The 57,671-nt window shown below is 27.2% G+C and carries 63 protein-coding genes, 1 other RNA gene, 2 pseudogenes and 1 riboswitch (1 of these 67 running past the window's edge); of the genes and pseudogenes, 52 read left to right on the top strand and 14 right to left on the bottom strand.

Going from position 1 to position 57,671, the window contains the following annotated elements; genetic code table 11:
* The 8 genes from HCG70_RS04650 to HCG70_RS04615 all read left to right on the top strand — a co-directional run.
* On the top strand, positions 1-1,318 hold the 3' portion of the coding sequence (locus tag HCG70_RS04650; RefSeq protein ID WP_154821327.1) for a V-type ATP synthase subunit A. Its footprint begins 458 nt before the window's first position; the window shows 1,318 of its 1,776 coding nt (coding positions 459-1,776); the start codon falls outside the window, past its left edge; the stop codon is at positions 1,316-1,318.
* Positions 1,311-2,693 (top strand): V-type ATP synthase subunit B, encoded by a 1,383-nt coding sequence (locus tag HCG70_RS04645; protein ID WP_042396183.1) that lies wholly within the window; start codon positions 1,311-1,313, stop codon positions 2,691-2,693. The genes HCG70_RS04650 and HCG70_RS04645 overlap by 8 nt, the downstream gene beginning before the upstream one ends.
* A 3-nt stretch (positions 2,694-2,696) precedes the next feature.
* Entirely contained in the window at positions 2,697-3,338 is a 642-nt protein-coding gene (locus tag HCG70_RS04640; RefSeq protein WP_055277905.1) for a V-type ATP synthase subunit D, read from the top strand.
* Positions 3,339-3,539: 201 nt separating this feature from the next.
* Entirely contained in the window at positions 3,540-4,487 is a 948-nt protein-coding gene (locus HCG70_RS04635; protein WP_195958826.1) for an MraY family glycosyltransferase, read from the top strand.
* 63 nt (positions 4,488-4,550) lie between these two features.
* A riboswitch (SAM riboswitch) is annotated at positions 4,551-4,688 on the top strand.
* Between the two features lie 145 nt (positions 4,689-4,833).
* Positions 4,834-5,721, top strand: a complete 888-nt coding sequence (gene metF / locus HCG70_RS04630) for a methylenetetrahydrofolate reductase [NAD(P)H] (RefSeq protein WP_055291911.1) — start codon at positions 4,834-4,836, stop codon at positions 5,719-5,721.
* Between the two features lie 11 nt (positions 5,722-5,732).
* Positions 5,733-6,188: an S-ribosylhomocysteine lyase gene (locus HCG70_RS04625; RefSeq protein ID WP_042396168.1), complete on the top strand. Its 456-nt coding sequence runs from the start codon at positions 5,733-5,735 to the stop codon at positions 6,186-6,188.
* A 323-nt stretch (positions 6,189-6,511) separates the two neighbouring features.
* Complete coding sequence (locus HCG70_RS04620; RefSeq protein WP_042396165.1) at positions 6,512-7,231, top strand: LytTR family DNA-binding domain-containing protein; 720 nt, start codon at positions 6,512-6,514, stop codon at positions 7,229-7,231.
* Positions 7,231-8,499, top strand: coding sequence for a GHKL domain-containing protein (locus HCG70_RS04615; RefSeq protein ID WP_154820711.1), 1,269 nt, complete (start codon positions 7,231-7,233; stop codon positions 8,497-8,499). Before HCG70_RS04620 ends, HCG70_RS04615 begins: the two co-directional genes overlap by 1 nt.
* Before the next feature lie 118 nt (positions 8,500-8,617).
* On the opposite strand, the gene HCG70_RS04610 is transcribed toward HCG70_RS04615, so the two are convergent.
* Together HCG70_RS04610 and HCG70_RS04605 are read right to left on the bottom strand one after the other, a co-directional pair.
* Positions 8,618-8,755, bottom strand: a complete 138-nt coding sequence (locus tag HCG70_RS04610) for a hypothetical protein (RefSeq protein WP_195951152.1) — start codon at positions 8,753-8,755, stop codon at positions 8,618-8,620.
* Positions 8,733-9,314: an accessory gene regulator B family protein gene (locus tag HCG70_RS04605; protein ID WP_154820710.1), complete on the bottom strand. Its 582-nt coding sequence runs from the start codon at positions 9,312-9,314 to the stop codon at positions 8,733-8,735. Before HCG70_RS04605 ends, HCG70_RS04610 begins: the two co-directional genes overlap by 23 nt.
* A gap of 239 nt (positions 9,315-9,553) precedes the next feature.
* On the opposite strand from HCG70_RS04605, the gene HCG70_RS04600 reads away from it, so the two are divergent.
* Complete coding sequence (locus HCG70_RS04600) at positions 9,554-10,807, top strand: sensor histidine kinase (RefSeq protein ID WP_195951151.1); 1,254 nt, start codon at positions 9,554-9,556, stop codon at positions 10,805-10,807.
* Positions 10,808-10,852: 45 nt separating this feature from the next.
* On the opposite strand, the gene HCG70_RS04595 is transcribed toward HCG70_RS04600, so the two are convergent.
* Positions 10,853-11,005: a hypothetical protein gene (locus tag HCG70_RS04595; RefSeq protein ID WP_172676198.1), complete on the bottom strand. Its 153-nt coding sequence runs from the start codon at positions 11,003-11,005 to the stop codon at positions 10,853-10,855.
* A gap of 157 nt (positions 11,006-11,162) precedes the next feature.
* Here HCG70_RS04595 and HCG70_RS04590 point away from each other — a divergent pair, with 157 nt between their 5' ends.
* The 3 genes from HCG70_RS04590 to helD all read left to right on the top strand — a co-directional run bounded on the left by HCG70_RS04590 (position 11,163) and on the right by helD (position 15,368).
* On the top strand, positions 11,163-11,432 hold the full coding sequence (locus HCG70_RS04590; RefSeq protein ID WP_042396157.1) for an ACT domain-containing protein: 270 nt from the start codon (positions 11,163-11,165) through the stop codon (positions 11,430-11,432).
* Positions 11,433-11,459: 27 nt separating this feature from the next.
* Complete coding sequence (locus tag HCG70_RS04585) at positions 11,460-12,815, top strand: PFL family protein (RefSeq protein WP_042396154.1); 1,356 nt, start codon at positions 11,460-11,462, stop codon at positions 12,813-12,815.
* A gap of 267 nt (positions 12,816-13,082) precedes the next feature.
* Positions 13,083-15,368, top strand: a complete 2,286-nt coding sequence (gene helD / locus HCG70_RS04580; protein WP_221697512.1) for an RNA polymerase recycling motor HelD — start codon at positions 13,083-13,085, stop codon at positions 15,366-15,368.
* A 183-nt stretch (positions 15,369-15,551) separates the two neighbouring features.
* Here helD and HCG70_RS04575 read toward each other — a convergent pair whose 3' ends face one another.
* Complete coding sequence (locus tag HCG70_RS04575) at positions 15,552-16,478, bottom strand: hypothetical protein (protein ID WP_042396148.1); 927 nt, start codon at positions 16,476-16,478, stop codon at positions 15,552-15,554.
* Between the two features lie 165 nt (positions 16,479-16,643).
* Between HCG70_RS04575 and HCG70_RS04570 the strand changes: the two genes are divergently transcribed.
* Complete coding sequence (locus HCG70_RS04570) at positions 16,644-17,795, top strand: hypothetical protein (RefSeq protein WP_055277886.1); 1,152 nt, start codon at positions 16,644-16,646, stop codon at positions 17,793-17,795.
* Between the two features lie 60 nt (positions 17,796-17,855).
* Entirely contained in the window at positions 17,856-19,877 is a 2,022-nt protein-coding gene (locus HCG70_RS04565) for a hypothetical protein (protein ID WP_042396142.1), read from the top strand.
* A 216-nt stretch (positions 19,878-20,093) separates the two neighbouring features.
* Here HCG70_RS04565 and HCG70_RS04560 read toward each other — a convergent pair whose 3' ends face one another.
* On the bottom strand, positions 20,094-21,230 hold the full coding sequence (locus HCG70_RS04560; RefSeq protein WP_042396139.1) for an aminotransferase class V-fold PLP-dependent enzyme: 1,137 nt from the start codon (positions 21,228-21,230) through the stop codon (positions 20,094-20,096).
* Between the two features lie 28 nt (positions 21,231-21,258).
* On the bottom strand, positions 21,259-21,534 hold the full coding sequence (locus HCG70_RS04555; RefSeq protein ID WP_042396137.1) for a DUF3343 domain-containing protein: 276 nt from the start codon (positions 21,532-21,534) through the stop codon (positions 21,259-21,261).
* A gap of 306 nt (positions 21,535-21,840) precedes the next feature.
* On the opposite strand from HCG70_RS04555, the gene HCG70_RS04550 reads away from it, so the two are divergent.
* On the top strand, positions 21,841-23,541 hold the full coding sequence (locus HCG70_RS04550) for a YrzE family protein (RefSeq protein ID WP_055291905.1): 1,701 nt from the start codon (positions 21,841-21,843) through the stop codon (positions 23,539-23,541).
* A gap of 31 nt (positions 23,542-23,572) precedes the next feature.
* On the opposite strand, the gene HCG70_RS04545 is transcribed toward HCG70_RS04550, so the two are convergent.
* Positions 23,573-24,199 (bottom strand): CoA pyrophosphatase, encoded by a 627-nt coding sequence (locus HCG70_RS04545; RefSeq protein ID WP_042396131.1) that lies wholly within the window; start codon positions 24,197-24,199, stop codon positions 23,573-23,575.
* Between the two features lie 117 nt (positions 24,200-24,316).
* On the opposite strand from HCG70_RS04545, the gene HCG70_RS04540 reads away from it, so the two are divergent.
* From HCG70_RS04540 to ssrS, 4 genes are all read left to right on the top strand, one after another.
* Positions 24,317-24,829 carry a SprT-like domain-containing protein gene (locus HCG70_RS04540; protein WP_042396126.1) on the top strand — a complete coding sequence of 171 codons (513 nt, stop codon included), beginning with the start codon at positions 24,317-24,319 and terminating at the stop codon, positions 24,827-24,829.
* Between the two features lie 54 nt (positions 24,830-24,883).
* Positions 24,884-25,156: a DUF1292 domain-containing protein gene (locus HCG70_RS04535; RefSeq protein WP_042396297.1), complete on the top strand. Its 273-nt coding sequence runs from the start codon at positions 24,884-24,886 to the stop codon at positions 25,154-25,156.
* A gap of 20 nt (positions 25,157-25,176) precedes the next feature.
* Positions 25,177-25,578: a hypothetical protein gene (locus tag HCG70_RS04530; protein ID WP_042396122.1), complete on the top strand. Its 402-nt coding sequence runs from the start codon at positions 25,177-25,179 to the stop codon at positions 25,576-25,578.
* A gap of 61 nt (positions 25,579-25,639) precedes the next feature.
* Positions 25,640-25,819, top strand: a non-coding RNA gene (gene ssrS, locus HCG70_RS04525) — 6S RNA.
* Positions 25,820-25,862: 43 nt separating this feature from the next.
* Here the strand turns inward: ssrS and HCG70_RS04520 are convergent.
* A complete protein-coding gene (locus HCG70_RS04520) occupies positions 25,863-26,072 on the bottom strand; it encodes a hypothetical protein (RefSeq protein ID WP_042396119.1) in 210 nt (69 codons plus the stop codon).
* Between the two features lie 299 nt (positions 26,073-26,371).
* On the opposite strand from HCG70_RS04520, the gene HCG70_RS04515 reads away from it, so the two are divergent.
* The 3 genes from HCG70_RS04515 to HCG70_RS04505 are packed head-to-tail and all read left to right on the top strand — an operon-like array spanning position 26,372 to position 28,897.
* Positions 26,372-26,566, top strand: a complete 195-nt coding sequence (locus HCG70_RS04515; RefSeq protein ID WP_042396116.1) for a DUF896 domain-containing protein — start codon at positions 26,372-26,374, stop codon at positions 26,564-26,566.
* A 13-nt stretch (positions 26,567-26,579) separates the two neighbouring features.
* Positions 26,580-27,494, top strand: a complete 915-nt coding sequence (gene hprK, locus HCG70_RS04510) for an HPr(Ser) kinase/phosphatase (protein ID WP_042396113.1) — start codon at positions 26,580-26,582, stop codon at positions 27,492-27,494.
* A gap of 14 nt (positions 27,495-27,508) precedes the next feature.
* Positions 27,509-28,897, top strand: a complete 1,389-nt coding sequence (locus tag HCG70_RS04505; protein ID WP_042396110.1) for an aminopeptidase — start codon at positions 27,509-27,511, stop codon at positions 28,895-28,897.
* 285 nt (positions 28,898-29,182) lie between these two features.
* On the opposite strand, the gene HCG70_RS04500 is transcribed toward HCG70_RS04505, so the two are convergent.
* The gene (locus HCG70_RS04500; RefSeq protein WP_055276990.1) at positions 29,183-30,016 is read right to left on the bottom strand and encodes a PHP domain-containing protein; all 834 of its coding nucleotides are present in this window, start codon (positions 30,014-30,016) and stop codon (positions 29,183-29,185) included.
* A gap of 197 nt (positions 30,017-30,213) precedes the next feature.
* Between HCG70_RS04500 and HCG70_RS04495 the strand changes: the two genes are divergently transcribed.
* From HCG70_RS04495 to folK, 7 genes are all read left to right on the top strand, one after another.
* Positions 30,214-30,822, top strand: coding sequence for an aminodeoxychorismate/anthranilate synthase component II (locus HCG70_RS04495; RefSeq protein ID WP_042396105.1), 609 nt, complete (start codon positions 30,214-30,216; stop codon positions 30,820-30,822).
* Between the two features lie 10 nt (positions 30,823-30,832).
* On the top strand, positions 30,833-32,173 hold the full coding sequence (pabB, locus tag HCG70_RS04490; RefSeq protein ID WP_042396101.1) for an aminodeoxychorismate synthase component I: 1,341 nt from the start codon (positions 30,833-30,835) through the stop codon (positions 32,171-32,173).
* Positions 32,174-32,186: 13 nt separating this feature from the next.
* A complete protein-coding gene (locus tag HCG70_RS04485; protein WP_154820708.1) occupies positions 32,187-32,939 on the top strand; it encodes an aminotransferase class IV in 753 nt (250 codons plus the stop codon).
* The gene (gene folE, locus HCG70_RS04480) at positions 32,936-33,487 is read left to right on the top strand and encodes a GTP cyclohydrolase I FolE (RefSeq protein ID WP_042396095.1); all 552 of its coding nucleotides are present in this window, start codon (positions 32,936-32,938) and stop codon (positions 33,485-33,487) included. Before HCG70_RS04485 ends, folE begins: the two co-directional genes overlap by 4 nt.
* A gap of 91 nt (positions 33,488-33,578) precedes the next feature.
* Complete coding sequence (locus HCG70_RS04475; protein WP_221697511.1) at positions 33,579-34,052, top strand: HD domain-containing protein; 474 nt, start codon at positions 33,579-33,581, stop codon at positions 34,050-34,052.
* Between the two features lie 16 nt (positions 34,053-34,068).
* On the top strand, positions 34,069-34,878 hold the full coding sequence (gene folP / locus HCG70_RS04470) for a dihydropteroate synthase (protein ID WP_154820707.1): 810 nt from the start codon (positions 34,069-34,071) through the stop codon (positions 34,876-34,878).
* An 8-nt stretch (positions 34,879-34,886) separates the two neighbouring features.
* Complete coding sequence (gene folK, locus HCG70_RS04465) at positions 34,887-35,693, top strand: 2-amino-4-hydroxy-6-hydroxymethyldihydropteridine diphosphokinase (protein WP_055276996.1); 807 nt, start codon at positions 34,887-34,889, stop codon at positions 35,691-35,693.
* A gap of 78 nt (positions 35,694-35,771) precedes the next feature.
* Here the strand turns inward: folK and HCG70_RS04460 are convergent, their stop codons facing one another.
* Positions 35,772-36,266, bottom strand: a complete 495-nt coding sequence (locus HCG70_RS04460; protein WP_042396082.1) for a DUF4883 family protein — start codon at positions 36,264-36,266, stop codon at positions 35,772-35,774.
* Positions 36,267-36,432: 166 nt separating this feature from the next.
* On the opposite strand from HCG70_RS04460, the gene HCG70_RS04455 reads away from it, so the two are divergent.
* The 5 genes from HCG70_RS04455 to HCG70_RS04435 all read left to right on the top strand — a co-directional run bounded on the left by HCG70_RS04455 (position 36,433) and on the right by HCG70_RS04435 (position 41,145).
* The gene (locus tag HCG70_RS04455) at positions 36,433-37,452 is read left to right on the top strand and encodes a pyruvate kinase (protein WP_042396079.1); all 1,020 of its coding nucleotides are present in this window, start codon (positions 36,433-36,435) and stop codon (positions 37,450-37,452) included.
* Between the two features lie 77 nt (positions 37,453-37,529).
* A complete protein-coding gene (locus HCG70_RS04450; RefSeq protein ID WP_042396078.1) occupies positions 37,530-38,966 on the top strand; it encodes an amino acid permease in 1,437 nt (478 codons plus the stop codon).
* A gap of 165 nt (positions 38,967-39,131) precedes the next feature.
* A complete protein-coding gene (locus tag HCG70_RS04445) occupies positions 39,132-39,407 on the top strand; it encodes a hypothetical protein (RefSeq protein WP_042396075.1) in 276 nt (91 codons plus the stop codon).
* A 227-nt stretch (positions 39,408-39,634) separates the two neighbouring features.
* Positions 39,635-40,831 carry an NADP-dependent isocitrate dehydrogenase gene (locus HCG70_RS04440; RefSeq protein WP_042396073.1) on the top strand — a complete coding sequence of 399 codons (1,197 nt, stop codon included), beginning with the start codon at positions 39,635-39,637 and terminating at the stop codon, positions 40,829-40,831.
* Between the two features lie 137 nt (positions 40,832-40,968).
* Entirely contained in the window at positions 40,969-41,145 is a 177-nt protein-coding gene (locus tag HCG70_RS04435) for a small, acid-soluble spore protein, alpha/beta type (RefSeq protein WP_070098824.1), read from the top strand.
* Positions 41,146-41,258: 113 nt separating this feature from the next.
* Here the strand turns inward: HCG70_RS04435 and HCG70_RS04430 are convergent, their stop codons facing one another.
* Complete coding sequence (locus HCG70_RS04430) at positions 41,259-42,488, bottom strand: aminopeptidase (protein WP_221697510.1); 1,230 nt, start codon at positions 42,486-42,488, stop codon at positions 41,259-41,261.
* A gap of 506 nt (positions 42,489-42,994) precedes the next feature.
* Between HCG70_RS04430 and glsA the strand changes: the two genes are divergently transcribed.
* The 6 genes from glsA (at position 42,995) to HCG70_RS04400 (ending at position 48,750) form a co-directional block, all read left to right on the top strand.
* Positions 42,995-43,915 (top strand): glutaminase A, encoded by a 921-nt coding sequence (gene glsA, locus HCG70_RS04425; protein ID WP_042396069.1) that lies wholly within the window; start codon positions 42,995-42,997, stop codon positions 43,913-43,915.
* A gap of 64 nt (positions 43,916-43,979) precedes the next feature.
* Positions 43,980-46,592 (top strand): DNA polymerase I, encoded by a 2,613-nt coding sequence (polA, locus tag HCG70_RS04420; RefSeq protein ID WP_042396068.1) that lies wholly within the window; start codon positions 43,980-43,982, stop codon positions 46,590-46,592.
* 9 nt (positions 46,593-46,601) lie between these two features.
* Positions 46,602-47,198 carry a dephospho-CoA kinase gene (coaE, locus tag HCG70_RS04415; protein ID WP_221697509.1) on the top strand — a complete coding sequence of 199 codons (597 nt, stop codon included), beginning with the start codon at positions 46,602-46,604 and terminating at the stop codon, positions 47,196-47,198.
* Between the two features lie 24 nt (positions 47,199-47,222).
* The gene (locus HCG70_RS04410) at positions 47,223-47,765 is read left to right on the top strand and encodes a lytic transglycosylase domain-containing protein (RefSeq protein WP_042396063.1); all 543 of its coding nucleotides are present in this window, start codon (positions 47,223-47,225) and stop codon (positions 47,763-47,765) included.
* Positions 47,766-47,982: 217 nt separating this feature from the next.
* Entirely contained in the window at positions 47,983-48,117 is a 135-nt protein-coding gene (locus tag HCG70_RS04405) for a hypothetical protein (RefSeq protein WP_396020994.1), read from the top strand.
* 30 nt (positions 48,118-48,147) lie between these two features.
* Positions 48,148-48,750, top strand: a complete 603-nt coding sequence (locus tag HCG70_RS04400; RefSeq protein ID WP_042396061.1) for a flavin reductase family protein — start codon at positions 48,148-48,150, stop codon at positions 48,748-48,750.
* Between the two features lie 75 nt (positions 48,751-48,825).
* Here the strand turns inward: HCG70_RS04400 and HCG70_RS04395 are convergent, their stop codons facing one another.
* The 3 genes from HCG70_RS04395 to HCG70_RS17760 all read right to left on the bottom strand — a co-directional run bounded on the left by HCG70_RS04395 (position 48,826) and on the right by HCG70_RS17760 (position 49,777).
* Entirely contained in the window at positions 48,826-49,056 is a 231-nt protein-coding gene (locus tag HCG70_RS04395; RefSeq protein WP_042396058.1) for a hypothetical protein, read from the bottom strand.
* An 86-nt stretch (positions 49,057-49,142) separates the two neighbouring features.
* Positions 49,143-49,373 carry a recombinase zinc beta ribbon domain-containing protein gene (locus tag HCG70_RS17765; protein WP_221697520.1) on the bottom strand — a complete coding sequence of 77 codons (231 nt, stop codon included), beginning with the start codon at positions 49,371-49,373 and terminating at the stop codon, positions 49,143-49,145.
* Positions 49,374-49,534: 161 nt separating this feature from the next.
* A complete protein-coding gene (locus HCG70_RS17760; protein ID WP_353890005.1) occupies positions 49,535-49,777 on the bottom strand; it encodes a recombinase family protein in 243 nt (80 codons plus the stop codon).
* Positions 49,778-50,463: 686 nt separating this feature from the next.
* Between HCG70_RS17760 and HCG70_RS04380 the strand changes: the two genes are divergently transcribed.
* From HCG70_RS04380 to HCG70_RS04325, 12 genes and pseudogenes are all read left to right on the top strand, one after another.
* Positions 50,464-50,679, top strand: coding sequence for a hypothetical protein (locus HCG70_RS04380; RefSeq protein ID WP_055277013.1), 216 nt, complete (start codon positions 50,464-50,466; stop codon positions 50,677-50,679).
* A 5-nt stretch (positions 50,680-50,684) separates the two neighbouring features.
* Positions 50,685-50,984, top strand: coding sequence for a spore coat protein (locus HCG70_RS04375; RefSeq protein ID WP_221697508.1), 300 nt, complete (start codon positions 50,685-50,687; stop codon positions 50,982-50,984).
* Between the two features lie 410 nt (positions 50,985-51,394).
* Positions 51,395-51,616 carry a hypothetical protein gene (locus HCG70_RS04370; RefSeq protein ID WP_042396052.1) on the top strand — a complete coding sequence of 74 codons (222 nt, stop codon included), beginning with the start codon at positions 51,395-51,397 and terminating at the stop codon, positions 51,614-51,616.
* A gap of 545 nt (positions 51,617-52,161) precedes the next feature.
* Entirely contained in the window at positions 52,162-52,317 is a 156-nt protein-coding gene (locus HCG70_RS04365; RefSeq protein ID WP_221697507.1) for a spore coat associated protein CotJA, read from the top strand.
* A 20-nt stretch (positions 52,318-52,337) separates the two neighbouring features.
* Positions 52,338-52,586 carry a spore coat protein CotJB gene (locus tag HCG70_RS04360; RefSeq protein WP_042396051.1) on the top strand — a complete coding sequence of 83 codons (249 nt, stop codon included), beginning with the start codon at positions 52,338-52,340 and terminating at the stop codon, positions 52,584-52,586.
* A gap of 14 nt (positions 52,587-52,600) precedes the next feature.
* A pseudogene (locus tag HCG70_RS04355) lies at positions 52,601-53,155 on the top strand (manganese catalase family protein); the annotation flags it as partial.
* Positions 53,156-53,450: 295 nt separating this feature from the next.
* Positions 53,451-54,122: a manganese catalase family protein gene (locus tag HCG70_RS04350; RefSeq protein WP_042396048.1), complete on the top strand. Its 672-nt coding sequence runs from the start codon at positions 53,451-53,453 to the stop codon at positions 54,120-54,122.
* 134 nt (positions 54,123-54,256) lie between these two features.
* Entirely contained in the window at positions 54,257-54,442 is a 186-nt protein-coding gene (locus HCG70_RS04345) for a hypothetical protein (protein WP_042396045.1), read from the top strand.
* Positions 54,443-54,454: 12 nt separating this feature from the next.
* Positions 54,455-54,703 carry a spore coat protein gene (locus tag HCG70_RS04340; RefSeq protein ID WP_042396043.1) on the top strand — a complete coding sequence of 83 codons (249 nt, stop codon included), beginning with the start codon at positions 54,455-54,457 and terminating at the stop codon, positions 54,701-54,703.
* Positions 54,704-55,017: 314 nt separating this feature from the next.
* Positions 55,018-55,717, top strand: a pseudogene (locus HCG70_RS04335) (DNA adenine methylase).
* Positions 55,718-55,957: 240 nt separating this feature from the next.
* Positions 55,958-56,575: a flavin reductase family protein gene (locus HCG70_RS04330; protein WP_078061292.1), complete on the top strand. Its 618-nt coding sequence runs from the start codon at positions 55,958-55,960 to the stop codon at positions 56,573-56,575.
* 17 nt (positions 56,576-56,592) lie between these two features.
* Positions 56,593-57,450 carry a 50S ribosomal protein L11 methyltransferase gene (locus tag HCG70_RS04325; protein ID WP_042396038.1) on the top strand — a complete coding sequence of 286 codons (858 nt, stop codon included), beginning with the start codon at positions 56,593-56,595 and terminating at the stop codon, positions 57,448-57,450.
* The last annotated feature ends 221 nt before the right edge of the window (positions 57,451-57,671 follow it).

The raw sequence follows: 57,671 nt of genomic DNA, 5'->3' as shown, positions 1-57,671 counted from the left end.
TGGAGTAGAAGGAACTATTAAAGAAATTAAGGCTGGAGACTTTACAGTTGTAGATACAGTTTGTGTTGTTGAAACTGCTAAGGGAGATAGAGAAGTTCAACTTATGCAAAAATGGCCAGCAAGAAAAGGTAGACCATTTGCACAAAAATTAAAGCCAGAAGCACCAATGACTACAGGACAAAGAGTTATAGATACATTCTTCCCAGTAGCTAAGGGTGGAGCTGCTGCAGTACCAGGTCCTTTCGGAGCAGGTAAGACAGTTGTTCAACACCAAATAGCAAAATGGGGAGATGCTGAAATAGTTGTTTACGTTGGATGCGGTGAACGTGGTAACGAAATGACAGACGTTCTTAATGAATTCCCAGAGTTAAAAGACCCTAAAACTGGTGAATCATTAATGAAGAGAACAGTACTTATAGCAAACACTTCAAACATGCCAGTTGCGGCAAGAGAAGCTTGTATATATACAGGTATCACAATAGCTGAATACTACAGAGATATGGGATACTCAGTATCAATCATGGCAGATTCTACTTCAAGATGGGCAGAAGCATTAAGAGAAATGTCTGGTAGACTTGAAGAAATGCCAGGGGATGAAGGTTATCCAGCATACTTAGGATCAAGACTTGCTGACTACTATGAAAGAGCTGGTAAAGTTGTATGCTTAGGTAAAGATGGAAGAGAAGGAGCAGTTACTGCAATCGGTGCGGTATCACCTCCAGGGGGAGACCTTTCAGAACCAGTTACTCAATCAACATTAAGAATAGTTAAAGTTTTCTGGGGATTAGATGCTCAACTTGCATATAAGAGACACTTCCCAGCAATAAACTGGATTAACTCATATTCATTATATGCTGATACTGTAGATGGATACTTAAATAAGACAGTTGCTGAAGATTGGTCTGCATTAAGACAAGAAGCAATGACTTTATTACAAGAAGAATCAGCTTTACAAGAAATCGTAAGCTTAGTAGGTATAGATGCATTATCAGAAAAAGATAGATTAAAATTAGAAGTTTCTAAGTCTATAAGAGAAGACTATTTACAACAAAATGGTTTCCACGAAATAGATACTTATACTTCATTAGATAAACAATACAAAATGTTAAAGCTTGTATTATTATTCAGAAAAGAAGCAGAAAGAGCTTTAGAAGCAGGAGTTTACTTAGATAAGATCTTAGGATTAGAAGTAAGAGACAAAATTGCAAGAAGTAAATATATCCATGAAGATGACATAGCTAAGATGGATGATATTGCTGCTGAATTAAGAGCTGACATTGATACTTTAATCAACGAAGGAGGGGTTCTTAATGCTTAAGGAATACAGAACAGTTACAGAAGTTGTTGGTCCTTTAATGGTTGTTGAAGGAGTTAGCGGCGTTAAGTATGATGAACTAGTTGAAGTTGAAATACAAACTGGTGAATTAAGAAGAGGTAAGGTTCTAGAAGTTAATGGATCTAAAGCAATGGTTCAATTATTTGAAGGTTCTTCAGGAATTAACTTAAAAGGAACTAAGGCTAAATTCTTAGGAAAGCCACTTCAATTAGGTGTATCAGAAGATATGCTAGGAAGAGTATTTGATGGAATGGGTCATCCAATTGACAACGGACCAAAGATAATACCAGAAAAGCAATTAGATATTAATGGGGAAGCAATTAACCCAGTATCAAGAAACTTCCCATCAGAGTTCATTCAAACAGGAATATCTGCTATTGATGGATTAAATACACTAGTAAGAGGACAAAAGTTACCAGTTTTCTCTGGTTCAGGTCTTCCACATGCTCAATTAGCTGCACAAATAGCGAGACAAGCGACTGTATTAAATTCAGATGCTAACTTCGCTGTTGTATTTGCTGCTATAGGTATTACTTTCGAAGAATCTCAATTCTTCGTTGATGAATTTAAGAAGACTGGTGCTATAGATAATGCTGTATTATTTATGAACCTTGCTTCTGACCCAGCTATCGAAAGAATAGCTACACCAAGAATGGCATTAACAGCTGCTGAATTCTTAGCATACGAAAAAGACATGCACGTTCTTGTTATTATGACAGATATCACTAACTATGCTGAAGCATTAAGAGAAGTTTCTGCAGCTAGAAAAGAAGTTCCAGGTAGAAGAGGTTACCCAGGTTACTTATATACTGACCTTTCTACATTATATGAAAGAGCAGGTAGAATTAATGGAAGAGGTGGATCTATCACTCAAATTCCAATATTAACAATGCCTGAAGATGATAAAACTCATCCAATTCCAGACTTAACTGGATATATTACTGAAGGTCAAATAATCCTTTCAAGAGAATTATACAAGAAGGGAATTATGCCTCCAATCGACGTTTTACCATCACTTTCAAGACTTAAAGATAAGGGTATCGGTAAGGGAAAGACTAGAGAAGACCATGCTGATACAATGAACCAATTATTCTCAGCTTATGCTCAAGGTAAGCAAGCTAAAGAGTTATCAGCAATCTTAGGTGAATCTGCATTATCAGAAACAGATAAAAAGTTTGCTAAATTTGCTGAAGCTTTTGAAGAACAATATGTTTCTCAAGGATTTGAAACTAACAGATCAATAGAAGAAACTTTAAATTTAGGTTGGAAATTACTTAAGATTCTTCCTAAGACAGAACTTAAGAGAATCAGAGATGAATATCTTGAAAAGTATATGCCAAAGGGAGATGAAGAGTAGAATATGGCAAAGTTAAATGTCAATCCTACTAGAATGGAGCTATCTAAGCTGAAGAAGAGATTATCTACTGCAGCGAGAGGACATAAGCTTCTTAAAGATAAACAAGATGAATTAATGAGACAATTCATTAACCTTGTTAAATATAATAATGAACTAAGAAAATCAGTTGAAGCTGAACTTGAAGGTTCATTTAAAGATTTCGTTATGGCTAGTGCTGTAATGAGCTCGGAATTCTTAGAAGAAGCAGTTGCTTATCCAAAAGATAGTGTATCTGTTGAAGTAGGAACAAAAAACATAATGAGTGTTAATGTTCCACAAATGAAATTCCACAGACAATTACAAGATAGTGAAGGAAGCATTTATCCATATGGTTTTGCCAATACATCTTCTGAATTAGATGATGCTATAGGAAAGCTTGAATCTATACTTCCTAAGCTACTTGAGTTAGCTGAAGTTGAGAAATCAACTCAGTTAATGGCTGATGAAATTGAAAAGACAAGAAGAAGAGTTAATGCGCTTGAATATATGACTATACCTCAATTAGAAGAAACTATTAAGTTCATAAGAATGAAACTTGATGAAAATGAAAGAGGAGCTTTAACTAGATTAATGAAGGTTAAAGATATGATTAACTCAAGAGCATAATTATTTAACATTATCACAAAAAGGAGCTGTTTTAAAATGACAGCTCCTTACTTTTTATACAAACTATTATATAGAAATGAAGTTAAAGTTTTTCATTTTATTAAGATTATATTATGTATTTGATAATAGAAAGAAATAATAGTATAATGCTAATAGAATACATAATAGTTCATATTATGTGGAATTTTAAGGAGAAATTTAATGAAGTATTTAATAGCGACAATTTTGTCATTTTCAATAGTATTTATTTTGACACCAATACTAATGAAAGTGGCACTTAAATATAATTTTACGGATAAACCAACTAAGAGAAAAAAGCATAGAGGACCAATTCCGCTTTGTGGTGGTATTTCTATGTTCATAGGATTCTTTATACCTTATTTTATAGTATTTTATGATCATCCTTTTAAAGAAAAGTATGGTATTTTTATAGGAGCACTATTAATATTGATAATAGGGGTAGTAGATGATTATTATAAAAGTATTGGTAAAGAATTTGCTATTATACCAAGATTAATAGTTCAATTATTAGCAGCAATAATTGTGTATAAATCAGGAGTAGTTTTTCAAGGTTTTACTAATCCTTTTACTAATACATATGTTGTTTTACCAACAATTATTCAATTTATATTAACTATAACTTGGATTTTTGGGGTTACTACAGTAATTAATTGGTCTGATGGTATGGATGGCCTAGCAGGAGGATTATCCTTTATATCAGCAATGACTTTTGCCGCATCAGCAGTAATATTATCACAACCACCATCATTATTATTTTCATTAATGATTGCAGGAGTTGTATTAGCATTCTTGTTTTATAATAAGTATCCAGCAAGGATATTTATGGGAGATTCAGGAGCTAATTTTTTAGGGTTTATATTAAGTATAATAGCTTTAGATGGTGCATTTAAAGCGGCAACAATATTAAGTTTATTAATTCCTATTTTAGCACTGGCTGTGCCGATTTTTGATAATATATTTGTAATTTTTAAAAGATTTTCAGAAGGAAAGCCCATATATCAGGCTGATAGAAGTCAATTACATTATAGATTAGAAGCTAAAGGATTGAATACAAAACAAGTAGTTAGTTTTATAAGCGTAATAAGTTTAGTATTTAGTATTATTTCTATTTTAATGTTATTAATATAATGGGATTTAATAGCAAAAAAATAATTATTTACAAAATGAAAAAAATTTTGTATAATTTAATCAAACTTATCAAGAGTGGTGGAGGGACTGGCCCGTTGAAACCCAGCAACCTATTAACAGTTACTAGTTAAAAGTTAGTAGTTAATTATTAACTATATTAATGTGGTGCTAAATCCAACAGCAATGGCTGAGAGATAAGGATATTTTATTGGGAAACGTGTTTATAATACCTAAAGGAAATATCCTTTAGGTTTTTTTATTTTATAAAAAATAATAATAAAGAAGTTTTTTATGTGTATATTAATTATGACAAAGGCTTTTTATAAATTTTAAGGGGGCTATTTAAATGAAAATTGATGAAATATTTGCAAAAAAGGATTTGGTGTTTTCTTTTGAAATTTTTCCACCAAAAACGACATCTTCAGTAGATACTATTTATAAAACTTTAGAAGAATTAAAGGATTTAAAGCCAGATTTTATTAGTGTAACTTATGGGGCAGGAGGAAGCTTAGTAAATAATAGAACAACTGAACTGTCCTCCTTAGTAAAAGAAAAATATGGAGTTGAAGCAGTAGCACATTTAACATGTATAAATTCTACTAAGGAGGAAATAGACTATATATTAAATGATTTAAAGGCACATGGAATAGAAAATATTTTAGCTTTAAGGGGAGATATACCAGAAGGTGGAGTCTTAAAAGGAGATTTTAAATATGCATATGAACTTATTTCTCATATAAAAAAAAGAGGAGATTTTAACATAGCAGCAGCATGTTATCCTGAAGGTCATGTTAAGGGGAAAAATTTAAAGGAAGATTTAATACATTTAAAGTTAAAGGAGGAAAGTGGAGCGACTCATTTTATATCTCAGTTATTTTTTGATAATAATTATTTTTATAATTTTCTAGAAGAAAAGGATAAATTAAATATAAAATCGTCTATTGAGGCAGGGATTATGCCTGTAACTAACAAAGCTCAAATAGAAAGATTAACTTCGTTATGTGGTGTTAATTTACCAGAAAAATTTATAAAGATAGTTAATAAATATGAATATGATAGAGTGGCATTAAGAGATGCTGGAATTGCATATGCTGTTGAGCAAATAGTTGATTTAGTTTCAAGTGGTGTAGATGGAATTCATTTATATACAATGAATAATCCATATGTTGCTAGGAAAATAACAGAAAGTATAAGTTCGATAATTAATTCTATTAATAAACAAAAAGCAATTTAGGAGGTATTAGAATGAATAAAGTAGAAAGTTTTGAATTAGATCATAGAAAGGTAAAGGCACCTTATATTAGAAAGTGTTGTACATTAAATGGACCACAAGGAGATTTTGTAACAAAATTTGATATTAGATTTTTACAACCTAATAAAGAAGCATTTGGTACTGCTGCTATGCATGGATTAGAGCATTTATTAGCACATGAGTTAAGAAGTAATTTAGATGGAATAATAGACTTATCTCCAATGGGATGTAGAACTGGATTTTATCTAAGTATATTTGGTGATAGAGAAGCTAGTGAAATTAAAGTTGCAGTTGAAAAATCACTAAAAGATATTTTAAATGCAAATGAAATACCAGCAGCAAATGAAGTCCAATGTGGAAACTATAGAGATTTATCACTATTTGGAGCAAAAGAGTATGCCAAAGAAGTATTAAATAAAGGATTTTCTTTAAATATATATGGAGAGTAGAAGATAATACACTAATTAGTGCAAGTTTGAGGGTAGATTTGTTTGTTTTGCATAAATATTAAGTATAGTAACTCACTTTATAATATTTAATTTATTAATAAATAAAAAGCCAGTTTTTACTGGCTTTTTTAATTTTCATTTTTAGCATAATTATAAATAAAGAGTATTTTTCTAATGGCTAAATATACGTATTCTTTAATAGTTATATTATTAATTTTTGTATAGTACTATAACTTGGATAAAGTAATAATTTATAGATGGTGTGGAAAAATGTCCAATATTGTATTATAATAAGCTTATATGCATATTTTGGAGGGGCGAACATGAACATATTATTAGTTGAAGATGAAAGAATTCAGCGTGTGGCACTGGCATCTATTATTAAGTCAAATTTCATCGATGTTCGAATATATGAAGCTGCATCACAAGCTGAAGCAATAAAGATAATTAATGAAAAAGATATACATCTATTTTTTATTGATATTCAATTAAAAGATTCTTCAGGATTAGAATTAGCAAAAAAAATAAGGCAATACAAGCAACATGCTTTAACTGGAATCGTATTTGTAACAGGAGAGCTTATACACATTATAGAAGCATTTAAGAGTATTCATTGTTATGATTTTATTGTAAAGCCTTATAAGGAAAAGGATATCATCAAGATTATTGATGTATTTTTAAACTCATCACCTTTAAAGAGTATTAAGGAAGGAAATTATACATTTATTGATATAGATTCAAATATATCAGTTAAATTATATCATAATGATATTATTTATATTGAGTATAGTGATAAGACATGTGATATACATACTATTTCAGGAATATATAGCGTGAAAAGAACATCTTTAGCTAAGGTGTTAAAAAGTATAAATGATGAGAATATTATTCAAACTCATAGATCTTTTGCAGTTAATCTTAAGTATGTAAAGGAAATAGAGAAGACTTATGAAAAGGTGTGGAACATTAAGCTAAGATCATGTGACGATATTGCTTTATTAAGTTACACATATAGACAAGCATTCTTAAGGGGGATTGAATAATGGAAATGATGAGTTTAGTAATTTCATTTATTGAAATGACGTCTATATTTTTAATATATAATGTTTTAATAAATGGAGATATTAAAAAAAATATATGTAAAAAAATATTACTTTCTGTAGTGATTTCATTGATATATTTTATATTTACTAACATATATTATGCAGATCCCTTAATAATTCTTATAGGAATATTATTTTTAAATTCTATGATAATAAGCAAACAGGAAAATAAGGATACAATAGTAACTTACATTGAATTTATTGTTAGTTCAATGGTTTTATTCGGAGTTGAATTAATAATTAGTCTAATAGTATATGTAATTATGGGAAGTGATAATTTAAGTCCTTCCATATATTTAATAATATTAACTGTGATAATGTGTATTGTATTATATTTACTTCATACTAGTAAAGTAATTAGAAGAATAGAATTTTCAAAGTTTTTTTCAAAATATAAAAGTATAAATATAATTATTTTAAATTTATTTGTATTTTTCTTATTTATAAAGGTGTTAATGAGCAATGAGATAATGAATACTAAAATTATGATACCTATAACAACTTTAGGTTTAATACTTATAGGAGTAAATTGCTATTTTTATGTATTTTTATATAAAATGTTTAATGAACGTAAAAAGAATGAAATAAAAAAATCATTTAATCCACTTATTAATGATTTAATAAGTAAATTAAAAGCAAATGAACATGAATATAAAAATCATCTAAACACTATTTGGAGTATAGCTCAGGTTACTCCTTCTGAAGAAATCAAAGAGAAGTTGAAAGAATATATAGGTAATATTGTTGATGATACAGAAGAGTTTTCAATGTTATTAAATATAGAAAATACAATAATTAAAGCTGTTTTATATAATAAAGCACAAAGAGCTGAAAAATTGGGAGTAAAATATAATTATAAGGTTTCTAGTGATTTTAAGGAAATACAGTTAGATAATTCAGAATTAACTGTGATATTGAGTAATTTATTAAATAATGCTATTGAAGCAACATCTTTTATTGAGAAAAAAGAAGTTATAATAAATATAACAGAAGATGAAAGATATTATAAAATAGAAGTTAAAAATTATACTAGTAATTTAAAATCAGAAGATTTAACTCAAATTTTTAAAGTTGGCTATACCACTAAGGGTGAAGGTAGAGGTTATGGACTAGCTAATGTGAAAGCCATTGTAGACAAATATAAGGGAAAAATACAAATGAGCTTGGAAGATGATATGATTAATATCAGTATTTTATTTTTAAAATAATAATTAAATAATGTAATAAATACTCTGTGAGAATAAATATTTTTATGGAGTATTTATTAAGATAAAAAATAAAGACAAAGTTATTTTACTTTGTCTTTATTTTTATTAACAATATAAATTACTTTTTTTTCAGTGGTGGAGTTGGTTCACCCCATAAAATAAGACTATTAGGAGCAGCACATGTAGCTATTTGATTAGCTGTTCCAGTTACTACACACATAAGTGCAGCTAATTTAACCATAAATTTTTTTTTCATTTTTACAAACCTCCCATAAGAAATCTAATATTATATAAAAAATTATTAGTAAACCACAATTAATGTAATATTTTGATAGAAATATATTTGATATAATAAACCAAATAATAAATATAGCACTTACAAAATTTTTGAATTTAATTTTTTTATATTGTGTTTGGATTTCTTCCCTATTAGAATTAACAGGTTTAAATTTTCTAGTTACAATAATACAAAACAATATAAAAAAGAATTGTATAATCAAATTTATTGAAGGAAGAAGATAAGCTAAGTAATATATTAAAATAAAAGATAAATTGCTTTGAATCATGCAGTTTATATAGTTTTTAGCATGACTTCCTCCAATATAAGGCCTTATTAGCATTAATAAGGTAATCATTAATAAAAATGCTGAAAACTTGTCCAAAATTAATGAAACTAAAATCATAACAATTAATTTAGAAAATTCACCATAAAATAATTCTAAACCATATCTAATTTTATCAATTTCATAAATATCAGTCATTCCCATATTGGTAACAATAAAATCTAATTGTTTTTTTATAAACTTATTACTCAATGGTATACCTCCTTAAGTACTACATAAATTATTATAATATAAAGAATACATAAATACCAATAAAACCATAAATTTCATTAAAATAATCATAAAAGGAATAACAAGTATAAAAAAAAGAAAATAATCATTAAAAAACTTCTTATAATGCACATAATAAATGATAATTATTGATAAAATGTAAAAAAAATACTTTCGAATTTTGTCATATTATGATACAATTCATAAGGAGGGAATTGGAGGTGTTGGAAATATTAAGTTTTATTGAATATACAAGTATGTTAATGATTTACCATCTTCTTTTTATAGGAAATACTGATAATAAAATAAAGAAACATCTTCTTATTTCACTAATAGGAGGAATAGTAAGCGCAACTCTATTTATAATATTTAATAGTTTTGGTACAGTAACAATTATATTAATTTTATTATTATCGCTTATTGTTTCTTGTAAAATATATGAAAAGAATATTATTGTAAATATGGTTGAAATTATTATTGCAAGTATTGTATTAATGATAGTAGAAATGATTTTTACAATTGCAATAGATTTAATTGTTGGACATATTAATTTATCAGAATGGGTTTATGCTATATTATTAATAATATCAATGAGTTTAACATTATATTCTATATATAAATTTATAGGAAAAAGAGAAATAAATTTTGATTTGTTTATAGAAAAATATAATTCTATATTGATAATTTCTGTTAATATAATTATGATATTTCTATTTTTTAGACTATTAATTCAAAATGAGTTTATAAAAGAATTACCTATAAATGAAATTGGAATTTTATTTATTTCTATAATTTCAATAAACGTATTTTATTTTTATGATGTTTATAAAAAAGATAAAAAGAAAAAAAGTTCAGAAATAAAAGAAAGTATGAATCCACTTATACAAGAGCTAATAGATGAAATGAAGGCTAATGAACATGAATATAAGAATCATTTAAATATATTATATTGTATGATACAGGTATGCAAAGAAGATGAATTAAAGGATAAAGCTAAAAAGTACATAGGTAATGTTTTTGAAAATAAAAACTTATTAAATAATTTATCTAAAGTAGAAAATACAATTTTAAAAGCAGTTTTATTAAGCAAAATAAATCAAGCTGAAAAAAATGAAATAGATTGCTATTATTTTATTGATAGCCAGCTTGAAGGAGTGCCTTTAGATGATAGCGAACTTACAGTAGTTTTAAGCAACTTATTAAATAATGCAATTGAAGCTGCAAGTAAGAGTGAGAAAAAAGTAATTGAAATTTCAACTGAGTATTATGAAGGAAAATATATAATTGAAGTATCTAACAGTGTAGATAATCTTACAAAAAGTATGGTAGCTGATATTTCAAAAATAAGATTTTCTACTAAAGGGACAGGCCGAGGATATGGTTTATATAATGTCAAAAATATAGTTGAAAAATATAAGGGTAAAGTTAATATGTCATTAGAAGAAGACATATTTAATGTTTTAATTGAAATATAAAGCGAAATGATATGAAAAATACTAGGTATTTTTCATATCATTTTTTTATTTAGTTTTACTTTTAAGATTTTTATCAACTTTTTCCAAATAATTATGTTCATTTACAATGCCTTCTTCAAAAGATTCTACAGCATGTTTTGTAAAATTTCCGATAGATGCTAGATGCGATGAATTAATAGAATTAACATTTTTACTCATAAAAAACACTCTCCTTTAATAATAGTATTCCAAATGATAAAAAATCTATTATTTAACTATATGGATTAAATTGACAATAATTCTATATAAGTGTAGAATTAATATAATTTATGGGGCAAAATTCCTTAAATTATAAATATATGAGGGAGAGAGTAAAATGAAAGCGATATTAACAGTAATAGGCAAGGATAAAGTAGGGATTATAGCTGGGGTTAGCACAGAATTACAAAAGCTAAATATAAATATTTTAGATGTTAATCAAACAATCATGGGTGAGTTTTTTACTATGATAATGATGTTGGATTTAAAATTAAGCAGTAATAATTTTGAAGAAATTAAGAAGGCTTTAGAGTTAAAAGGAAAAGAACTTGGTGTTGAAGTAAAAATACAAAGAGAAGAAATATTTAACTCAATGTATACAGTATAAAATTATAAGCTTTAATGGAGGAAAATTATGAATGCAAATAATATTTTAGAGACGATTAAAATGATTGAGGAAGAGAAATTAGATATAAGAACAATAACAATGGGAATTTCTCTTTTAGATTGTATAGATAGTGATGGAGATAAAGCTAGGGAAAAAATATATAATAAAATTACTACATGTGCTAAAGATTTGGTAAAGGTAGGAAACGAAATAGCAAATGAATTTGGAGTACCAATAGTTAATAAAAGAGTTTCTGTTACACCAATTTCTATAATAGCAGGTGCAACTGATGAAACAGATTATGTAAAATTTGCAGAAACATTAGATAAAGCAGCTCATGAATTAGGAATTGATTTTATAGGAGGATTTTCAGCACTAGTACATAAAGGATATACTAAAGGTGATAGAATTTTAATTAATTCAATTCCAGAAGCCTTAGCAAAAACAAGCAAAGTATGTGCATCTGTAAATGTGGGTTCAACTAGATGTGGTATTAATATGGATGCAGTAAAAGAAATGGGACAAGTTATTAAGAGAACTGCTGATTTAACTGCAGATAAAAAGGGGTTTGGATGTGCAAAGCTTGTAGTATTTGCAAATGCAGTAGAAGATAATCCTTTTATGGCAGGAGCTTTTCATGGGGTAGGAGAAGCTGACAGGGTTATTAATGTAGGAGTAAGTGGACCTGGAGTAGTTCAAAGAGCTATTGAAAAGGTAAAAGGAGAGAGCTTTGATGTAGTTGCTGAAACTATTAAAAAGACAGCATTTAAAATAACAAGAATTGGACAATTAGTTGCACATGAAGCTTCAAAAAGATTAGACACACCATTTGGGATAGTAGATTTATCATTAGCACCAACACCTGCAATTGGAGATTCTGTTGCACATATATTAGAAGCAATGGGGTTAGAAGTAGTAGGAACACATGGAACCACAGCTGCGCTTGCATTATTAAATGACCAAGTTAAAAAAGGTGGAGTAATGGCATGTAGTCATGTTGGCGGGTTAAGTGGAGCATTTATTCCAGTATCTGAAGATGCCGGCATGATAGATGCTGTTTTAAATGGATCATTAAATTTAGAAAAACTTGAGGCAATGACAGCAATATGTTCAGTTGGATTAGATATGATTGCAGTTCCAGGAGATACATCTGCAGAGACATTATCGGCTATGATTGCAGATGAAAGTGCAATAGGAGTTATAAATAACAAAACTACGGCTGTTAGAATAATTCCAGCTCCAGGATGCAAAGTTGGTGATATGGTTGAGTTTGGGGGATTATTAGGTAGAGCGCCTGTAATGCAAGTAAATAAATATTCTTCATTCGATTTTATTCAAAGAGGTGGTAGAATACCAGCACCGATACATTCATTTAAGAATTAAATCATTTTATTATTTAGAGATATCACATGAATTTATTAGTTATAAATTAATATATTTCATTATATATCTCTATTTTTTATGTTATAATAAGGGATTTGGACAGTAATTAATATTTTTAATATAATAAAATTTGGAAAAGACAAAATAAAAGTGTTTAAAATAGGCAATACTATAAATAATTATCACTATACAAATTAAAGATAGTGGATTATTATTAAATGTTGCATAAAATATTAGAAAAAAATAGATTGGTCGTGATGAGAACAAATGAATGAAAATTTAGCTTTAGAGAAAGAAATTCTTGAACAAAAGCGTAAAGATATATTAAAAGAAGTAGAACAAAAGAAAAAGTATCAAGAAGAAATAGAACAAAAATTAAGAGTAGTAACAAAAGAGGCTAAAGGAAGTTATAGTCAAGAAAAAGAAAATACAGAAAAGATATATAATCTTTTAAAGAAGGAAATAGAAAATTATGAAGAGGCAATAAAAAATCCTTACTTTGGTAGAGTTGATTTTGATGAAAAGTTTGGAAACCAAGAAAAGATATATATAGGTAAAAAGGGAATAACATCAACTTATGATGGTGAAGAAATAGTTGTAGATTGGCGAGCGCCTATAGCAGATCTTTATTATAGTGGTACAGGTGGAGAAGCATATTATAGGGCTCCAATGGGAGTTATTGAAGGCGATTTGAATTTAAAAAGAAAATTTTTATATAAAGATGAAAATATAGATAGAATTTTTGATGAGGCTACAAACGAGATTATTATAAATAGTGAAGAAGGTTCTGGACTTGTTGATGAATTCTTAAAGATTAATTTAGAAGAAAGTCGTGGTAAGAAGCTAAAAGAAGTAGTTGCAACAATTCAAAAAGAGCAAAATGATATAATCAGATGGCCTAAAAATTTACCTATAATAGTTCAGGGGTCAGCGGGATCGGGTAAAACCACAGTTGCATTACATAGATTGGCGTATTTACTATATAGATATAGAGAGTCTATGGATGGTAAAGATATTTTAGTTTTAGCACCAAATAAATTATTTTTAGATTATATTTCAGATATTCTTCCTACATTGGGAACGAGTGATGTGAAGCAAACAACATTTCAAGAGCTAGTTATGAAACAGTTAAAGTTAAGAGGAAAGATTAAAACTAAGGATGATAAATTAAAAGAACTTATTGAAATTGAAGATAATGTAGAAAAGCAATTTATAATTGATTCCTCTAGAGTAAAGGGGAATTTAACTTTTAAAACAATAATAGATAGATACATAGCACTATTAGAAGGAAGTTCACTAGAAATAGATGATATATTAATTTCAGGTTATGTCTTATTTTCAAAGAGAGAAATAATGAGACTTTATTTAAAGGACCTTTCAAATTATCCTATAAACAAAAGAAAAGATGAAATAAAAAGATATCTAAGTTTAAAATTGAAAGAAAGGATATCGAGTCTTCTTATTCAAATTGATAGAGAATGGGATTTGAAAATTAGAGAAATAAAAAAGAGAATGAATGATGGTGAAGAAAGAAGACATAGATTAATAGAAATATATAACGAAAGAGATAGCTTAAAAGAACATGTTAACCATGATTCTAAAAAAGTAATGAATGATTATTTTAAGCATTGGAGAGGTATAACTTGTAGTGATATTTATTATAAGTTATTTGAAGATGACCAAGTGTTTGAAATAGCCACTGCTAATAGAATTCCTGCAGAATTAGCAGAATATATTAAAAATGATGTTATTAGAAATCATGAAAATGGAATAATAGATGAAGATGACTTACCAGCATTATTTTATATTCATATGATGCTAGAAGGTATAGATGAGAAAAATAAGTTTAAGCATATTGTTGTGGATGAAGCACAAGATTATAGTCCTCTTCAAATATATTTAATCAATAATATGACTAAAGGAAACTCATTAACTTTAGTAGGAGATTTAGCTCAAGGAATATATCATTATAAAGGAATTAGACGATGGGAAGATATAATTGAAGGAGTATTTGATGGTAAAGCAACCTTTATTTCTTTAAGTCAAAGTTATCGTTCAACTGTCGAAATAATAGAATTTGCTAATTCAGCTTTAAAAGCACAAGAATTAAATATAAAGAGTGCAAAACCAGTATTAAGACATGGGGATAAGCCTCAAATTATAAAATCAGTATCAAGAAGAGAATCTGTAAAGTTAATTGATGAAATAGTAAAGAGATTAAATTCTCAAGGGAAACATAGCATTGCAATTATAACTAAAACTTATAGTGAAGCTAAGCTTTTAGATAAGGAATTGAAGAAGTATACTGACTTAGAATATACTTTGATAAAAGGAAATGAGAAAGAAGCAGCACATACAGATATAGTAATTATTCCGACTTATTTAACAAAGGGATTAGAATTTGATGGTACTATTATCTATAATCCAACAGAAAAGAATTATCCAAATAATACATTGAATCAAAGATTATTATATGTAGCTTTGACTAGAGCTCTTCATAATGAGTATATAATTGCGGAAGATGAGTTATCAAAGAATATATTTATGAATTAATTTAAATAATAAGAACGATAAGATATATGGTAAAAGTAATTATCTTATTGTTCTTTTTGTATATAGTATACATTGTATGTAAATGTTAACAAAAATAAAAATCTCTACATGAAAGAAATTAATTCCTTCATGTAGAGATTTTTTTTATCCTGCCTTATAGATACCTTAAGTTTGCTAAGAAAATTAGCAATTACTATATGGTGGATTAAAATCATCATATGGGAATGAAAGTTGATTAAATGTTGCACAAGGATCATTAACAATTGATGGTTGACATTGAGGTATTTCACCAATGTCACTTGTGACAACAGTCATATTTGTAATCCTATATAATTCAATGATTGTAAATAAACCTATTATGATATCAGCACGGCCGTATACAGTAGGTGCTGTACCAGGAGTAGTTGAAACAGGATATTTACAAATAGTATTTGCTAATGAGTTTGCAATTGCTTGTACATAAACTTCAGGTAAATTATTAGTATTTGATTGTGAAGCTTCACCAGTTATAGAATCGAAGGTTACAACTGTAGTATTATCATCTACACAACCACCTTCTAATGAAATCTTCTTAGTATAAACTGTATAAGCTGGAATAGTATTATCAGGTAGATCAGAAGGTCCACCAGTTACTGTTACTGCTAAAACATTACCAGAACTATCTAATAATTGTAAATAGTAAGTGAAAGTATAAGTTACTACAACATCATAAAATCCAGGAATATTAAATTGACCTTGAGGATTTACTTTGGCAGCAATACTAGTTGCAAAATTAGTTAAAGAAAGACTTTTTACTGTACTATCAAAAATAATAGTATTTCCTTGAGTAATTGTACCAATAATTGGACTTCCGCTAGCACTTGATAAACTTTCTGCATTTAACATACTAGAAGGTATAGGAATGATTTGACAAGGATCCGGCATTACTGGTCCTGGATCATCTGATGAATCAGAGCAATCCATACTGCATGGCATTGGAGGTGGCATCATTGGACCACATATTGGTTTTAAGCAGTCTTGTTGTTTACATCTTCCATATATTTTTTTAGCTATTAAACACTCATCATAGAGTGTATCAGATTGAACAACATTAAAATTGTCTTGTGACATATATATATCCTCCTTAAATTCTAGATTAAGATTAATCTAATACTATAATATGAGGGGGATAATAAATTGTGAAAAATACTTTTATACTCTCATTATCAATAAATTTAATACATATTCATAAAAATAAATACATATTTTTACTATAGAATAATTTAAGGTGATATTATGATTAAAAAAGTAAAATTCATTAATTATGAAGAAGAGATTTATAAAATTTTTATGGATCAAAACAATTTATATTGTTCAGTATCAAATAAAGTACTAGAGTTGAGTAGTGGGATAGAAGATTATTGTTTAGAATATTTTAATAACTCTATATGGATAGCATTTTATGATAAAACATATAGAATTTCACTAATAGAAATATGTTTAAAATATAATGAAGAAATAAAGTTAAAAAAACATTTTTCTATGGAGACAAGTAAGTATTGTAATAGTATTGATTTATTAGAAATGAACATCAAAAATAAAGAGCAAATTAATCTAATTTTTAGAGGATGGAATAAAACTAAAACTAAGGCATTAATTTATAATAATAAAATAGCAGCATCAAATAACTTAAGAATAATATCAGATGGAACTTCTAGCGGCAGCAGCAAACCATATATGGTTTATTCCTATGAGGATATGGCATATATATTACTTTGTGAAGAAAATCCAAATCATGAATATGTTATTTATGATTTATTAAATGAAAATATTACGACAAGTTTTAACTTGGCAAATGCTAAAAATATTTCATTAATAACATATGAACAACAACCAATATTGTTCTATAGTAAAAAAGTAAGCAATAATTTAGAATTAAAATTTAGGAATATAAATTTAGATAAAGTTGATGAAGTATTAAAAGATGAAATAAGCTTAGATTTACCTAAAAATATAAAGGATCCAATAATATCAACATTTATGAATAAAGTATATGTTGTTTGGAAAGATGAAAAAGGAATTAATACAGCAAAATCAGAAAACTTAAAAGAGTGGAATTTTAATTTATATAAAAATAAACCAATAAGTGCTTCAATTATTAAGGTAATAAATAATAAGGCAGAAAAAATCAATACTTATTTTAATGCTAATATTATTACAAATTATATTTATAGTGAAAATAATAATAATATTCAAAGTGAAAATAACCTAATAAATATAAGTGGTGAAAATACTATTGAAAATAAAATTAAGTATATAAATAAAATTAGTGAACTAACTAGAAAATATAATAAGAGATATAATGAATATTTAAGAAGAATTAATGAATTAAATAAAATAATTGATGAAAAAGATAGATTAATAGGTGAATTGTTAAATAAAAGATAACAAGTATCAAATATTTTTAATTAAGCATAGCTTATAATAGGAATATTGTGGGGGAATAAAATGAAAGTATATGATTTGGAAAGGTTTTGTATTGAACAAGAAGATAAAATAAATTGTTTTTATAGAAATGATAAAGAGATATTTATATCACAATATAAAGAACATCAATTAATTTATGAAAAATCTTTAATAAATGACTGCAAAATTTTAAATAATGTAATTTTAAATTTAGATAATAGTATAGCAATCATTTATATTAATTTAAATGGAGATTTAATCTTATGCAAATTAATTGATGATGAGCTTCAAAGTCCAATTTTATTAACTAAGTTAGTATCAAAATATAAATCAATTCAAATAGCATCCTTAAATAATATGTTAAATATTTTTTATATTAAAGAAGTAAATAATGTAAATGTATTATGTTTTAGAAGGCTAAATAATAAATTATTACTATCAGCTGATATCAGTATGGATACTTTAGATGTTAATCCAGAAATACCATATATTTTAAATGTTAAAGATAATAAGTTATTGGTAGCGTATGTAAAATTAGGAACACCTAATTATATTGGGTATAGATTATTTGATGAAAAAAAGAATAATTGGTCTGATTTTATAGTATTAGATGCATATCCGAAATTAATAGAAGATATTAATTTTATAAAAAATAATAAACATATAGCATATACTTATACTTTTAGAAAAAGTAATAATATAAACTTAGTATTTGGTGTTGGGGAGAATGATATAAGAAAAAGAATTATAGATGAGATGACAGAAAATGCAAAGTATACTGACATATCTATAATTGGTGATGATAGGCTTAATATAATAACTATAGATGAAAAAAATGCTAAGATAAGAGAAGTTAATAGTAAGGGCGAGGCTAAATTAAGTTTAGAAGTAAATTTACAGAATGTAGATAGTATAGAAAAATATTATTTTGAAACAGATAGAAAAATTTTAAAGAATACAATAATTATTATTAAAACAATTGAAGGTGAATTATATACTGATATAGATTTAATTGAAAATAATGCAGAAAAAATTAAGGTAGAAAAGGTAATTGAATTACCTCAAGAGCAGAGTGATTCTGTAGAAAGTGAATCTATAGAAAGTGATGTAATAATGACAGAAGAAGAGTTGAAAAATGAAATGAAAGAAAAGACAATAGATAAGGAATATGTGGATAAGCTTATAGACAAAATAACAGGTTATGAGGAAATTATTAATAAATTTATGAGTAAATTTACACAATTTGATGATGATAGAGAAGAACTATTAAATAATATAGATGATTTAAATGATCAATTAGAAGAGAAGAATATAAAAATAAGTGAATTTGAATCATTATTGATTGAAAGACAAGACATGTTATATACATATGAAAATGAAATTAGAGAACTAGAAAGAGAAAAAGAAGAGGTTAATATAGAAATTGAAAGTAAAGTAAATGAAATAGAAAGCTTGAAACAAAGTATAAGTAAGTATAAGCATGAAAATGAATATTGTAATAATATAATACAAACATTAGAAAATAATAAGGAAATTGATAAAAAGATAATAGAAGAAAATTTAGAAAAGATTAAGTTTTTAAGTGCATCTATAAGTAAATATGAAAATGATCAAAAGTATTACAATAATAGAATACAGGAGTTAGAAAGTAATAAGGAAATTGATAAAGAAACTATAGATATCAATTTAGAAGAAATAGGAAAATTAAATAAAGCTATAAATAAATATGAAAATGATATTAAAGATTACAATAATAAAATAGAAGAGCTTAATAATATATTAACTGAAAATAAAGAAGAAATAAATAGAGTAAATGAAATGAATGATCAATTAAAGGAAAAAAACAGTGAAGAAGTTAGTAGATTAAATAAGCTTCTTAATAAAATAAAGATAGAAAATAAAGAATATGTGGATGAGATTGATGAATTAAAGCTCCAATTAAGCAAGTTAAATGATATTATTGAAAATGCAAAAGAAGAAAAAGCTATATATGTAAATGAAATAAAAGTGTTAAATAATAAAGTAAGAGAATTAAATAGAATTCTTAGAAATGGATTTATGTAGTTAGTAATTTAATATATAAAAATAAAGGGGGAATATATCTCCCTTTATTTTATAGTATGCCAAAATATAAAATTAGTATTTAGAGATAATAAAAAATATTACTGGGAATCAAAATTTCCAGTAATATTTGATTTATAAGAGGTTATATTACACAAAATTATCTACATTCTCAATTATCTATAGTATTACTAGATAGAATAAGATTATAATTATTTATTACTTATTATATAAATTTCTAATTGCAACTATAAAACTTTCTATATCATTAAAATTATTAAAATATCCAGGACTAACCCTAACAGTGCCTATGCCTTCTGTGCCAATTATTTTATGAATAAGAGGAGCACAATGATAGCTAGTGCGTACGTAAATGTTTAATGAGTTTAAATATTGCCCAACTTCAGAACTATCGCGGTTATCAATATTAAATGATAATACTGGAGTTTTTAGTAAAGGGTTTGTTTCTCCATAGAGCTTTACGAAGGATAAGCTTTGTAATTCATTGGTTAAATACACCATAAGTTCAGTTTCGTGATGCCTAATATTACTAAGTCCTTTAGATAAAATAAATTTTACACCTTCATTTAATCCTATTATTCCAGGGGTGTTTAAAGTACCACTTTCAAACTTATCTGGCAAAAAGTTAGGTTGAATAAATGAGTCAGAATTACTTCCGGTACCACCTTCCTTTAATGAAGGAATATCTATATTATCGGAAATGTATAAACCACCTGTTCCTTGTAATCCAAATAAAGATTTATGACCAGGAAAAGCTAATAAATCTATGTTCATTTTCTTTACATCTATATCGATATAACCAATTGTTTGAGCAGCATCGACTATTAAGAAAATTCCTAATGATTTAGCTAAATTTCCAATGGCCTCAATATTTTGAACTGTACCCAAAACATTAGAACCATGATTTATTATTATGGCTTTAGTATTTTTTTTTACAGATTTTTTTATATCGTTTATATCTAAATATCCTAGTGAATTAACAGGAATTATTGTTGTTTCAACATTATTTTTTCTTAATGTATATAATGGACGTAATACTGAATTATGCTCAATCATTGTTGTTATAGCATGATCTCCAGGTTTTAATATACCTTTAATAGCTAAATTTAAAGCCTCAGTAGTATTTGAGGTAAACACTATGTTTAGAGGATTTTCTATATTTAATAACTTAGAAAGCCTTTCTCTACAATCAAATATTTTGACCTCGCATTGAATTGATAAATTATGAGATCCTCTGCCAGGGTTAGCACAATAATTTCGCAAGCAGTCATCTACAGAATTATATACTTCTGCTGGTTTTGGAAAGGTTGTTGCAGCATTATCTAAATATATCATAAATCCTCCTAATTTATATTATTGATAATTAAATGTCAATTTTTTCATAAACATATCGTTTTGTTTTTGTATTGACATATTTTTTATGAATTGCACGAATAGGTGCATTTTTATCTTTTATAATTTCTATAACATTATCTATTTTATCTTCAGATACTTCAATAGAACGTGCACAGCCTGCTGAAAGGCAACAAGGGGTTTGAATCATATAAATTTTTATTGATTGTTCTTTTAGTAATTTATATAAATACATGCTATAGTTTGCGGAATCAAAGGTTATTATATATACCGGTTTCTCAATCATTTTATCTCCCCCTAGTGTGATTTCTTATAATAGTATATTCATAGTATATAAATTCAGTGTAAGAAATGATAAGAAAAGTTCAATGGCTAGATAATAAAACCTATATAAATAAGCGAATTATATTTCTATTAAGTCAATAATATATATGAATTTTTTATAGAGGAAAAGATTATATAATCTGGTATGAAAAATTTAAACTGAATACAAAGGTTAATAAATACCTTTTTAAAGTATAGAAATAAACTTTTTAAAAAGTATTGCATTCGATTAAATAAGATAATATAATATTCATATGGAGGGATAAAAATGAAAGTACAAGGAAGTTTAAAACAATATCTAAAATGGCTAATAGGGAGTTATATAGTAATTGGAATACTATTATTATTTAATAGTAAACTAATTTTTGATTTTTCATTAAGTTGTGCAGTCTTAATAATACCGTTTGTATTATGTACAATTGGATATGGTGTAATTACATTAAATAAAAAATACATAACTAGCGGTATTATAGTAGGGATTCTATATGTTGTAGCAATGGTAGGGTTTAGTCCAATTATAATGCCAAGTGCTCATAGAAATTTAATTGGAGATGTTGAAGAAATCGAGTTTACAAGCAAGATAGAGCATATGGATTTAAATCAATTACCAATTATAGATAAGGAGTTAGCTTATAAGCTTGCTGATAAAAAGTTAGGGGAGATACCTAGCTTAGGAAGTCAAGTTACAATAGGGGATTTATCATTGCAAAGTGTGAATGGTGAGCTTTATTATGTTGGACCATTAGAGCATTCTTCATTTTTCAAATGGTTAACTAATCATGAGGGAACTAAAGGATATATAAAAGTTAGTGCTACAAATCAAAATGATGTACAATTGGTAACTGAATTAAATGGGGAAGAAATACATTTAAAATATATTCCATCAGCATATTTATTTAGTGATTTAGATAGACATGCTTATTTAAAAGATATGACAGCAGGTCATACTGATTATACTTTTGAACTAGATGATGATGGAAGACCTTACTGGGTAATAACAAGATATGATAATGCAGTAGGATTAACAGAACAAAAAGCTATAGGAACAGAAATAATAGATGCTCAAACAGGTGAAACTAATATTTATGATATTGAAAATACACCAAGCTGGGTAGATAGAATACAGCCTACAAGTTATATAAATAATTATTTAAATAAGTGGGGAGAATTAGTTCATGGTATATTTAACTTTAGTGATAAAGATAAATTAAAAACTACTCCAGGTATGAATATTATATTTAACGATGATATTTGTTACTATTATACAGGAATTACTTCTGTAGGTAATGATGAGGGGTTAGTTGGATTTATGTTAACTAATACTAGAACTGGTGAAACTACAATGTATAAGACTGCTGGTGCCACAGAAAGTGCAAGTATGAAGTCGGCAGAAGGAAAAGTACAACAATATGGTTATACAGCAACGTTCCCATATTTAATTAATATACAATCTGAACCAACTTATTTCATGACTTTAAAGGATTCAAATGGACTTGTTAAACAATATGCTATGGTAAATGTAAAGAATTATAATACAGTGGCAGTTGGAGATACATTGCAATCAACTCTAAACAGATATTTAGAAGCGTTAACTAATACAAATATTTCTTTAGAAGGAAGTAATAGTGAAGAAGCTTTATCAGGTGAAGTTGAAAGGATTGGTTTAGTAGTTAAAGAAGGAACAAGTATTTATGATATTAAATTAAAAGGAGAAGATAATTTCTTTACTGTATCAACTGAAACATCAAGAGAAGTTGCTTTAACACAAGTTGGAGACACTGTAGCTATTAAATTTATACAAGTTGGTGATGGACAGTATATTATTACTAATTCTTTCGAGAATTTATCTTTAAGAGGTAATATAGATAATAATAGTGAATCCTCTTTAGAAGAAGCAGGTAAAGCAAATGATAATAATGATTTAAATGTACAAGAGGATAATACTGAAGCAGCAACTGATATACAATAAATAAAATATAAATTTTAAGTAACTATCAAGGTTATACTTGATAGTTACTTTGTTTTAAAATTGATAAAAAGTTAAATAAAATTTTTGCAGTAAGTCCCCAAATAACATACTCATTATAAGTATAAAACAAAATTTCATAGGAACCTGTTTTAAATTTATAATCTTGCTTGCTTGGAATTAAATCATAAGGAAAATTATCATGAGGTGTTATATTAACTTTATTAATATATTTAGTAGGCTTATGATTTAATAAGTATTGTAAAGGAACTAAAAAAACCTTTTCAACTTCAGTAGAGTTAATGGATAAATTGTTTAAATTATTTATTGTTATTAAATAAGGATGAATTAGTATATCAAATGGAGAAATAAATAAATCTAAAGGAGATATAATATTTATATCATTTTCACAAAGCCCAATTTCTTCGCATGTTTCTCTTATTGCAGTATCTAATGGATGTTCATCTTTTTCTATTTTACCCCCAGGAAAGCAAATTTCACTTGGTTGGCTTCGAAGTGTTTTAGCCCTAATTTCAAATAAAATGTGGGGTTCATCATTGTAATTAACAATTGGAATTGTAACTGAGGCACGTTTGAAGTTTTCCCAACCATTAATATAAGGCTTGTAATTTGAAAAAATGTTGTTTATAGTATTACTCATAAAAATCACCTAATTATTTTTATTAAAAAAATATATATTATATTCAAATAAAATTATAAATTCATTACTAAAATAAAAGTATACTAAAAAATAGTATGCTATGTCTAGGAGTAATAAATGCACAAGATATGGACAGTAGATGATATAAAATTAGTTATTGATGAAATAGCTAGTAGATGGAATTATCCATGTAATATAAAAATTGAAATATCAAAAAGAGCTACAAAAAGAATGGGAGCATTTTTTTATAAACGTAATGGGAATAATATTATACCAATTAAGTTTGTTTTTGCTTATACATTAATAAATGGTAGTTACTCAAAAGAAGTGGTTAGAGAAGTAATAATTCATGAATATTTACATTATTATTGCGATTTGAGCACAAATAAAAGCAATGGTCATAATAAATTTTTTAAGAAATGTTGCTTAGCTAGTGGTATCTCAGATAACACTACTTTTAAATATTTTAATGAAGAAAATAATAATAAAAAATATAAATATAAGATATATTGTAGTAAATGTAGAAAATTAGTTTGTGTACATGTAAGAAAAGATGCTACTATAAGGAAGGTTAGCTCTTATATATCCAAGTGTTGTAATGCTAGGCTTTACTGTGATAATCTTATGTAGTATATTAAAAGAGTTATAAAATAGAATAGTGTATAAATAAAGGAGAATCAATAAATGAGTGAAAATATAAAAAAGAGCGAAAATGAAGAAGTTAAAATCATGACTTTTTTAGATGAAAACGGAAATAAAGTTGAATTTGAAGCAGTTGCAAGAATTTTTTTAGGTGAACAGGAGTACTTACTGTTAGCACCAGTAGAAGAAAAAGATAGTGAAGATATTTACGTATTTAGAATTGACGAAGTAGATGGTAAGCAAGAATTGAATTTAGTTGAAGATGATAAAGAGTTCATAGCTGTTAAAAAAGAATATAATAAACTATTATACTAATAGTATGAGGAGAAAGAACTGTGCAAGAATTAGAAATTGTTAAGATTTTAAAAGAAAATGATTTATCAGATGTAGAAGTTTTAAAAAATACAGAAGAATATATTTTAGTGAATTTCTACTTTGATTTTGATAAAGATTTACAAGATGCCGCAAAAGCTTATGCAAATGAAGAAAGTAAAGAAGAGGAATTTAGTGCTAAATGGTATAGTGAATACTATTTCCCATATCTTTATGATTTTGCAAATGATGAAGTTTTAGAAGTAATTGAGGAAATAATCGAATCTCTTGATCTTGAAGGAGAAATGATGGCATTCCAAATGACTGAGAAAACAAGTGATTATGTTCAATTTATGGCATTATTTACAGAAGAAGAAAGTAATGTTGCTATTGAAGAAGTTGTAAGAGAATATTTGTCTAAATAAAAGAAAAAATAGGTTAATATTTACATTGCATTTTGATTAAAATTTGATATAATTAAATCATGAAATCCTGAGATGTGCGTTTAGCTTATGATGTTCAACCTACATTATATTTACGGGATTTGCAACACATTTGTGGATGTCGGGCTTCCGATTTAGTAGAAGATGGCTGAAGCAAGTTGAGCAGAACCCACCTGCGAGCTGCAGGTGTGAATATTTAAGCGACCGGCATGTTGGGAGATAGTTTTAAAATAAACACCTCATTTATATGAGGTGTTTTTTTTATTCTAAGCAGCTTTTGACTTTTTGATAGCATATTTTCTTGAATGTTTCTTTTTATAATTTTTATATATGAGATGTTGATATCTCCATACGTGCTTGTCTAATATTTGAGATATGTATACAATAAGAGAATTTGTTGGGGATAAAAATTTTAAAAGAAAGTTTAAAGTTAATTTTTCTATAACAATTGTCCTTTTTAGTTGCTTTTTATTCATAAAAATACCTCCTTTGTAATTTTTTAACAGTATATGAATTATTATATCATATGAACAAAGGAAGTAAATTATTTAATATATACAAAAAAATACAAAAAGTGATTACATATACTTGTATGTATCTTAATTTTAAAATTGTAAAGACTAAAATATGTAATTATAAATGATATATGTAATTAATTTGGCGAAAAAAGTTAAAAATTAAATATTAAATCTTTGAGTTGATATTAAAAAGAAATAAATGTAAAATAAGTATTAGTAAGATTTTAAATTGTTTATAAGGAGAAAGGAAGTAAAAAATGGATTATACAAAAGCAAAAATGGATGATGTAGTAGTTAGAATTAATGAATTATATAAGAAGAGTAAGGAAGAAGGATTAACAGAATTAGAAAAGGAAGAACAACAAATTCTAAGAAGAAGATATATAGATAGTTATAAGGCAAATCTTAGAGCGCAATTAGAGGGTGTTGAACTTAAGAATAAGAAAAAATAGAGGGTGATTAATATTGTCAGTTACTGTAGAGAAATTAATATCAGATTTTGATTTGGAAGTTTTAGTTGAAGGCGAAAAGGATGTAAAAATACCTGTTAACGATATAAATAGACCTGGTTTACAGTTAGCTGGTTTTTATAATTACTTTGCACCAGAAAGAATACAGGTTATTGGTAAAGCTGAATGGAGCTTTTTAGATGATATGGGAATTGAACTAATGAGAAAAAGGGTTAATAAATATTTTAGTTTCAATTCAAAATGTGTCATTATGACTAGAGGCTTAGAACCGCATAGTGAATTCTTAAAGGTAGCTAAAAAAAGCAAAACATGGCTTTTAAGGACAAACGTTGTTACGACAAAGTTTATAAGTAAGCTAACTATGTATTTAGCAGGAAAGCTTGCACCAGAAACAAGATTGCATGGTGTGTTGGTTGACGTATATGGTATAGGTATTTTAATTACTGGCGAAAGTGGAATTGGCAAAAGCGAGACTGCACTTGAGTTAATTAAGAGAGGACATAGATTAGTATCAGATGATGCTGTTGATATAAAAGAAATAGATGGGAGCCTTATTGGTACATCACCAAGAATAACAATAGGTATGTTAGAGGTAAGAGGAATAGGTATAATTGATATTTCTTCATTATATGGATTAAGCTCTATTTTGCCTTCAAAGGATATAAATCTTTTAATGCATTTTGAGCATTGGAAAGATGATGGTGATTATGATAGGTTAGGAATCGATAAAGAAACACAAGAAATATTAGGAGTAAAGGTTAGAAGGTTAAGAGTACCTGTAAGGCCAGGAAGAAATATTGCTGTTATTATAGAAGCAGCAGCAGGTAATTACAGGCATTCATTAATGTCAGATGTTACTCCGGTAGATATTATAGAGCAAAGAATGTGTGAAATTAACGAGGAAGAATAAGGAGGGCTAGTTATATGAGTAATGAAATAAAAAATAATGCATGGTTAAAATATAGTGGTGCAGAAAGAGAGAAAATTTTTGATTTCTGTGAAGGGTACAAGAATTATTTATCAGTGGGAAAGACTGAAAGAGAATGTATACATGAAGCTATTAGGCTTGCAGAAGAAAAGGGATATAGAAATTTAGCTGATATAATCAAAAACAATGAAGAGATAAAGGCAGGGGATAAAGTTTATGCTAATAATAAGGATAAAACTTTAGCTTTATACTTAATTGGAAATGATAGTATAGAAAATGGAATGAGAATAATAGGTTCTCATGTAGATTCACCAAGAATAGATTTAAAACAAAACCCATTATATGAGGATGGAAATTTAGCATTAATGGATACTCATTATTATGGTGGAGTTAAAAAATATCAATGGGTTACATTACCACTTGCATTACATGGGGTTGTAGTAAAAAAAGATGGAACAAAAATAAATGTAGTTATTGGAGAAGATGACAATGATCCAGTACTAGGAATTTCAGATCTTTTAGTTCACTTATCAGGAGAGCAATTACAAAAGAAAGCAAATGAAGTAATTGCTGGAGAAGATTTAAATGTTTTAGTTGGGAATATTCCACTAGAAGGAAAAGAAAAAGATGCTGTGAAGGAAAATATTTTAGTTCTTTTAAAGGATAAATATGACTTTGAAGAAGAAGATTTTATTTCTGCTGAATTTGAAGTTGTACCTGCTGGAAAGGCTAGAGATTTAGGATTAGACAAGAGTATGGTAATGGGATATGGGCAAGATGATAGAATTTGTGCATATACATCTTTAATGGCATTACTAGAAGTTGATTCTGTAGAAAAAACATCTGTAATTTTATTAGTAGATAAAGAAGAAGTTGGAAGCATTGGTGCAACAGGAATGCAATCTAGATTCTTTGAAAATTCTGTAGCAGAAGTTATGGATAGAATGGGAGAATATAGTGAATTAAAGCTTAAGAGAGCTCTTCAAAATTCATTGATGTTATCAGCTGATGTTACAGCTGCATATGATCCAAATTATCCAGGAGCATGCGAAAAGAAGAATACTGCTTACTTTGCAAAGGGGTTAGTATTTAGTAAATATACTGGTGCAAGAGGTAAGAGTGGTTGTAATGATGCAAATCCTGAATTTATTGCATGGTTAAGAAAAATAATGGATAAAAACAATGTATCTTATCAAACAGCTGAACTTGGTAAAGTTGATCAAGGAGGCGGAGGTACAATTGCCTATATTTTAGCTCAATATAATATGGAAGTAATAGATTGTGGTGTAGCATTACAAAATATGCATGCACCATGGGAAGTTTCTAGTAAAGTAGATATTTTTGAAACTAAGAATGGATATAAAGCATTTTTAGTAGAGGAATAATTAAAAGGTGTCGATATAATCGGCACCTAAATTTATTTGAAATGAAATAAGGTAGGATATATATAATTACAAAGATAGTTACATTAGATTCAATTCCTACTTGGAATGAAGTGATATAATAAAAATTATTATATTAATATTTGAAAGTAATAGTATTAGAGAATATATATGTTGATGAGGTATGAAGGTTTTGTTTTAAACAGCTTCTTCATACCTCATTTAAGTTTAAGATTAAATGTTATTTGTTATATGACATTGTCAATTGATAAACGTAAATATTAAAAATTAATTACAATTAAGTTTATCTAGGAATTTTTTTAAACGTTCTTCTTCAATAGACATAGAACCTAATATACCATGTTTTTTATCATCGCCTTCATAACCATGAGAATCTGATCCACATGAAGTTATTATATTCTTTTGATCTACTATCTTTAAGAAATTTTTAGTATCTTCAGGTGTATTAAGTCCGTAGATACCTTCAATACCATCAAAGTCTAAATGAAGAACATCTAAAACATTAAGCTTTTTTAATAAAACTGGATGAGCTAAGACTACAATAGCATTATAGCTTCTTAATAACTTAATACCTTCTTCTGCATCTAATTTGTTTGCTGGAACGTAAGCAGGACAATGATCTCCTATAAAGTTATCGAAAATATATTCTTTTGTATAATTATATCCTGCATCCATGATTGCTTTAGCTATATGTGGTCTAGCAATAGTATCTTTTCCATTTTTCAAAACATCATTAACATCTATTTCAATATCATTAAATTTTTTTAGTCTTCTCACAATTTCATGTGCACGTTCAATTCTTTTAGTTTTTAAGTCTTCTAAGAAATGATTTAAGTCTGGATTTTTATAATCATCACCTTTGAAATATCCGAGTATATGAACTGTTTCACCTTTATATGTAGTAGATAATTCTACTCCAGGAATGAAATGAATATCTAATTTTTCTGCTTCAGCATTAGCTTCCTCAATTCCAGATACTGTATCGTGATCTGTTAATGCTAAATATTTAACACCTCTTTCAAAGGCCTTTTTAACAACCTCACTAGGTGAATATCTACCATCAGAAGCAGTAGAATGTGTATGTAAATCGCATTTAATCATAATAAAATTAAGACTCCTTTCAAGTAAATGTTTTGTAGTATATAAAGCTATGATATAATTTATTCATTAATAATGCAATAATTAAGAAATAGATTAGTTGTAAATTAAATTTTAAGAAAAATCAATTATTATTAATTTATGTATTTATGAAAAAAAATATATAATAAGTATTAGATTAAAAATAGTAGGAGAAAAGTATGTTATTAATGATAGATAATTACGATTCATTTGTATATAACCTAGTTAGATATTTTGAAGAATTAGGTGAAGAAATAAAAGTATTTAGAAATGATAAAATTGAAATTGAAGATATAAAAAATATGAAGATTGATGGGATAGTAATTTCACCTGGTCCAAAATCGCCAAAGGAAGCTGGATTAAGTTTAGAAATAATAGATAATTTTAAAGGTAAGTTACCTATATTAGGTATATGCTTAGGACATCAATGTATAGGAGAGTATTTTAATGCTAATATTAAAAAGGGAAAAGAGCCTGTTCACGGTAAAATGTTTTACATAAATCATAATGAAGATGATTTATTTATAAATGTGAAAAATCCATTAAGAGTTACAAGATATCATTCATTAATAGTTGATAAAGCAGATTTGCCAGAGTGTTTAGAAATTACAAGTGAAACTGAAGATGAAGTTATCATGGGAATAAAACATAAGGATTATGATATTTATGGGGTTCAATTTCATCCTGAAGCAGAGATGACAGAAGAAGGACATAAGATACTGCAAAATTTTATAAATATAACTAAAAAATACAAAGAGAAAAATAGTGCTATAATGGAATGCAGTTAGGGGGACAAATGTGTTAAGGATAAGGGAGTTTAGTAGTGAACTAAATGCTTTTGAAGTTTACAATTTTTTTAAAAAAGATAAAAATTCAATATTATTAGATAGTTCAAAAGAAGATAAAAAATTATCAAAATATTCATTTATCGGATTAAATGATTTTATGATTTTTGAAGCTATAAACTCAAAATCATATATTGATGGAAAAGTAGTTCAAGGCGAACCATTTGAGGTTTTAGAAAGCCTAGTTGATAAATATAAATGCACTATAGATAATGATATTCCTTTTTTATTTGGAGCAATTGGATATATTTCATATGATGCAGGAAGAATGTTAGAAAAGTTACCAGATACATCTGAAGAGGATTTTATTATTCCAGATATTAGATTTGTTTTTTATAAGAATTTAATAATATTTGATTTAGAAAATAATAAAAAATATGTAACGGATATAGATGGTAACGATGAAAGAATACATAAAATCTTAAGAAAAATACATGAGTGTAACAAAATAGAAGAGGAAATAGTAAGTGAGAAAAGTGAGAATAAATTTTACTCCAATTTTATAAAAGAAGATTATAAAAACGCTATTTCAACATTGAAAGATTATATAAAATCTGGTGATGTATATATAGCAAATATGACTCAAAGATTTTGGTGTGAAAATGATGAAGAGTCTTTTTCTATTTATAAAAAGCTTAGAAGTATAAATAAAGCTCCATTTTCTGCATTTTTAAATTTTAAAGATTTTCAAATAATAAGTTCATCCCCAGAGAGATTTATACAAGTAAAGGATAATAAGGCTCATACAAGACCTATAAAGGGGACAAGACCTAGAGGGAATTCTTTTGAAGAAGATGAAAGAAATAAATTAGAGCTGATAAATAGTGAAAAAGATAAGGCTGAATTACTTATGGTTGTAGATTTAGAACGAAATGATTTTAGTAAGGTATGTAAGCCGCATAGTGTTAAAGTAACAGAAAATTTTAAGCTTGAAGAATATGCAACTGTATTTCACCTTGTATCAACAGTTGAGGGAGAATTAAAGGAGAATGTATCTGCAGTAAAATGTATTAAAGAGTGTTTTCCTGGGGGATCAATTACAGGTACACCTAAAATAAGAGCAATGGAAATAATAGAAGAGCTTGAGGGATTAAAGAGAAATATTTATACAGGTGTTATAGGATATTTTGATTTTAGAGGCAATTGTGATTTTAATATAGTGATTAGATCAATATTAAAAAAAGAAAATAAAGCTTATTTTGGTGTTGGTGGAGGAATTACTTATGACTCTATAGAAGAAGATGAGTATAATGAAACTTTAGACAAAGCAAAAGCATTAATGAGAGTGTTATAAAAGGTAGTTTGATATGAGAAAGATAACATATGGAAATGAAAGTATAAGAATTGATAATGGATTATTCTTTGGCAAAGGTGTCTTTGAAACAATACTAGTAAAAGAAGAGGCAATTTTTTTAGAAGAACATATTAAGAGGTTAAATAATTCAATTAACGAACTTAATATTGGTGAAGAAGTTGAAATTGACTATGTTAGTGACTTTATAAGAAGAAAAAATATAAAAAATAAAGCACTAAAAATAACAGTTACAGAAGAAAATTTGATATTTTCTGAGAGAGAAATAAAATATCAAAAAGAACATTATGAAAAGGGATTTATAGCTTATTTTACAAATGTTTTAAGAAATTCTACGTCAAGGATAGTTAATTTTAAAACTTTAAATTATTTAGAAAATATTATAGAATATGAAGTATGTCAAAAAAATGGATTTAATGAAGCTATTTTTATAAATGAAAAAGGTTATATATGTGAAGGCTGTACAAGCAATATCTTTATGATTAAGGATAAAATAATATATACTCCTGATATCAGAAATGGATTATTACCGGGAATAATCAGAAAATGGATAATTGATAACTTTGAAGTTATTGAAAAAAATATAACAAAGGAAGAGCTATTAAATAGTGATGAACTATTTTTTACAAATTCATTAGTTGGGGTTATAAAATGTGCAAAGATAGGAAATAAGAATTTTAATTGTAAAATAACACAAGAAATTAAAGAGCAATATGAAAAAGCAATAAATGGAGGCGCAGAAAGATGAATAAAGAAATGATAATGGAAGGTGTAAAGTTAATTTTAGAAGGAATTGGAGAAGATGTTAATAGAGAAGGATTAATTGAAACACCTGATAGAATAGCTCGTATGTATATGGAGATATTTGATGGAATAGGTAAAGATGCCAAGGATGTATTATCTAAAACATTTAGTGTAGAAAATAATGATTTAGTATTAGAAAAAGATATAACATTCTTTTCAATGTGCGAACATCATTTAGTACCTTTCTTCGGTAAGGCTCACATTGCATATATACCAAAAGGAAAGGTTGCAGGATTATCTAAGCTAGCAAGAACAGTTGAAGTTTATGCAAAAAAACCACAGTTACAAGAAAAGCTTACTACTGAAATTGCAGATGCAATAATGGAATATTTAGATGCTGAAGGGGCTATGGTTGTAATTGAAGCAGAACATACTTGTATGACTATGAGAGGTGTTAAAAAGCCAGGAGCAAAGACTGTAACTACTACATATAGAGGTGTATTTAGAGAAAATATAGATTTAAGAAGAGAAGTTATGAATTTTATAAAATAGTCTTTAGTAGTTAATAGTTAAGAGTTAATAGCTAAATAGGAGATTAGTTAATTTTAACTAGTAATTATTGACTTGGTAGAAAGGTATAGTAATGGAGAATATAGATAAGATACTTAATAATAAGCTGTATAAAGAATCTTTAGAAAAATTAAAGCTTTATGAAAAAGATAGGGAATTTTGCAATCATACTATAGAACACTTTATAGATGTTGCTAGAATTGCTTATATTATGGTGTTAGAAGAAAATATAGAGATTTCTAAGGAAGTTATTTATGCTATAGGATTATTGCATGATATAGGAAGAGTAAAGCAATATGAAGATGGAACAAATCATGATTTAGCAAGTGTTGAAATGAGTAAAGAAATATTAAGTGAAACTAAATTTGATAAAGAAGAAGTTAATATTATTCTTAATGGAATAGCAAATCATAGAAGCAAAAGCGATAATAAGCTAGAAGAAATAATTTATAGAGCAGATAAATTATCAAGACAATGTTTTAATTGTAAAGCTGGGAAAGAGTGTTACTGGAGTAAAGAAAAGAAAAACTTTAAAGTAGCATATTAATGAGGAGGATATGTGTTTGAGAATAGGAAATAAAGAATATAAATTAGGTGATAGAACATATATTATGGGAATATTAAATGTAACACCTGATTCATTTTCAGATGGTGGAAAGTTTAATGAAATAGAAGCAGCAGTAATACAAGCAAAGAAATTGGTGGAAGACGGTGCTGATATAATTGATGTTGGTGGAGAATCAACAAGACCGGGTGCAGAATATGTTTCAGAAGATGAAGAAATAAAAAGAGTAGTTCCTATAATTGAAGCTATAAAGAAGGAATTAGATATTACTATTTCAATTGATACATATAAAAGTAAAACAGCAGAAGCAGCAATTAAGGCTGGAGCAGATATAATTAATGATATTTGGGGAGCTAAATATGATAAAAATATTGCAAGTATTGCAGCAAAGTATGATACTCCTATAATATTAATGCACAATAGAGAAAATAAGCCTTATGAAAATTTAATGGAAGATGTAAAGAAAGACTTACAAGAAAGTATTGATATTGCATTAAATGCAGGTGTTAAAAAGGAAAATATAATATTGGATCCAGGTATAGGCTTTGCTAAAACTTATGAAGAAAATTTAATAGTAATGAATAATTGTGATATTGTAAAAGAAATGGGATATCCAGTTCTATTAGGTACATCAAGAAAGTCAATGATAGGATTAACTTTAAATTTACCTGTAAATGAAAGAGTAGAAGGTACACTAGCTACTACGGTTATTGGAATAATGAAAGGAATGGATTTCATAAGAGTTCATGATGTGTTGGAAAATAAGAGAGTAGCAGTTATGACTGATAAAATAATAAAAGCAAAGTAGGTATTAATATGGATAAAATATATTTAAAGGATATAGAGATTTTTGCAAATCATGGAGTTTTTCAAGAGGAAAAGACACTTGGACAAAAGTTCATTTTATCTTTAGAGTTATCATTAGATATTAAAGAGGCAGCAACTACATGTGATTTAACTAAATCAGTTCATTATGGAGAGCTATGTCATCAAGTTATTCAAGTTTTCCAAGAGGAAAGTTTGGACTTAATTGAAAGTGTAGTAAATAAAGTTGCTAACTTTATATTAGATAATTATTCAATGGTAAATGGAGTTAAAGTTCTGTTAAAAAAGCCGTGGGCACCTATAGGAAGACATTTAGATTATGCTGCAGTTGAAATAAATAGAGAAAGACATATTGCTTATATATCAATGGGAAGCAATATGGGAAATAAAGAAGAAAATTTAAATAATGCAGTTAAAAAGCTTGAAGAGATTAATGGAGTTAAAGTATCAAAGGTTTCATCTTTTATTACAACTGAGCCTTGGGGAAATGAAAATCAAGATGAATTTTTAAATGGAGCATTAAAGATAGAAACTTATTTAACGCCTAAGGAGCTTATGACTGAGCTTTTAAGGATTGAAAGTGAACTTGGTAGAGTAAGAGAAATTAAATGGGGGCCAAGGGTAATAGATTTAGATATTATATTATTTGATGATATTGTAAGCAATGACGAATTTGTTATTATACCTCATCCATTAATGCATTTAAGAGATTTTGTTTTAACTCCGTTAAATGAAATTGCTCCATATGCATTACATCCATTAAAAAACAAAAGAATATTTGAACTTTTAGAGAGTTAAAAAGAAATTGCTACCGAAAATATTTCCATAATAGATTTATTTTCGGTAGCTTTATTTAATGAGAATTATTATGAACTTTTAGTTGTTTGAATTTGTTTTATTAATAATATATACGCAAAAAGAGTATATATTATCTCGAGCGGGAACATTATCCATGGTTATTATATCTTCTTGAAGATTACCATCCCATGGGAAAAGTGTTACAGTATTTTTATCATATACATTTATTACATATTTATCATTACTGTTATCATCAAATTGAATTATTAATTTATATTTTACCTTAGCGTCATCCAAATCTAATTCACTTACATAGTTATCATTATTTAAGGATTCTAAGAATGCAGGTAAAACATCTAAGTCTTCCTCTGATACATCATGATATTCATAAAAGTTTACATCAAAAACTTTAAGTGAATAACTTTCATTATTTTTAATCTTTTTATATATTTCATTTGAATAGTAATAAAGATTAGGTTTACTTTTAAAGTTTATGTACTTAGGGTCGTTAAAAACACAGCCAGATAAAAGAGTTACAAGTAATAATATAATTAATAATTTAATGTTTTTCATTTTATCCTCCTAAAAATAACTATATAAATAATTATTCTATAAATAATATTTTTAGAACATAATAATATGTAAATAAACTTTTAAATAATATTATGTGAAAAAAGTAATAATGTGTAAATTTTGGTAATAGTATAATTTGTAAGCAATAAATTAGGTAGGAAAGTTAATGAAAATAATTGCGACATTAGGACCAAGCACATCTAATAAAAAGGTTATTGGAGAGTTGATAAATTCAGGAGCTGATACTTTAAGACTAAATTTTTCTCATTTCTATGAAAAGCAATTTCAAGAAATGTTATCAATAGCACGAAATATAGATGAAAATATAAAAATAATGGCAGATTTACAAGGGAAAAAAATTAGAATTGATGAAAAATTAAAAGAGACATTTAAAATATATACTAATGAAATAGTATATTTTTGTGGAAATGATGCTTATAACTTATTTAGTGAAGGAAAAGATAAAATCAAGATTATTCCTTTAAATATTAATTCAGAAATCATAGAAGATAATGAAGTTAATAAAATTTCAATGAAAGATGGAACTATAAATTTTGAAGTAATAGATAAAAATAAGGGATTCATAAAAGTAAGAGTAAAAGATGATGGCGTGATAAGGGCAGGGAAGGGCTGTAATGTTCCAGGAATAAACTATAAGTATAGTGAATTAAGTAAAAAAGATAAGGAAAGCTTGAAATGGGCGATTAATAATAATATAAAAATAATATGTCAATCATTTGTAGAAAGTAAAAAAGAGATAAATGATATAAAGAAATATATAGAAGATAACAATGGAGATATAGAAGAAATAAAGATATTATCAAAAATTGAAACAAGCACTGGATTAGAAAATTATGAGGAGATAATGGAGTGTTGTAATGGTGTAATTATAGCGAGGGGAGACTTAATACCAGAGTGTGGCATGGTAACTTCAGTTGAAGAGGAATTTGAGTTATTAAAGAAATTAAAAAAGTATAAAAAAAGTAAAGAAATAATAATAGCTACACATATTTTAGATAATATGAAAAAAGGTACGTTGCCTACTATTAATGAATTAGAAAGCATATATACATTTATAAATATTGGAGCAACTGGCTTTTTATTAGCAGGAGAAACCTCCATTGGCAAGTATCCAATAAAAACTGTAAAATTATTAAGTGAATTAATGAATTTATATAAAAAATAATGTTTGTTAATGAATAGACAAATAGCCTTAAAGTGGGTATTATAGTAATGTAATTCATATACTAAGGAGGAATTTTAATGAGTGAACAAGAGAAAAATCTGCGTTGGTATAATTTAGCGATGATGGCTTTTGTATCAGTGTGGGGGTTTGGTAATGTTGTAAATAACTTTGCCAATCAAGGATTAACTGTTATCGTATCATGGGTATTAATAATAGCATTATATTTTGTACCTTATGCACTAATGGTTGGAGAATTAGGATCAGTTTTTAAAGAAAGCAAAGGTGGAGTAAGTTCATGGATAAGAGGAACTTTTGGAACAACGCTAGCTTACTTTGCAGGATGGACTTATTGGGTAGTTCATATACCATATTTAGCTCAAAAACCACAAGCTGCTTTAATAGCATTAGGATGGACAGTAAAGCAAGATGGTAACTTTATAAAAGATATGAGCCCTATGGTAGCTCAGTTATTAACTTTAGCCGTGTTCTTATTATTTTTATGGATAGCATCAAGAGGTATTACTTCTTTAAAATTAATAGGAACAATTGCAGGGACATCAGTATTTATTATGTCATTGCTATATGTTGCATTAATGCTTGCAGCACCATCTATAAGAGGAATACAACCTGCTACAGTTGATTTTAGTTTTAAAAATTTAATGCCTAATTTTAATTTCTCATATTTTACTACGTTGTCAATGTTAGTATTTGCGGTTGGAGGAGCTGAAAAAATATCTCCATATGTAAATAATATGAGAAAACCAAGTAAGGACTTCCCAAAGGGAATGATAGCATTAGCTATAATGGTTGCTGTTTCTGCATTGCTAGGATCAATAGCAATGTCTATGATGTTTGATGCAAATAATATTCCAGCAGATTTAAAAATGAATGGCCAATATTATGCATTCCAAATGTTAGGGGAATACTATGGAGTAGGAAAATTATTTATTGTTATTTATGCATTATCTAATTTATTAGCGCAAATTTCAGCACTAGTATTTTCTATAGATGCTCCACTTAAAGTTTTATTAGCGGATGGCGATAAGAGATTTATTCCAAAGGCATTAACAAAAACTAATAAGTATGGAGCACCTATAAATGGTTATATTATGACAGCTATTTTAGTTGGAATATTAATAATAGTACCAGCATTAGGTATTGGAGATATGAATTCATTATTTGATTGGTTATTACAATTAAACTCTGTAGTTATGCCTATGAGATATCTTTGGGTATTCTTAGCATTTATTGGGCTTAAAAAAGCTGCTGACAAATATAAGTCTGATTATAAGTTTGTTAAAAATGATAAGTTTGCAATGGCAATTGGAATATGGTGCTTTGCATTTACTGCATTTGCATGTATTATGGGTATGTTCCCAAGTGGAGTAGAAACTTTTAGTGGACAATGGTGGTTCCAAGTGATTTTAAATGTGGCAACACCTTTTGTACTAATTGGTTTAGGATTTATTTTACCTATTATAGCTAAAAAGACTAATAAAAAAGAATTAGCTTAACTAATTTCCTTTCTTAACATTTAATTAATAAATTATTTATAAAATGTATAAAGTATTAATAACCGCTTTAAAAAATATTTAATAACTTATGTTGCAAAGTTTAAAATTTAATAGTATAATGAGTACATAAATTTAAAGATTATTGTGTAAATGAGGTTGAGTTTAATGAATACTTTTAAATCGATATTATGGACAGTATTAGGAATAGTTGTTTTTATTGCTATAATAAAGTTTTTTATATTCCTTTTACCTTTTATTATTGTAATCGGAATAGTAGGATACATAGTATTTAAATGTAAAAAAGCTTTTAATAATAAAAAAAGAGAAAATGAATCATATAATTATTACAATAATAATCAAAATAGTTATGAAGAAAGTAATATTGATGATAGTGACAATGGTGAAATAATTGATGTTGATTATAAGGAAGTAGATAAATAAGAACAAAAGACTGCTCGATTAAGAGCAGTCTTTTTTGTATGATTTAAATGCAAGAATAAATATATATAATTCAAAAAAAGTTATTATAATTGATGTAATACTTAAAAAACCTGTAAAAAATGCAAGATTATATATATAATCCATCATATGAGGTTGAAAAAGTAAAAATGTATGATATAATATTGTTATTAATGTAAAAAAATACAAAAAATAAGGGGGCTATATCTATGAAAAAAATAAAAATGACGACTCCATTAGTTGAAATGGATGGAGACGAAATGACAAGAGTTATTTGGGGCATGATAAAGGAGGAACTATTAAATCCTTTTATAGATTTAAAAACTGAATATTATGACTTGGGGATAGAAAAAAGAAATGAAACTAATGATAAAGTAACAGTAGAAGCTGCAGAAGCTATAAAAAAATATGGGGTAGGAGTTAAATGTGCAACGATAACTCCAAATGCAGATAGAATCAAAGAGTACAATCTAAAAGAAATGTGGAAAAGCCCTAATGGAACAATTAGAGCTATTTTAGATGGAACAGTATTTAGAGCACCAATTACAGTTAGCTCAATTAAACCACACGTAAAAAATTGGGAAAGACCAATTACAATAGCAAGACATGCGTATGGAGATATTTATAAAAATATTGAAATGAAAATAGAGGAAAAAGGAAAGGCAGAACTTGTTTTTACTGGTGAAGACGGAAAAGAGGTTAGAGAAACTATTCATAACTTTGAAGGTCCAGGAGTAATAATGGGAATGCATAATACTAATAAATCTATTGAAAGTTTCGCTAGAAGTTGTTTTAATTTTGCATTAGATACTAAACAAGATTTATGGTTTGCATCAAAAGATACTATTTCAAAAAAATATGATCATACATTTAAGGATATATTTAATGAAATTTTTGAAGCTGAATATAAAAATAAGTTTGAAGAAGCTAATATAGAGTATTTTTATACGTTAATAGATGATGCTGTTGCAAGAGTTATTAAATCTAATGGTGGATTTATTTGGGCATGTAAAAATTATGATGGAGATGTTATGAGTGATATGGTAGCAACTGCTTTTGGATCACTTGCAATGATGACATCAGTTTTAGTATCTCCAGATGGATATTATGAATATGAAGCAGCTCATGGAACAGTTCAAAGACATTATTATAAACACTTAAAGGGTGAAGAAACATCTACTAATTCAATGGCTACTATTTTTGCTTGGACTGGAGCTTTAAGAAAAAGAGGAGAATTAGATAATAATTTAGAACTTGTTTCTTTTGCAGACAAGCTAGAAAAGGCTTCATTACAAACAATAGAGGGTGGAGTAATGACTAAGGATTTAGCTATGCTTACAGATTTAAAAGAAGTAAAAACCGTAAACACATATGAATTTATTAAGGAAATAAGAAGTAGATTATAAATTAAAAAAATAGACTGTGGTGCAATAAATATTTTTATTAGTCCCACAGTCTGAACCATATATTGGAGTTATATATGAGGCATAATTTATTATAGGAAACATAAAATAAGCTTGAAAGAAAAGGAGGTAATAAATAAATGTCTCATAAAAATAATAAAAATTCTAAAGACAATAAAAAATCTGGTCAAAAGACAAAGGCTGAATTACAAAAGATGAGAGTAGAAACAGCAAACGAAGTAGGTTATTCTAAAGAATCAAGAAAATTAGGTAAGGATCAACCTAGACCAGATAGTGCTCAAAAAATAGGGCAATAGTCACTACTAAAATTTAATAATAAAAACTTTAAAGATTAATAATATACATAATAAATGAATAATGTAAAAAAGAGTGTTTATAAACACTCTTTTTTATATGTGAAATAATAAAGTTAATTAACCCAGTTACCATTGGTAAAAATTTGAATAGTTTCACCGTTTTTATTAACTCCAGTTATTTCAAGATCTTTAGTTCCAATCATAAAATCAACATGAATAACTGAATTATTAACACCTATTTTTTCAAGTTCTTCTTCAGAATATTTATCTGCATCCTTTATACAAGATTCATAAGCTCTTCCAAATGCTAAGTGACAAGCTGCATTTTCATCAAACAAAGTATTAAAGAAAATTAACTTAGAATTAGAAATAGGTGAATCATAAGGCACAAAAGCAACTTCGCCTAAGTATTTAGCTCCTTCATCACTATCAAGCATTTGTTTTAATACATCATACCCAGTTTCTGCAGTAAAATCAACAACTTTACCATCTTTAAAAGTAATTGAGAAATTATCTATTAAATTTCCACCATAGCTTAAAGGTTTAGAGGAATAAACCACACCATTAACTCCTGTTTTCTTTGGAAGAGTAAATACTTCTTCAGTAGGCATATTTGCATTAAATGCTATTCCATTAACATCTCCTTCGGAGCCTCCAGCCCAAATATGACCTTCTGGAAGTTCAATATTTAAATCAGTTCCATTAGCAGATTTTAAATGTACGCTTTTAAAATTGTTGTCATTCATAAATTTAATTTTTTCTTCTAAGTAAGCATTATGTTTTTCCCAGGCCTTCACCGGATTTTCGGTATCAACTCTTACTGTTTTAAATATAACATCCCATAAAGATTTCATTGCTTCATCATCACTTGCGTTAGGGAATACCTTTTTAGCCCATGAAAGTGTTGGAACTGAAAGTACACACCAACGACATTTATTAGACATTGAATTATCATAGTATTCTTTTAGTGCTGAAGTTCTAGCTTTTTGAGAAGTACCTATTTTTTCAACAGGAATACCTTTTAATCCATCAGGATCACTTGCAGCGATTGAAATAAAGCAAGCTCCTTGTCTAGCATAATAATTATATCCTTCAGCCATCCAATCAGGGTAATCAGCGATAGTTTCTAAAGAGCTATTTTTTAGTTTTATTTTAGTTAGTTTTTGATCACCATAATGTACTATTACATCTTTAGCACCTGCTTTATATGCTTCTTCTGCAATTAGTCTTGCAAATTCTGCGGTTTCAATTGGTGATGAAATAACTAATATATTATCTTTTTGAATATTTACTCCCGTATTTACAGCTAGGGAAGCATATTTTTTTAATAAATCATTATTCATATATAGTTCTCCTTAAAATGTGAAATTATAATTTATAAATATATTATAACATTATAACAGAAAGTATAGGAATTTTATGTTTAAAAAAGCATATATGTTATAAATTATATGAAAATATATATCTGTATGTAGTTTTGTAATAAAACTGTTTTTTTGGTAAGTTTTTAAATATAATATAAAAGCATCTTTAACATTAAAATAAAGAAACTATTATTTATTATTTGTAGTATTATCAAGAGTTATTTATATAACAAAAAAAGTAATATAGTAGTAAGTGAAGTAGCAGAGTAAATCTCTGCTACTTCATTTTTATAGATTTAATTATATAATAACTTGTAAGAAGTTAATAATATTACTATAATTATTACTGCAAAAATAAAATTATATTGGCAATTTTGTATTTAACGAAGTTTATGCTGTACAATTATTAATATATAATTTTAAATGTTAAGTAACAGCTAAATTTATTATTAAAAAATTTTTATTTAAAGAAAAGGATAAAACAAATGAAAAATTTATTAGTTAACTTAGTAGAAAAAAATAAAAAATATACACAAGATGGTAAACTTGCATCATATATACCAGCTCTTTTAAAAGCAAATAGCGACCATTTAGGACTATGTGTATATGATATAAAAAATAATGAGGAATATTGGGCTGGAGAAAGTGATATTAAATTTACAATACAAAGTATTTCAAAGGTTGTTAGTTTAATCATTGCACTTAATGATAATGGAAGAGAAAATGTATTTAAAAAAGTAAACGTTGAGCCAACAGGAATGGGATTTAATAGTATAGTAAATCTTGAGATTAGAAATCAAGATAGACCATATAATCCTATGATTAATGCAGGAGCAATAGTAACAACTTCACTTATATTTGGAGAAAATGAAGAACATAAAATTCAAAGAATATTAAATTTCTTAAGAAGAGCTACAAATAATCCCAATATCTCAATAAACAATGAAATTTATGAAAGTGAAAAAGCTACTGGAGATAGAAATAGATCATTGGCTTACTTTATGAAAAGCTCTAATATTTTAGAAGGAAATGTTGAAGATATATTAGATCTTTATTTTAAGCAATGTTCAATAGAAGCTACTGCAAAGGATTTAGCAAGATTTTCAGCTGTAATTGCAAATGATGGTATTGCACCTTGGAATGATGAAGTTTTAATTTCAAGAGAGATATGTAGAATAGTGAAGACTATTATGGTTACTTGTGGAATGTATGATGCTTCAGGAGAATTTGCAGTTCATGTTGGTGTTCCAGCAAAATCAGGAGTTGGTGGAGGAATAATAGCTACAGTTCCTAGAAGATTTGGAGTAGGTATATATGGACCTGCATTAGATTCTAAAGGAAACAGTATTGGTGGAATACATATATTAAAAGATTTATCTGAAGAATTAGAACTTAGTATATTTTAATACAAATATGTTATAATTACTAAATAATAGTTAAAAATATAAAAGTAAAATACTGGAGGAAAGAATGGAAAGATTACTGATTTTAGATTCAAACAGTTTATTAAATAGAGCATTTTACGCAATACCACCATTAACAAATAGTGAAGGAATTCATACAAATGCTGTGTACGGCTTTACAAATATGTTATTTAAAATGAAGGAAGAAATTAAACCTGATTACATAGTTGCGGCTTTTGATAGAAAGGCACCAACATTTAGACATAAAGAATATGAAGATTATAAAGCTGGTAGAAAAAAAATGCCTCCAGAATTAGGAGAACAATTCCCTCTTGTAAAAGAAGTGCTTAATTTATTAGCAGTTAATATATATGAGATAGATGGTTTTGAAGCAGATGATATAATTGGTACTTTAGCTCAATTTGCAGAAAAGAATGGAATTGAAGTATTTATAGTTACAGGAGACAGAGATGCTCTTCAACTTGCAAGTGATAATATTAAAGTTGTTATTACAAAAAAGGGAGTAACAGAGACTGCTGTTTATAATAAAGAGGCATTTATTGAGGAGTTTGGGGTTACACCAACTCAATATATTGATGTAAAAGGCCTTATGGGGGATAAGTCAGATAATATTCCAGGTGTACCAGGGGTAGGAGAAAAGACAGCATTTAAGCTTATTTCTACTTATGGTTCAATGGAAGGAGTACTTTCACACATAGATGAAATTAGTGGTAAAAAGCTTAAAGAAAATTTAGAAACTTATAGTGAGCAAGCGATTTTTAGTAAAAAGCTAGCTACTATTATGACAGAAGTTCCAATAGAATTTGATTTAGAAGATATTAAAAGTCAAGAAAATTACAATAAAGAAGAGCTTAAGAAATTATTCTTTAAGCTTGGAATGAAGTCTTTATTAGCAAAGCTTCCAGGTGATGATTTAGAAGGTGAAGAAGAAGTAGCCAAAATAGAAATAAATGAAGTAACTACAATAGAAGGATTTAAAGAAGTATTATCAGTAAAAGAGGGAATAGCTTTTATTTCTTATAGTACTTGTAATGCAAATCTTTATTCTAAAATAGAATTAGATAAACTATATATAAACTATGGTGATAAAGTTAGTTTAATAGATTTTAAATTGATAAATATGGAAAATTCTAATGAAGCAATTAATCTACTTAAAGCTTTTATGGAAGATGAAAAAATAGAAAAAGTAATTCAAGATGGTAAAAATTTAGTTACAATATTAACAAAGCACAATATTGAAGTAAAGAAATTCATATTTGATACAGTAGTTGCAGCTTATCTTATAGATTCAGCTAAATCAAACTATCCTTTAGAAGTATTAATAAATGAATATTTAATGAAGGAAGTAAAAGGTGAAGGCGATGAATTAATTTGTAATGCTATGGCGAGTATGAAAGAGCTTTACGAATATTTAAAGGACAGGATAGATAAAGAAGGAATGGATGAGCTTTATTATGAAGTGGAACATCCTTTAATATCAATTTTATCAAGCATGGAAGCTATAGGATTTAATGTAAATAGAGAAAAGCTTGATGAACTTGCAGTTAAGTTTAAAGAAGAAATATCTAGAACGGAAAAAGAAATATATGAGCTTTGTGAAGAAGAATTTAATATAAGTTCACCAAAGCAATTAGGTAAGATTCTTTTTGAAAAATTAGACTTACCAGTAATTAAAAAGACTAAAACTGGATATTCAACTAATGCAGAAGTATTAGAAAAATTAATGGATAAGCATCCGGTGGTAGAAAAGATTATTTACTATAGACAAATAACTAAACTAAATTCTACTTATGTTGAAGGTCTAAAGAATGTTATAGATGAAGATGGAGCTATTCATTCAAGCTTTAATCAAACTGTTACAACAACAGGAAGATTATCAAGTACAGAGCCGAATCTTCAAAATATACCTGTTAAGTATGAAATGGGAAGAGAAATAAGAAAAGTATTTATACCACAAGAATCAACTGATGTGTTATTATCTTGTGACTATTCTCAAATTGAACTTAGAGTTCTTGCTCATATGTCAGATGATAAAAATATGATAGATGCATTCAATCATCATAGTGATATTCATACTAAAACAGCCTCTGAGGTATTTAAAGTACCAGTAGAAGAGGTTACACCTCTTATGAGAAGTAGAGCTAAAGCTGTTAATTTTGGTATAGTTTATGGAATAAGTGATTTTAGTCTTTCTCAAGATTTAAAAATAACTAGAAAAGAAGCTGCTGAATATATGGAAATTTACTTTGATAGGTATCCAAAAATAAAAGGATATTTAGAAAGTGTTAAGGAAGAAGCTAAGGAAAAAGGTTATGTTTTAACAGTATTAAATAGGAGAAGATTTATTCCAGAAATAAAATCATCAAATAAAATAGTAAAAGCTCTTGGTGAAAGATTAGCGATGAATGCTCCAATTCAAGGAAGTGCTGCAGATATTATTAAACTTGCTATGGTTAAAGTTTATAATAGAATAAAAAAGGAAAACTTAGAAAGTCAAATGATTCTTCAAGTACACGATGAACTTATTTTAAATGTCAAAGAAAATGAGTTAGAAATTGTTAAGGCATTAGTAAAAGAAGAAATGGAAAATGTACTAAAGATGTCAGTAACATTAGAGGTAGACACAAATATAGGAAATACATGGTATGATGCAAAATAGGGGGTAAAAATGATAAAGATAGGATTGACTGGAGGAATAGGGTCTGGTAAAAGTACGGTTTCATTCATGCTAAAGGAAGCAGGTTTTGAAATAGTTGATGCAGATATAATTGCTAAGGAAGTACTAGTAAAATACCCTGAGATTTTAGAAAAGGTTAAAGTTGAGTTTGGTGCAGGATTCTTTGATTGGAGAGGAGAATTTCGTAGAAAAGAATTCGGTAATCATATTTTTAGATTTCCAAAACAAAGAAAGAAATATGAGGAAATAATCCTTCCATATATAAAGAATGAAATTAATGATAAACTTGAAGAATTAGAAAAGAAAAAAACAAGTATTGTAATCTTGGATGCACCAACTTTAATAGAGAATGATTTGCATAAAGAAATGGATTATGTTATCTTAGTTTGGGTAGATAATAATACACAAATTCAAAGAGTAAGATCAAGGGATTCATTGATGAGAGAAGATGCAATTAATAGAATTAACTCTCAAATGCCTTTAGATATAAAAAAGGATTTTGCTAATATAGTTATAGAAAATAATGATACATTAACAAAAACGAAAGGGCAAGTTGATTTGCTAATTGAATTTTTAAGGTCTATTTAATCTATTTCAAAGTAGGGAGAGGGAATGAAATTTAAAAAAATTATTATTTGGTTAATTGTTTTTTTTGTACTTTTAGCTGGAGGAAGGTATATTATAAAAGAATATATTTATCCCTATAAATACAGCAACATAATAAATGAGTATAGTGCCAAATATGAATTAGATCCATATTTAGTATTAGCTGTAATTAAAACTGAAAGTAACTTTAATGAAAATGCGGAATCTAGCAAAGGAGCAAAGGGATTAATGCAAATAATGGATTCTACAGGAGAGTGGATTGCAGATAAACTTGAAGTTGAGAATTTTGAAACTAAAATGTTATTTGACCCAGAAATAAATATTGAGTTTGGATGTTGGTATTTAAATAATCTTCTGTCAGAATTTGATGATTTAAGCTTAGCATTAGCTGCATATAACGGTGGAAGTGGTAATGTAACTAAATGGCTTAATGATCCCGAATACTCTAGTGATGGTGAAAATTTAACATATATTCCTTTTAAGGAAACTAAAAAATATGTTGATAAAGTAAGTACGAGATATAACGTATATAAATTTTTATATGAATAAAAGGAAGCCGTAAGGCTTCTTTTTTTAGTTAATAGTTAGGAGTTAATAGTTAATAGTGAAGGAATAAATTCAGTTAAGCTGAATTTTAAAATATATTATTTAAGAAATTCCACTGGGGGTTTCTTCCTTAACTCTTAACTAAATATAAATTTCTTCGCAATTTATCCAAACTATGTTATAATCGTTTAGATAATTTTTAAAAAAGGTGTGAAATGATATGAAAGAAAAGGTAGAGTTTAAAGGTAGTGTTATTTTAAACCCAGTACCAGTTGTTTTAATAACATCTAAAAATAAAGAGGGTAAAGAAAATGTTTTTACTGTAGCATGGACAGGAACTTCACACCGTATATAAATACAGTATTTTTAGGAAAGGATGTAGTATATGAATAAAATTAATTTTAAAGGCAGTGTTATGTTAAATCCTACACCTGTAGTATTATTAACAAGCATTAATAAAGAGGGTAAAACTAATGTATTCACTATAGGATGGGTAAGTACTGTTTGTACCAAACCGCCTGTAATAGCTGTAGGAATAAGACCAGAAAGATTATCATATGAGTACATAAAAGAAAGTGAAGAGTGTGTGATTAATCTTACAACTAGAGACATGGTTAATATAACTGATTACTGTGGGGTTGTAAGTGGTAAAAGAGAGGATAAGATATCTAAATTAGGATTAAAACTAAATTCTGGTGTTGCTATAAATACACCATCTTTAGAAATTTCTCCAGTTGCATTAGAGTGTAAATTAAAATCTATAACTCCTCTAGGAACTCATGATATGTTTTTATTGGATGTAATGAATGTGAAGGTTAATGAGAATTTATTAGATGAGAAAGGGAAAATACATTTTGAAAGGGCTAATTTAATTGCATATTCACATGGAGAATATTTTGGACTTGATTCAAAGCCACTTGGATCATTTGGGTATTCGATACGTAAGAAGGCAGATAATAAAAAAAGAAAAAGAAGAGTTAAAAAGTAATTAAAAATTAAAGATATAGGGTTATCAGTAGAGTTATTACTTTATCCTATATCTTTTTTATTGGGTAAAATTAATTTATTTAATAGTAGTTTTTAGATAATTATTATGCCCATTCCATTTAATTTTTTCTATAATATCTGAAAGAATTTGTCTCTTGGTTTCGTGGTCAGAAACTAAAAGAAGCTCTATAGCATCATTGTAATCTTTTTGTGAAAATTCTTTATTAGAATTTGATAAGGTGATTATTTTAGACTTTATATCTTGTTTTTCTTCAGATAATGATTTTAGCTTTTTATTAATAACCATAGCTATATCATGGTTAGCTTCCGTTAGATTATCAAAAACATTTTCTATCTTTTTTTCATTCCTTTTTAATTGAGCTTTTAAATTTTCTATAGAGGCTTCGCTATTATTTTTTTATCAACAGTTGGAATTTTAAAGTTTATAAGATGATTTAATAATATTTTATAAAGCACATGATTGTTCTTATTGCTATTATTACAATATGAAACTCCATATTTTATCTTTCCAGTATAAATATAATAGTAATTTCTTGTACCATATTTATTTGTATTATTATAATTTATAGTTACAGGACTTCCACATAAAGCACATCTTAATATTCATGTAAAATAACTTACTTTTGAAGATTTAGGTATAGGTTATCGTGTTGTTTGCAACTGAATAAGTTGAGTCTTTAACCATAAGTCAGAAGTTATTGGAGCAAAATGCTTACTAACAGCCATGAATGTATCAGAAGAATTCCACTCTCGCTTTCCTTTTTTTATGGACGTGAATTATAAGTAATGAAGCCGCAGCCATTAGGCTCACCATATACAGGGATATTTTTTGAATTTAAATAATTAATTACATTCTCATCGCTTCTACAGTATATAGGATTGCCCAATATATATTTAACTGTAGATAATGACCATTTAATATTATGTTTATTTAGCAAATATTTTTGTATTTGATGGAGACTTTTATAAATCATATAGGTATTAAAAATTTCTTTTACTAAAGGAATATCATTATTTTTTTTTAATAAGAAATAGTTTTCCTATTTTCAATAACTTTAACTATATCATAACCAAAAGGAGCAATACTACCACCCTATTTGTCAAGTTTAGCGTTCTCTATTTTATTATCGTTTAAAATTTCATGCAGATAGAGCTATATATAGTGTAAATGATGTAGATGATTTACGGGAATATGATGATCAAGATAAAGCTTATATATTAAGCACAAGAAGCTTAAAGAATGGTGCCACGAGCAGTACAAAGCTTTAGAATTATATTATATAAATAAGGTATCTTATGAATAGATACAAGAAGAATTAAATTGCAGCAAAAAAATACACCAAGCAGATGTATAAATTCAGCCATTAGGGATTTAAGTATATTATTATTTGGTGTTGATAGCATAAAATTAGAAGATGTGGGGTAAATAAAGGGAAAAGATGGGAGTTTAATAGGGTTATTTAAATTATATAATGTTATTGTATCAAGTTATATGTTATTGGTCATATAACCTCTCATAAATTCTCAATATCCTTTTATAAAAAGCACTTAACAAGAAAAAGTTAGGTGCTTTTTGTTATATTTAAATGAAAAAGTGATTAAAAGTATATAAATTAGGTAAAATTTAACGCGGGTATTTTTTATATTAAATCAATAATATAAAGTGAAAATATATTATAGGTGGTGATTATAAATGAGAGCACTTTCAGAAGTAGAAAATCTATCTTTAGCAGCAATTTTGAAAATGGAATCTGATGGATTAGTTATGCAAAGAGCAATAAGTTCTTTAATATCAGATGAAGATTTAAAAAGACAGTCAGAAGCAAGTATATTAGCAACTGAAGGAAGAATTAAAGGAATCCAACAATTTATAGTTGAAAATAAAGTACCAGTTGTTAAGGAAGGATAGATATTATGAGAAATATGATAGGAAATTTAATAAAGAGTAATACAGATATAGATGATAAAAAAATAGCTTTAAGTATGCTTTCATCTGCAAAAGAAGCTGCAGATATGTATCTTAATTCTGCGTTAACAAGTAGTACACCAGAATTAAGAGCTATATATTCAGCATCTTTAACACAAATGGTTGAAGGACATACTGCGCTTACTGAATTAAGTTTAAATAATGGATGGATTAATCCATATGATACACCTATTAAACAGTTAACATGTTCTTATAATGAATCAATAAATACTATCAATGAAAAATAGTTAAATAATTTGATAAAAAGAACTCTAATAATAGGGTTCTTTTTGTTTTACATAAAAAAGTAAGTATTAAGAAATAAACCCTTAAGAAAATTTAGTAGGAGAAGTGATAAAATATATGATATTAAAGAGTTATAAGTATTGTGGAAGAAGACATAAAAAAGATATAAGTACAAAACAAGTGAAGCAGATAAGTTTAGATGGACAAAAGCATGGCAAAGAAAAAGACAAGAGGTAAATTTCTATTTCAGATATGTATAAGGAAGTTATATAACACAATAAAGAAGTATAACTATAATGACTTAGAAGTTCATCACATAGTACCTATTAAAGAAGATTATTAACTAAGATTAGAGGATAGCAACTTAATAACTGTATGTGAATATCATCATAAATTAGCAGAGAAAGGAACTATGCCAAAGGATGAATTATTGGATATCGTACAAGCACAAGAAGAGGAGAAAATACTTAGATATACTCCGAGTATTTTGACACTTTCAGAAGGGGCATTAGGACACCACGTGTTCATATCTAGAGATAAAATATTCCCACATCAGATTTTAAAATTTATTTTTAGGAAGGAGGCGAGTTATTTATTAGTAAAGCGACAGAAGACGATGAAGAAGAACTTATAATTACAAAGCTAAATAATCTATATAAAATAATAGATTATGAAAAATTTTGTTTATTTTCTGATACATTCATGAGTGAAATCGAAGAGTATAAATTAAATAAACAAGAACTTAACAGTAGTAATTTACTTAGATTATTATAATTATCAATAAATAAGTTTGTAATTTTAGATTATAAACATATATAAAGATAAAACTGCAAGATATATATAGTATTAACTCTAGATACTATAGAAAAAGGTAATCACTCTGTCTACATTTAGTGATTGCTTTTTTTATTTTCTTACGTTTCAAAAATATTTGTTAGGATAAAAGTAAATTAAAGTTGGATATATTACTTAAAATTCAATATATACAAATATTTACATAATAGGATTAGTATTATTTAGTTTTGAGAAATATACTTATAATTCATAAAGAATTGTTTTTAAATATGAAAAGTTAGAATTATTCAAAATATGTACAAAAATAGCATTGTTATGTAACTTATTTATTAATTTCTACATATTATATAATTAAGTAGATATTAAAGGGAGGATTGAGAAAGTTTGAATACTAAAGAGGAATTAAAAAGAAATATTAAATATGCTAAGGCATATATAATACTGCAAAGATATGAAAATTTATTTCAGCCTAATACTGCTTTAAGGATAGGCACAATTTTTAAAGATCTTTATAGACCTTATGTAGAAAATGAAAAATAAATTATTATAGAGGTGATATAATGAATGAAAATGAATTGCTATTTAAAATTATGAAATATATTTTTTATGCAGTAGAGCTTAATTTATATTTAGATAACTTTCCAACAAATCAAAAAGCTACAGATGATTATAATGAAGTTTCTAGAAAGTTAGATTTTCTAGTTTGTAAATATGAAAAATCATATGAACCATTGACTAACTTTGGCTCTGCTTCAATTGAAGCTCCTGAAAAGTGGACATCTAATCCTTGGCCTTGGGACAATAAATAAGGAGGGATGACTTAATGTGGTATTATGTTAAAACACTAGAATATCCAATAAATTTAAAATCTAAAGACTTAAAAATGGCAAAGTTTTTAATGTCTCAATATGGGGGACCAGATGGTGAATTAAGTGCAGCACTTAGATATCAAAATCAACGTTATACAATGCCAACAGGAAAATCAAAAGCATTATTAACAGATATTGCTACAGAAGAGATGGCTCATGTTGAGATGATTGCTACTATGATATATCAATTAATGTCTAATGCTACAAAAGAAGAATTAGTTGCAGCTGATTTGGGCGGACATTATACAGATCACGGTAGAGCTTTATATTACAGTGATGCACAAGGTAATCCATGGACTGCAACTTACATTCAAGCAAAAGGTGATGTGGTTGCTGATATTCATGAAGATATGGCTGCTGAACAAAAAGCAAGAGCAACTTATGAATGGTTGATTAATCTTACTGATGATGAAGAAATAAAAGAGATTTTACGATTTTTAAGGCAAAGAGAAATTGTTCACTTTCAAAGGTTTGGAGAAGCATTAATGGATGTGCAAGATAATTTTAGTACCGTTCCAGGTAAAATTTATCATGAAGAGTGTTTAGTAACTCCTCATCCGAATAAAGTCTACTATGATAGTTATTCAATTAGATAATTAACAATAAAAATAGTAATATTAAGTATTATATACCTTCTATTTATTAAGTAAAAATATGATAAATAGAAGGTGTTTTTTATTATTTTATTAATATAAGGATAGAGTTTATTTATATTCTAAAGTTTAATAATATGTATTGAATATTAATTATTAAAAATTCAAATAATAAATTTGATAAAAATATATTGTTTGGAGGTAAGATAAAATGTTTGAACACAAAAAACAACTATTACATGAAGTAAAGGTTGAAAGACCTAACCCACAATATGCAGTATTAATGCAAGAACAATTAGGTGGTGGAAATGGTGAACTTAAAGCAGCAATGCAATATATTTCTCAAAGTTTTAGAATAAAAGACCCCGAAATTAAGGATTTATTTTTAGATATTGGAGCAGAAGAGTTAAGTCATATGGAGATGGTTTCACAAACTATTAATCTATTAAATGGACATGATGTTAATAATAATGAAGTTTGTAATGGAGAAATTCAAACTCATGTACAATGTGGATTATCACCAGTACTTATTAACTCATCAGGTGCACCTTGGACTGCTGATTATGTTACTGTTACTGGTGATTTAGTTGCAGATTTATTATCAAATATAGCATCTGAACAAAGAGCGAAGGTTGTATATGAATATCTTTATAGGCAAATAGAAGATAAGGAAGTAAGAGCAACAATAGATTTTTTACTTAATAGAGAAGAAGCTCATAATGCATTATTTAGGGAGGCTTTAAATAAGGTGCAAAAGAGTGGTTCAAATAAAGACTTTGGAGTTACAGAAGATTCAAAGTTATACTTTGACTTATCAACACCAGGACCTTCACATGAAGCTCCAAATCCAACACCACCTTCATTTGAAAACCCTAGAAGATAGTATTTAGTGTAGAAAGTATATTAACTTAGTATAAACTAAATTTTAAAGGTATTATATTTAATAATTTATAGTGAATAAATAAGTTAATATTAGAAAATATTAATTAATGAATTTATAATACTGGAGGAATAGTAATGGCAAATTTAAATCAACTAGAATTACAAAATTTGCGTCATTTAATTGGTGCTCATTGTACTATTGAGAAAAAACTAGATTTTTATTCTAAACAATGTACAGATACAACATTAAAAAACATGTTGGCAAAGGATGCACAAGATGCAAAGGCTAACAAAGAAAAGCTAATGTTCTTTTTAGAGTAGGAGGAAAATATTATGCAAGAAAAGGAAATGATAAGTGATTATTTAGCAGGATTAAATGCAAGTTTATCAGGATATGGCAGTATAATTTCTCAGTGTGAAAATGAAGAACTACGTTCTACAATACAACTTATGAGAGATCAAGATGAGATTCGTCAATATGCTCTTTTCAAAATTGCTAAGGAAAAGGGATATTACATACCTGCACAAAAAGCAACAGATACTGAAATTGCTACAGTTAAGCAACAGCTTTCACAAGGATAATGCTTTTTATATAATAAAATACTATATTAGTAACTAAAAAGTATATTATAATTAAATGAGAATAACGTATTATTAAAAAGTTAATATGTGGTGTTTTTTAGTGCGCAATTCAAAAAAAATACAGAATAAAATTACAGGTAACTAGATATATAGAAATAATATATCTAGTTCTATTTTGTACAAAAAAACAAGAACGTATGTTTGCGATAAGAACAAATGCTTGGGATAAATAGTACAAATTATGAAAATAATGTTATATTTTATAAAAATAACCTGTTTGTAGGGTTGGAGAAAAATATAAACTAAGAAAAGATATTATAGATTTGATTCCAGGGCATACATGTTATATAGAACTGTTTTTGGAGCGGTATGGGTTTATTTTGGAAAAGAACCAAGTACGATAGAAGTTATAAATGATATAGATAAAGAATTAATAAATCTATTTAAAATGATAAAATATCATTCTCCAGAGATTGAAAGATTATTAGGGTATGAGTTTTCTAGAAGAGATATTTTTGAAGAGTATAAAAACTATAATATAAATTATTTAACTGAAATACATAGAGCTATTAGGTTCTTATATTTAATAACTCAAAGTTTTGTTGGTAAGGGGAAGACATATGGATATGGAACTACAACTAAACCAAGTCAAAAAGTATTTTATAAGAATATGTTAAGTGACATAAGAGAAAGACTAAGCAACACATATGTAGAGAATTTAAGTTTTGAAAAAATTATTGATAAATATGATAGAGATATAGCTTTTTCTTTTGTGATCCTCCGTATTTTGAAACTGCAGGATATGATAATAAGTTTGGAGAAAAAGAACATATCATTTTAAGGGACAAGCTTAAAATTTTAAAAGGTAAATTTTTGTTAACTATTAATGACCATGAAAAAGTAAGAGAATGGTACGAAGAGTTCAATATAAAAGAAGTTGAAGTTAATTATTCGGTTTCGAGAGCTGCAGAAGGAAGAGGTAAATACAGGGAGTTAATAATAACTAATTATTAAGACTAATATGATTAATTAGGGAAAACTGAATGAAGTAAGGGGGAAGTAGAGTGAAGATAAAAATAAAAAATGGTAAATTAATAATAAAGGTAAAAAAGAAAAATACAAGATAGTAAATTAATAAAAATACTTCTACATACATTATTTATTTGATATAATTTTATAGTTGCTAAAGCTAATGCTATATTAAAAAATTACTGTATTTATGTATGGAGTGGAACAGTATGTACTAAGCCTCTAATGTTATCAATATCTGTGAGACCAGAAAGACTATCTTATGAATATATAAAAGAAACAATGGAATTCACAGTTAACCTTCCAAGTAGTGATATGACAAGAGCTGTTGACTACTGTGGAGTTAGACCGGGACGTAAGTTTGATAAAATAAAAGAAATGAATTTTACAATGGTAGAGGGGACAAATGTAGATGTTCCATATATAAATGAATGTCCTATATCGATTGAATGTAAAGTTAAAAGTATAATTCCTCTTGGTACACATGATTTATTTATTGCAGAGGTAGTAGGCTCATATGTAGATAAAGATTTAATGGATGAAAAGGGGAAAATTCATCTTGAAGAAGCTGATTTAATTACATATTATCATGGAGAATACTTCAAAATGGATACAGAAGCCTTAGGTAAGTTTGGATATTCAGTAGCAAAAAAGCCAATACATAAAAAAGAAGTCAAAGCAAAATTAGATGATACTAAAGTAAAAGAAGTAAAGCAAAGCTCTATATTAAAAAAGAATTCTGAGGAAAAATCTGTAAAAAACAATAAGAATAATAAAAATAAAGGTAAAAAGAATTTTATTACAACAAAAAATACAAAGAAATTAAAAAATAAAGTTAAATAAAGAAATGAGGATGAAAAATGTTTATAATATCATATAGACTTCCATATGAAAAATTAGATTCAACTATAGAAGAATTAGCTATAAATGACATTTATAATGTTTTCTATGAAAATCCATTAGAGATTACTACTGACGATTACGGATATGGATATATAGAAAGAGATGATGAAGAAATAATATTAAAGGTTGCCTATGAAGAACAAGAAGGTCTAGAAGAGTTTAAAGAAAAGTTAAAAGAGATTTTAAAAATGGATTATATAGATGTTGAGGAAAACAATAATGATTATACTACATTTGATTTTCCTGCTATTCATTTAGATGATAAATATGTTATAGCTGGACCAGAAGAGGAGTTTGAGGGAAAAACAAAAATTAACTTTATATCTCAGGGGGCTTTTGGAACAGGGCTTCACGAAACGACTCAAGATATATTAAAGCTAATTTTAAATGAGTTAGATTTAAAAGATAAAACTGTTTTAGATATTGGAACAGGATCAGGTATACTTTCGATTGCTGCATCTATTGCAGGAGCAAAAAGTATTGTAGCAGTTGATATAAGAGATGTTGAAGATGAGGTAATGTTAAATGCTTCATTGAATAATTTAACTAATATAGAAGCTGTAGTAGGAAATATATTAGATGATACTGAATTAGTTAAGGAAAGTTTTGATTGGATATTCATAAATATTGGTGGAGAAGAAACTAAGATGTTTATGGAATATATAAAGTCTCATTTAAAAGAAGGTGGAAATTTATTAGTTTCTGGACTTGTAGAATGGAGCTTTGATGAAGTTAAGAATAATGTTGAAAGCTATGGCTTTAAACTTATAAGCAAACATCAAACGAATGAATGGGTAACTGCAGTATTTAGATAGTAACAAAGATAAAATTCTATAAGGGTAGTGGCTTATAAGTTTTAAGTGACAAGTTTCAAGTTGAGGAATAAATTTAGCATAGGCTGAATTTCTAAATAAAAAAGGGGCTGTTGCACTAAATAATTAGTGCGAGGCCCCTTTTGCAAAAAAAAAATAAATCCCAGACTCTATAAGCCTAGGATTTATGGTAAAATATTTTTCATGCTAACAAAAAAAATCTT

The sequence above is a fragment of the Clostridium sp. K04 genome (assembly GCF_019734375.1).
Lineage (GTDB): Bacteria > Bacillota > Clostridia > Clostridiales > Clostridiaceae > Clostridium > Clostridium saudiense.
Note: the sequence above shows the minus strand (reverse complement) of the source record. Positions and strands in the feature narration are given on the sequence as shown.

What these genes read in the sequence shown, in the direction of transcription:
- HCG70_RS04595 (WP_172676198.1), bottom strand. Translation starts at nt 11,005, where the DNA reads ATGAGTAAAAATGTTAATTCTATTAATTCATCGCATCTAGCATCTATC.
- HCG70_RS04635 (WP_195958826.1), top strand. Translation starts at nt 3,540, where the DNA reads ATGAAGTATTTAATAGCGACAATTTTGTCATTTTCAATAGTATTTATT.
- HCG70_RS04560 (WP_042396139.1), bottom strand. Translation starts at nt 21,230, where the DNA reads ATGATATATTTAGATAATGCTGCAACAACCTTTCCAAAACCAGCAGAA.
- HCG70_RS04445 (WP_042396075.1), top strand. Translation starts at nt 39,132, where the DNA reads ATGAATACTTTTAAATCGATATTATGGACAGTATTAGGAATAGTTGTT.
- HCG70_RS04325 (WP_042396038.1), top strand. Translation starts at nt 56,593, where the DNA reads ATGTTTATAATATCATATAGACTTCCATATGAAAAATTAGATTCAACT.
- HCG70_RS04495 (WP_042396105.1), top strand. Translation starts at nt 30,214, where the DNA reads ATGTTATTAATGATAGATAATTACGATTCATTTGTATATAACCTAGTT.
- HCG70_RS04540 (WP_042396126.1), top strand. Translation starts at nt 24,317, where the DNA reads ATGCACAAGATATGGACAGTAGATGATATAAAATTAGTTATTGATGAA.
- HCG70_RS04375 (WP_221697508.1), top strand. Translation starts at nt 50,685, where the DNA reads ATGAGAAATATGATAGGAAATTTAATAAAGAGTAATACAGATATAGAT.
- HCG70_RS04500 (WP_055276990.1), bottom strand. Translation starts at nt 30,016, where the DNA reads ATGATTAAATGCGATTTACATACACATTCTACTGCTTCTGATGGTAGA.
- HCG70_RS04555 (WP_042396137.1), bottom strand. Translation starts at nt 21,534, where the DNA reads ATGATTGAGAAACCGGTATATATAATAACCTTTGATTCCGCAAACTAT.
- HCG70_RS04625 (WP_042396168.1), top strand. Translation starts at nt 5,733, where the DNA reads ATGAATAAAGTAGAAAGTTTTGAATTAGATCATAGAAAGGTAAAGGCA.
- HCG70_RS04395 (WP_042396058.1), bottom strand. Translation starts at nt 49,056, where the DNA reads ATGGTTATTAATAAAAAGCTAAAATCATTATCTGAAGAAAAACAAGAT.
- HCG70_RS04505 (WP_042396110.1), top strand. Translation starts at nt 27,509, where the DNA reads ATGAGTAATGAAATAAAAAATAATGCATGGTTAAAATATAGTGGTGCA.
- coaE (WP_221697509.1), top strand. Translation starts at nt 46,602, where the DNA reads ATGATAAAGATAGGATTGACTGGAGGAATAGGGTCTGGTAAAAGTACG.
- HCG70_RS04590 (WP_042396157.1), top strand. Translation starts at nt 11,163, where the DNA reads ATGAAAGCGATATTAACAGTAATAGGCAAGGATAAAGTAGGGATTATA.
- HCG70_RS04400 (WP_042396061.1), top strand. Translation starts at nt 48,148, where the DNA reads ATGAATAAAATTAATTTTAAAGGCAGTGTTATGTTAAATCCTACACCT.
- HCG70_RS04515 (WP_042396116.1), top strand. Translation starts at nt 26,372, where the DNA reads ATGGATTATACAAAAGCAAAAATGGATGATGTAGTAGTTAGAATTAAT.
- HCG70_RS04640 (WP_055277905.1), top strand. Translation starts at nt 2,697, where the DNA reads ATGGCAAAGTTAAATGTCAATCCTACTAGAATGGAGCTATCTAAGCTG.
- HCG70_RS04460 (WP_042396082.1), bottom strand. Translation starts at nt 36,266, where the DNA reads ATGAAAAACATTAAATTATTAATTATATTATTACTTGTAACTCTTTTA.
- HCG70_RS04440 (WP_042396073.1), top strand. Translation starts at nt 39,635, where the DNA reads ATGAAAAAAATAAAAATGACGACTCCATTAGTTGAAATGGATGGAGAC.
- HCG70_RS04615 (WP_154820711.1), top strand. Translation starts at nt 7,231, where the DNA reads ATGGAAATGATGAGTTTAGTAATTTCATTTATTGAAATGACGTCTATA.
- HCG70_RS04410 (WP_042396063.1), top strand. Translation starts at nt 47,223, where the DNA reads ATGAAATTTAAAAAAATTATTATTTGGTTAATTGTTTTTTTTGTACTT.
- metF (WP_055291911.1), top strand. Translation starts at nt 4,834, where the DNA reads ATGAAAATTGATGAAATATTTGCAAAAAAGGATTTGGTGTTTTCTTTT.
- HCG70_RS04585 (WP_042396154.1), top strand. Translation starts at nt 11,460, where the DNA reads ATGAATGCAAATAATATTTTAGAGACGATTAAAATGATTGAGGAAGAG.
- HCG70_RS04520 (WP_042396119.1), bottom strand. Translation starts at nt 26,072, where the DNA reads ATGAATAAAAAGCAACTAAAAAGGACAATTGTTATAGAAAAATTAACT.
- HCG70_RS04405 (WP_396020994.1), top strand. Translation starts at nt 47,983, where the DNA reads ATGAAAGAAAAGGTAGAGTTTAAAGGTAGTGTTATTTTAAACCCAGTA.
- HCG70_RS04350 (WP_042396048.1), top strand. Translation starts at nt 53,451, where the DNA reads ATGTTTGAACACAAAAAACAACTATTACATGAAGTAAAGGTTGAAAGA.
- HCG70_RS04450 (WP_042396078.1), top strand. Translation starts at nt 37,530, where the DNA reads ATGAGTGAACAAGAGAAAAATCTGCGTTGGTATAATTTAGCGATGATG.
- helD (WP_221697512.1), top strand. Translation starts at nt 13,083, where the DNA reads ATGAATGAAAATTTAGCTTTAGAGAAAGAAATTCTTGAACAAAAGCGT.
- HCG70_RS04380 (WP_055277013.1), top strand. Translation starts at nt 50,464, where the DNA reads ATGAGAGCACTTTCAGAAGTAGAAAATCTATCTTTAGCAGCAATTTTG.
- HCG70_RS04345 (WP_042396045.1), top strand. Translation starts at nt 54,257, where the DNA reads ATGGCAAATTTAAATCAACTAGAATTACAAAATTTGCGTCATTTAATT.
- polA (WP_042396068.1), top strand. Translation starts at nt 43,980, where the DNA reads ATGGAAAGATTACTGATTTTAGATTCAAACAGTTTATTAAATAGAGCA.
- HCG70_RS04340 (WP_042396043.1), top strand. Translation starts at nt 54,455, where the DNA reads ATGCAAGAAAAGGAAATGATAAGTGATTATTTAGCAGGATTAAATGCA.
- HCG70_RS04455 (WP_042396079.1), top strand. Translation starts at nt 36,433, where the DNA reads ATGAAAATAATTGCGACATTAGGACCAAGCACATCTAATAAAAAGGTT.
- HCG70_RS04550 (WP_055291905.1), top strand. Translation starts at nt 21,841, where the DNA reads ATGAAAGTACAAGGAAGTTTAAAACAATATCTAAAATGGCTAATAGGG.
- HCG70_RS04435 (WP_070098824.1), top strand. Translation starts at nt 40,969, where the DNA reads ATGTCTCATAAAAATAATAAAAATTCTAAAGACAATAAAAAATCTGGT.
- HCG70_RS04545 (WP_042396131.1), bottom strand. Translation starts at nt 24,199, where the DNA reads ATGAGTAATACTATAAACAACATTTTTTCAAATTACAAGCCTTATATT.
- HCG70_RS04645 (WP_042396183.1), top strand. Translation starts at nt 1,311, where the DNA reads ATGCTTAAGGAATACAGAACAGTTACAGAAGTTGTTGGTCCTTTAATG.
- HCG70_RS04475 (WP_221697511.1), top strand. Translation starts at nt 33,579, where the DNA reads ATGGAGAATATAGATAAGATACTTAATAATAAGCTGTATAAAGAATCT.
- HCG70_RS04485 (WP_154820708.1), top strand. Translation starts at nt 32,187, where the DNA reads ATGAGAAAGATAACATATGGAAATGAAAGTATAAGAATTGATAATGGA.
- HCG70_RS04565 (WP_042396142.1), top strand. Translation starts at nt 17,856, where the DNA reads ATGAAAGTATATGATTTGGAAAGGTTTTGTATTGAACAAGAAGATAAA.
- folK (WP_055276996.1), top strand. Translation starts at nt 34,887, where the DNA reads ATGGATAAAATATATTTAAAGGATATAGAGATTTTTGCAAATCATGGA.
- HCG70_RS04570 (WP_055277886.1), top strand. Translation starts at nt 16,644, where the DNA reads ATGATTAAAAAAGTAAAATTCATTAATTATGAAGAAGAGATTTATAAA.
- HCG70_RS04360 (WP_042396051.1), top strand. Translation starts at nt 52,338, where the DNA reads ATGAATGAAAATGAATTGCTATTTAAAATTATGAAATATATTTTTTAT.
- HCG70_RS04330 (WP_078061292.1), top strand. Translation starts at nt 55,958, where the DNA reads ATGTTATCAATATCTGTGAGACCAGAAAGACTATCTTATGAATATATA.
- HCG70_RS04370 (WP_042396052.1), top strand. Translation starts at nt 51,395, where the DNA reads ATGCCAAAGGATGAATTATTGGATATCGTACAAGCACAAGAAGAGGAG.
- glsA (WP_042396069.1), top strand. Translation starts at nt 42,995, where the DNA reads ATGAAAAATTTATTAGTTAACTTAGTAGAAAAAAATAAAAAATATACA.
- HCG70_RS04610 (WP_195951152.1), bottom strand. Translation starts at nt 8,755, where the DNA reads ATGAAAAAAAAATTTATGGTTAAATTAGCTGCACTTATGTGTGTAGTA.
- folE (WP_042396095.1), top strand. Translation starts at nt 32,936, where the DNA reads ATGAATAAAGAAATGATAATGGAAGGTGTAAAGTTAATTTTAGAAGGA.
- HCG70_RS04575 (WP_042396148.1), bottom strand. Translation starts at nt 16,478, where the DNA reads ATGTCACAAGACAATTTTAATGTTGTTCAATCTGATACACTCTATGAT.
- HCG70_RS04535 (WP_042396297.1), top strand. Translation starts at nt 24,884, where the DNA reads ATGAGTGAAAATATAAAAAAGAGCGAAAATGAAGAAGTTAAAATCATG.
- HCG70_RS04430 (WP_221697510.1), bottom strand. Translation starts at nt 42,488, where the DNA reads ATGAATAATGATTTATTAAAAAAATATGCTTCCCTAGCTGTAAATACG.
- HCG70_RS04620 (WP_042396165.1), top strand. Translation starts at nt 6,512, where the DNA reads ATGAACATATTATTAGTTGAAGATGAAAGAATTCAGCGTGTGGCACTG.